General features: G+C 62.5%; 40 protein-coding genes and 1 pseudogene (1 of these 41 running past the window's edge). 20 read left to right on the plus strand and 21 right to left on the minus strand.

Annotated features, from left to right (window positions below):
• A pseudogene (locus tag APH28_RS06660) lies at positions 1-204 on the minus strand (electron transfer flavoprotein subunit beta/FixA family protein); the annotation flags it as partial.
• 531 nt (positions 205-735) lie between these two features.
• On the opposite strand from APH28_RS06660, the gene APH28_RS06665 reads away from it, so the two are divergent.
• On the plus strand, positions 736-2,418 hold the full coding sequence (locus APH28_RS06665) for an electron transfer flavoprotein-ubiquinone oxidoreductase (RefSeq protein ID WP_082432268.1): 1,683 nt from the start codon (positions 736-738) through the stop codon (positions 2,416-2,418).
• 72 nt (positions 2,419-2,490) lie between these two features.
• On the opposite strand, the gene APH28_RS06670 is transcribed toward APH28_RS06665, so the two are convergent.
• From APH28_RS06670 to APH28_RS06680, 3 genes are all read right to left on the minus strand, one after another.
• Positions 2,491-3,816 (minus strand): MFS transporter, encoded by a 1,326-nt coding sequence (locus APH28_RS06670; protein ID WP_060508177.1) that lies wholly within the window; start codon positions 3,814-3,816, stop codon positions 2,491-2,493.
• 70 nt (positions 3,817-3,886) lie between these two features.
• On the minus strand, positions 3,887-4,366 hold the full coding sequence (locus tag APH28_RS06675) for a response regulator (RefSeq protein ID WP_060508178.1): 480 nt from the start codon (positions 4,364-4,366) through the stop codon (positions 3,887-3,889).
• A gap of 171 nt (positions 4,367-4,537) precedes the next feature.
• Entirely contained in the window at positions 4,538-5,014 is a 477-nt protein-coding gene (locus tag APH28_RS06680) for a sigma-70 family RNA polymerase sigma factor (protein WP_060508179.1), read from the minus strand.
• Positions 5,015-5,219: 205 nt separating this feature from the next.
• Here APH28_RS06680 and APH28_RS06685 point away from each other — a divergent pair, with 205 nt between their 5' ends.
• Genes APH28_RS06685 through APH28_RS06700 form a run of 4 tightly spaced genes read left to right on the plus strand, consistent with a single transcriptional unit; the run spans position 5,220 to position 10,706 of the window.
• On the plus strand, positions 5,220-6,377 hold the full coding sequence (locus APH28_RS06685; protein WP_060508180.1) for an efflux RND transporter periplasmic adaptor subunit: 1,158 nt from the start codon (positions 5,220-5,222) through the stop codon (positions 6,375-6,377).
• Positions 6,378-8,342 (plus strand): MacB family efflux pump subunit, encoded by a 1,965-nt coding sequence (locus APH28_RS06690; RefSeq protein ID WP_060508181.1) that lies wholly within the window; start codon positions 6,378-6,380, stop codon positions 8,340-8,342.
• A 3-nt stretch (positions 8,343-8,345) separates the two neighbouring features.
• Entirely contained in the window at positions 8,346-9,761 is a 1,416-nt protein-coding gene (locus tag APH28_RS06695; RefSeq protein ID WP_060508182.1) for an efflux transporter outer membrane subunit, read from the plus strand.
• Between the two features lie 54 nt (positions 9,762-9,815).
• Complete coding sequence (locus tag APH28_RS06700) at positions 9,816-10,706, plus strand: siderophore-interacting protein (RefSeq protein WP_060508183.1); 891 nt, start codon at positions 9,816-9,818, stop codon at positions 10,704-10,706.
• A 40-nt stretch (positions 10,707-10,746) separates the two neighbouring features.
• Here APH28_RS06700 and APH28_RS06705 read toward each other — a convergent pair whose 3' ends face one another.
• The 3 genes from APH28_RS06705 to APH28_RS06715 form a co-directional block, all read right to left on the minus strand.
• A complete protein-coding gene (locus APH28_RS06705) occupies positions 10,747-12,138 on the minus strand; it encodes an aspartate aminotransferase family protein (protein WP_060508184.1) in 1,392 nt (463 codons plus the stop codon).
• Between the two features lie 152 nt (positions 12,139-12,290).
• Positions 12,291-13,613 (minus strand): ATP-binding protein, encoded by a 1,323-nt coding sequence (locus APH28_RS06710; RefSeq protein ID WP_060508185.1) that lies wholly within the window; start codon positions 13,611-13,613, stop codon positions 12,291-12,293.
• Positions 13,610-14,293, minus strand: a complete 684-nt coding sequence (locus APH28_RS06715) for a response regulator transcription factor (protein WP_060508186.1) — start codon at positions 14,291-14,293, stop codon at positions 13,610-13,612. Before APH28_RS06715 ends, APH28_RS06710 begins: the two co-directional genes overlap by 4 nt.
• 248 nt (positions 14,294-14,541) lie before the next feature.
• On the opposite strand from APH28_RS06715, the gene APH28_RS06720 reads away from it, so the two are divergent.
• The 3 genes from APH28_RS06720 to APH28_RS06730 are packed head-to-tail and all read left to right on the plus strand — an operon-like array spanning position 14,542 to position 17,183.
• Complete coding sequence (locus tag APH28_RS06720) at positions 14,542-15,891, plus strand: DUF6861 domain-containing protein (RefSeq protein WP_060508187.1); 1,350 nt, start codon at positions 14,542-14,544, stop codon at positions 15,889-15,891.
• Between the two features lie 15 nt (positions 15,892-15,906).
• Positions 15,907-16,524: a GAD-like domain-containing protein gene (locus tag APH28_RS06725; protein WP_060508188.1), complete on the plus strand. Its 618-nt coding sequence runs from the start codon at positions 15,907-15,909 to the stop codon at positions 16,522-16,524.
• 35 nt (positions 16,525-16,559) lie between these two features.
• Positions 16,560-17,183 (plus strand): GAD-like domain-containing protein, encoded by a 624-nt coding sequence (locus APH28_RS06730; protein ID WP_060508189.1) that lies wholly within the window; start codon positions 16,560-16,562, stop codon positions 17,181-17,183.
• Positions 17,184-17,192: 9 nt separating this feature from the next.
• Here the strand turns inward: APH28_RS06730 and APH28_RS06735 are convergent, their stop codons facing one another.
• Genes APH28_RS06735 through APH28_RS06755 form a run of 5 tightly spaced genes read right to left on the minus strand, consistent with a single transcriptional unit; the run spans position 17,193 to position 23,305 of the window.
• Entirely contained in the window at positions 17,193-17,759 is a 567-nt protein-coding gene (locus APH28_RS06735) for an NTP transferase domain-containing protein (RefSeq protein WP_060508190.1), read from the minus strand.
• The gene (locus APH28_RS06740; RefSeq protein WP_060508191.1) at positions 17,756-18,727 is read right to left on the minus strand and encodes an XdhC family protein; all 972 of its coding nucleotides are present in this window, start codon (positions 18,725-18,727) and stop codon (positions 17,756-17,758) included. The genes APH28_RS06735 and APH28_RS06740 overlap by 4 nt, the downstream gene beginning before the upstream one ends.
• 3 nt (positions 18,728-18,730) lie before the next feature.
• Positions 18,731-19,942 carry a cytochrome c gene (locus tag APH28_RS06745; RefSeq protein ID WP_060508192.1) on the minus strand — a complete coding sequence of 404 codons (1,212 nt, stop codon included), beginning with the start codon at positions 19,940-19,942 and terminating at the stop codon, positions 18,731-18,733.
• Positions 19,943-19,944: 2 nt separating this feature from the next.
• Positions 19,945-20,481, minus strand: a complete 537-nt coding sequence (locus APH28_RS06750) for a (2Fe-2S)-binding protein (protein ID WP_060508193.1) — start codon at positions 20,479-20,481, stop codon at positions 19,945-19,947.
• Positions 20,474-23,305: a xanthine dehydrogenase family protein molybdopterin-binding subunit gene (locus APH28_RS06755; protein WP_060508194.1), complete on the minus strand. Its 2,832-nt coding sequence runs from the start codon at positions 23,303-23,305 to the stop codon at positions 20,474-20,476. Before APH28_RS06755 ends, APH28_RS06750 begins: the two co-directional genes overlap by 8 nt.
• Positions 23,306-23,588: 283 nt before the next feature.
• Here APH28_RS06755 and dsbD point away from each other — a divergent pair, with 283 nt between their 5' ends.
• Genes dsbD through dsbG form a run of 3 tightly spaced genes read left to right on the plus strand, consistent with a single transcriptional unit; the run spans position 23,589 to position 26,897 of the window.
• The gene (dsbD, locus tag APH28_RS06760; protein WP_060508366.1) at positions 23,589-25,301 is read left to right on the plus strand and encodes a protein-disulfide reductase DsbD; all 1,713 of its coding nucleotides are present in this window, start codon (positions 23,589-23,591) and stop codon (positions 25,299-25,301) included.
• On the plus strand, positions 25,301-26,137 hold the full coding sequence (locus tag APH28_RS06765; RefSeq protein WP_060508195.1) for a TlpA family protein disulfide reductase: 837 nt from the start codon (positions 25,301-25,303) through the stop codon (positions 26,135-26,137). Before dsbD ends, APH28_RS06765 begins: the two co-directional genes overlap by 1 nt.
• Before the next feature lies 1 nt (position 26,138).
• The gene (gene dsbG, locus APH28_RS06770) at positions 26,139-26,897 is read left to right on the plus strand and encodes a thiol:disulfide interchange protein DsbG (RefSeq protein ID WP_060508196.1); all 759 of its coding nucleotides are present in this window, start codon (positions 26,139-26,141) and stop codon (positions 26,895-26,897) included.
• Between the two features lie 136 nt (positions 26,898-27,033).
• On the opposite strand, the gene APH28_RS06775 is transcribed toward dsbG, so the two are convergent.
• Entirely contained in the window at positions 27,034-39,975 is a 12,942-nt protein-coding gene (locus APH28_RS06775; RefSeq protein ID WP_060508197.1) for a non-ribosomal peptide synthetase, read from the minus strand.
• Positions 39,976-40,264: 289 nt separating this feature from the next.
• Here APH28_RS06775 and APH28_RS06780 point away from each other — a divergent pair, with 289 nt between their 5' ends.
• Entirely contained in the window at positions 40,265-40,795 is a 531-nt protein-coding gene (locus APH28_RS06780; protein WP_060508198.1) for an RNA polymerase factor sigma-70, read from the plus strand.
• 114 nt (positions 40,796-40,909) lie between these two features.
• Here APH28_RS06780 and APH28_RS06785 read toward each other — a convergent pair whose 3' ends face one another.
• On the minus strand, positions 40,910-41,923 hold the full coding sequence (locus APH28_RS06785) for a GNAT family N-acetyltransferase (RefSeq protein ID WP_060508199.1): 1,014 nt from the start codon (positions 41,921-41,923) through the stop codon (positions 40,910-40,912).
• Positions 41,924-41,988: 65 nt separating this feature from the next.
• Positions 41,989-42,789 (minus strand): ABC transporter substrate-binding protein, encoded by an 801-nt coding sequence (locus APH28_RS06790; protein ID WP_060508200.1) that lies wholly within the window; start codon positions 42,787-42,789, stop codon positions 41,989-41,991.
• Between the two features lie 163 nt (positions 42,790-42,952).
• On the opposite strand from APH28_RS06790, the gene APH28_RS06795 reads away from it, so the two are divergent.
• Entirely contained in the window at positions 42,953-43,504 is a 552-nt protein-coding gene (locus APH28_RS06795) for an exonuclease domain-containing protein (protein ID WP_060508201.1), read from the plus strand.
• Positions 43,505-43,581: 77 nt separating this feature from the next.
• Positions 43,582-43,866 carry a pyrimidine/purine nucleoside phosphorylase gene (locus APH28_RS06800; protein WP_060508202.1) on the plus strand — a complete coding sequence of 95 codons (285 nt, stop codon included), beginning with the start codon at positions 43,582-43,584 and terminating at the stop codon, positions 43,864-43,866.
• Positions 43,867-44,404: 538 nt separating this feature from the next.
• Here the strand turns inward: APH28_RS06800 and APH28_RS27840 are convergent.
• The 6 genes from APH28_RS27840 to APH28_RS06825 all read right to left on the minus strand — a co-directional run bounded on the left by APH28_RS27840 (position 44,405) and on the right by APH28_RS06825 (position 52,534).
• The gene (locus tag APH28_RS27840; RefSeq protein WP_177334232.1) at positions 44,405-45,427 is read right to left on the minus strand and encodes an SUMF1/EgtB/PvdO family nonheme iron enzyme; all 1,023 of its coding nucleotides are present in this window, start codon (positions 45,425-45,427) and stop codon (positions 44,405-44,407) included.
• Between the two features lie 207 nt (positions 45,428-45,634).
• Complete coding sequence (locus tag APH28_RS27845) at positions 45,635-46,633, minus strand: SUMF1/EgtB/PvdO family nonheme iron enzyme (protein WP_177334233.1); 999 nt, start codon at positions 46,631-46,633, stop codon at positions 45,635-45,637.
• A 172-nt stretch (positions 46,634-46,805) separates the two neighbouring features.
• Positions 46,806-47,822, minus strand: coding sequence for an SUMF1/EgtB/PvdO family nonheme iron enzyme (locus tag APH28_RS27850; RefSeq protein ID WP_218186516.1), 1,017 nt, complete (start codon positions 47,820-47,822; stop codon positions 46,806-46,808).
• A gap of 314 nt (positions 47,823-48,136) precedes the next feature.
• Complete coding sequence (locus APH28_RS06815; RefSeq protein WP_156340869.1) at positions 48,137-49,132, minus strand: SUMF1/EgtB/PvdO family nonheme iron enzyme; 996 nt, start codon at positions 49,130-49,132, stop codon at positions 48,137-48,139.
• On the minus strand, positions 49,056-51,365 hold the full coding sequence (locus APH28_RS06820) for a hypothetical protein (protein ID WP_060508206.1): 2,310 nt from the start codon (positions 51,363-51,365) through the stop codon (positions 49,056-49,058). The genes APH28_RS06815 and APH28_RS06820 overlap by 77 nt, the downstream gene beginning before the upstream one ends.
• A gap of 476 nt (positions 51,366-51,841) precedes the next feature.
• On the minus strand, positions 51,842-52,534 hold the full coding sequence (locus tag APH28_RS06825) for an alpha/beta family hydrolase (RefSeq protein WP_060508207.1): 693 nt from the start codon (positions 52,532-52,534) through the stop codon (positions 51,842-51,844).
• 51 nt (positions 52,535-52,585) lie between these two features.
• On the opposite strand from APH28_RS06825, the gene ccoN (APH28_RS06830) reads away from it, so the two are divergent.
• From ccoN (APH28_RS06830) to ccoO (APH28_RS06855), 6 genes are all read left to right on the plus strand, one after another.
• Positions 52,586-54,010: a cytochrome-c oxidase, cbb3-type subunit I gene (gene ccoN, locus APH28_RS06830; protein ID WP_060508208.1), complete on the plus strand. Its 1,425-nt coding sequence runs from the start codon at positions 52,586-52,588 to the stop codon at positions 54,008-54,010.
• Positions 54,011-54,023: 13 nt separating this feature from the next.
• Positions 54,024-54,632, plus strand: coding sequence for a cytochrome-c oxidase, cbb3-type subunit II (gene ccoO / locus APH28_RS06835; RefSeq protein WP_060508209.1), 609 nt, complete (start codon positions 54,024-54,026; stop codon positions 54,630-54,632).
• A 5-nt stretch (positions 54,633-54,637) separates the two neighbouring features.
• Entirely contained in the window at positions 54,638-54,844 is a 207-nt protein-coding gene (locus APH28_RS06840; RefSeq protein WP_054884102.1) for a CcoQ/FixQ family Cbb3-type cytochrome c oxidase assembly chaperone, read from the plus strand.
• Positions 54,841-55,782, plus strand: coding sequence for a cytochrome-c oxidase, cbb3-type subunit III (ccoP, locus tag APH28_RS06845; RefSeq protein WP_060508210.1), 942 nt, complete (start codon positions 54,841-54,843; stop codon positions 55,780-55,782). Before APH28_RS06840 ends, ccoP begins: the two co-directional genes overlap by 4 nt.
• Positions 55,783-56,144: 362 nt before the next feature.
• Positions 56,145-57,587 carry a cytochrome-c oxidase, cbb3-type subunit I gene (gene ccoN / locus APH28_RS06850; RefSeq protein WP_060508211.1) on the plus strand — a complete coding sequence of 481 codons (1,443 nt, stop codon included), beginning with the start codon at positions 56,145-56,147 and terminating at the stop codon, positions 57,585-57,587.
• Positions 57,587-57,671, plus strand: the start of a protein-coding gene (gene ccoO, locus APH28_RS06855) for a cytochrome-c oxidase, cbb3-type subunit II (protein WP_060508212.1). 524 nt of this gene lie beyond the right edge of the window; the window shows 85 of its 609 coding nt (coding positions 1-85); it begins with the start codon at positions 57,587-57,589; its stop codon lies beyond the right edge, outside the window. Before ccoN (APH28_RS06850) ends, ccoO (APH28_RS06855) begins: the two co-directional genes overlap by 1 nt.

Here is a 57,671-nt window from a genome sequence, read left to right on the forward strand (position 1 = left end):
AGCAGTGGTCGGGCCAACGGAAACCACGACGATCTCGGTCGCAACGCCCTTCTCTTTCAGGCGTACAGCTTCCTCGACGGCGATTTCGCAGAAGGGGTTCATGGACATCTTGACGTTAGCAAGGTCGACGCCGGAGTTGTCCGCCTTGACGCGAACCTTGACGTTGTAGTCGACCACTCGTTTGACAGCTACAAGAACCTTCATGGATTCCTCGTTACTCTCCGGTGAATAGATAGTCGCCAGGGGCAGAGCCCGGCGATGCGCGTGGGTACAAGGGCACCTCTAAAAACGTACCGGGAGGGGCAAACTTCATGGTGACCGAACAGTCTTGTCGCGACTGTTGCGGCAAATACCCACGGGTCATTTTCTGTCGTGGCGTGTAAACTCCACTACAAATCGGTTTTCATACCGACAACCCTGCTCCACACCTGGTCTTTAGAGGTGTACCTGCGCCCGGCTGCAAGCCTACGGCGAACGTAAAACCGCTCGTATCTTGACCGTAACACCCAATCCGGTCAATACGGCAAATCGGTCACCCTCCAGCCGCGTTCCTGTGATTTTACTGGGCTCCGGCAAATTCAAACAAACGTTTGTATTGGACCCGCCAAGTGGTGTAGATATAATGCGCGCCAAGACAAAACGGTGTAGTCCGTCCATTGCGTAGCTACAGTTTCGCGCCAGTGAAGCGCCGCTGCACGCAAGCACCCATAAGACAAAGCAACAGCACGAGCCTTGATGAGTAGGAGAGAACCTGTGGAACGCGAATACATGGAATTCGACGTGGTCATCGTCGGCGCAGGCCCCGCGGGCCTGTCCGCCGCCTGCCGATTGAAGCAGAAGGCCGCCGAAGCCGGTAGCGAGATCAGCGTCTGCGTGGTGGAAAAAGGCTCCGAAGTTGGTGCTCATATTCTGTCCGGTGCGGTCTTCGAACCCCGTGCCCTGAACGAGCTGTTCCCCGACTGGAAAGCACTCGGCGCGCCGCTCAACACCGAAGTGAAGCGCGACGATATCTATGTGCTCAAGGACGCCGGCAGCTCGACCAAGGTTCCCGACCTGTTCGTGCCCAAGACCATGCACAACCACGGCAACTACATCATCTCACTGGGCAACCTGTGCCGCTGGCTGGCCCAGCAGGCCGAGAACCTGGGTGTGGAAATCTACCCAGGCTTCGCCGCCCAGGAAGCGCTGTTCGACGAAAACGGCGTGGTTCGCGGCATTGTCACGGGTGACTTGGGTGTCGACCGCGAAGGCAACCCCAAAGACGGCCTGTACACCCCAGGCATGGAGCTGCGTGCCAAATACACCCTGTTCGCCGAAGGCTGCCGCGGCCATATCGGCAAGCAGCTGATCAAACGCTTCAACCTCGACAGCGATGCCGACGTCCAGCACTACGGCATCGGCCTGAAAGAAATCTGGGAAATCGACCCGGCCAAGCACGAGCAAGGCCTGGTGGTGCACACCGCCGGCTGGCCGCTGGACGTGACCAGCAAGGACAACACCGGTGGTTCGTTCCTCTATCACCTGGAAAACAACCAGGTAGTAGTCGGCCTGATCGTCGACCTCTCTTACGCCAACCCGTACCTGTCGCCGTTCGACGAGTTCCAGCGCCTCAAGCACCACCCGGTGATGAGCCAGTACCTCGAAGGCGGCAAGCGCATCAGCTATGGCGCCCGCGCCATCTGCAAGGGCGGCCTGAACTCGCTGCCGAAAATGGTCTTCAATGGCGGCGCGTTGATCGGCTGCGACCTCGGCACCCTGAACTTCTCCAAGATCAAGGGCAGCCATACCGCAATGAAGTCCGGCATGCTCGCCGCCGACGCGGTGGCCGATGCACTGATCGCCGGCAGCGAGGGCGGCGACCAACTCAACGGCTACGTCAGCGCCTTCAAGGCCAGCTGGCTCTATGAAGAACTGTTCGCCAGCCGCAACTTCGGCCCTGCGCTGCACAAGTTCGGGCCACTGCTGGGCGGCGCGTTCAACTATGTCGACCAGAACTGGTTCGGTGGCAAGCTGCCGTTCACCCTGCACGACACCAAGCCAGACTACGCGTGCCTCAAGCTTGCATCCGAGTCGAAGAAGATCGACTACCCGAAACCGGACGGCAAGCTCAGCTTCGACAAGCTCAGCTCGGTATTCCTCTCCAGCACCAACCACGAAGAGGAGCAACCCTGCCACTTGAAGCTGACCGACCCGAACGTGCCGATCGCCAGCAACCTGCCGCTGTACGACGAGCCGGCCCAGCGCTACTGCCCGGCGGGCGTGTACGAAGTGGTCACTCAGGAAGACGGCAACAAGCGCTTCCAGATCAACGCGCAGAACTGCGTGCACTGCAAGACCTGCGACATCAAGGACCCGGCCCAGAACATCACCTGGGTCACTCCTGAAGGCGCTGGCGGGCCGAACTACCCGAACATGTAAGACCGCTGCCCTTGCAACAACAAAAAGCCCCCGGTTCGTGAGAGCCGGGGGCTTTTTGCGTATCAGCTGTTGCTACTTGTCAGCACACATGGCCGGCATCGACTCTGCGGCAAACGCCAGCGGCTCACGACGCCCGAAATACAAGGCAGTCAGCAACCCCACCGTGCCCATGATCAGACAAAAGCCGGCACACACCCACGGGCTCCACGGCATCAGCGCAATCAATGCCAGCGGCGTGGTGCTGGCCCACAGGGCATAAGCCACGTTGTACGTGAAGGAAATTCCCGAAACACGGATTTCGGCCGGGAACAGGCCGACCATCACCGACGGCACCACTCCCACCACGCCACAGGCCAACCCGGCCAGTGCATAGGCCAGCCAGGTCATACCCCACTGCCCCACCAGGCTGGCGTACAGCGCACCAATGCCCAGCGGCAGCAGCAGGCTGTAGATCATCAGGGCGCGCCAGGCCCCCAGTCGGTCGACCAGCAACCCGGCCAGCACACAGCCAATATTGAGAAAGACGATACCCACGCTGCTCAGGGCGAAGGTATGCCCCGCCGTCATGCCGAAGCGTTGCTGCATCACCGTCGGGGTAATCACCACCAGCACCACCACTGCGGACGTCAGCACGCAGGTCAGCAGTGCCGCCGGGATCAACGCCGAGCGGTGTTCGCCCAGTACCCGCCGCAGCGGAAACTTGACCGGTTGTTCCTGACGCTCACGCAAGGCCAGGAACACCGGGGTTTCACTGAGCCAGCGGCGCAACCACACACCGATCACGCCAAATACCCCGCCGAGTAGGAACGGGTAACGCCAGGCGTAATCGAGAATCTCCTGCGGCGTGAACACGTTGGCCAATATTGTCGCCGTCAGCGCTCCCAGCAGGTAACCGAAGGTCAGGCCCGCCTGCAGGAAACCCAGAGCATAGCCACGACGCCCGTTTGGCGCGTGCTCGGCGACGAATGTCCACGCGCTCGGCACCTCGCCACCCACGGCAGCCCCCTGCAGGATGCGCAGTGCCAGCAGGATCAAGGGCGCCGCATAGCCAATGTCGGCATAGGTCGGCATCACCCCGATGAGCAGGCACGGCAAGGCCATCATCAGGATGCTCAGGCTGAACACCCGCTTGCGCCCGAGGTGGTCGGCAAAATGGGCCATCAGGATGCCGCCCAGTGGCCGCGCCAGGTAACCGGTGACGAAGATGCCGAAGCTCTGCAGCAAACGCAGCCACTCGGGCATTTGCGGCGGAAAGAACAGCTGGCTGAGGGTCAAGGCAAAGAACACGAAGATGATGAAATCGTAGATTTCCAACGCGCCACCCAGTGCCGCCAGGCCCAGGGTCCGGTGGTCGCCGCGGCTGAACCGGGGCGGGCGAGCGGTATCGATGGCAGTCATGACAGGAGTCCGCAGATCGGCAAAGGGCAAGAGGATAGCAAATGCCCGTCGCCTTGCCCCACCCACGCCATTAACGGCTGAAGACGGTGTGGCCGAAGTTCCTCGGTTTGTGCGCATGGGCCGCACCAGCGGCAAGCCCGGCAGGCAGCGCTATCTTGCCGACCAGCACGGGGCCGTCGATGATCGCCATGAAGGATTGCAATGCATCGTTGTCCGGTACCTGTGGCAGGCTCACGCTGACGGCTTGGCGCTCGGTCTGCGGCACCACGGGCACTTTCAGGTGTTGCGAATGGTAAAGCAGGGCATGCTGGATTTGCGTACTGACCCGGCAGAAACGCGCCAGATCGACGCCGGCATGGCTGGCCAATTCGATATTGCCCAGCAGCAAGTTGAACGGTTGCAAGGCGCACTGCACCAGGCGTTGCAACTCCTCAAAGGATTCGACCGGGGCAATCCGGTAATAGCCAAGGCCATTGAGCAGTTTTTCAAGCTGCAGGCGCTGCTGCGGATGCTCGTCGGCAATCAGGATGCGCAGGGTCTTGTTTGTCATTGTCGGACCTGGGCCGTCAGGTGAATGAGGGACAGCTCCCTGACCAAACTGCGCCAGCAACAGGCAACCGCCAGGGCTGCGCCTGGAGGGGTCAATCTAGATAGTTGCCGGGAAAGTGGAAGAAATCAAGTGGCCATCATCCAGAATTTTCACCTGCGCTTCACCCCAGGTTCACGACTCCCACTGCCGCATCCGCACACGGCAATGCTTCATGGCGTTGACGATGTGTTTTTCCACCAGGCTGCGGGAAATGCCCAGGCGCTCTGCAATTTGCTGGTGTGACAGGCCGTCGAGCTTGCGCAACAGAAAGCAGTCCCGGCACACCTTGCTCAGCTCATCCAGAGCCTTTTGCATCAACGCCAGGCGCTGATCGAGCTGCATGTCCTGCTGCAATTCAGCACTGAGCAAACGCCCTTCGGCATCCAGTGCATCCAGTGATTCAGCCTGGCGCACCTGATGGCGCCGGTGCCGGTCGATCACCAGGTTGAGCGCAGTCCGGTAAAGGAACGCTCGCGGATGCTCGATCTGCCCGCCGTCGGTACGTTCCAGCACCCGCAGATAAGCATCGTGGGCAACGTCCTCCGCAGCCTGGCGATTACCCAGGCGTGCACACAGGAAGCTCACCAATTCGCGATAGTAATGTTCCACAACAGCACCTGAAATCGTCCTTGCAACCCACGTACGGGACTGAGTGATACCGGGCTGTGATAGTACAAATTATAACTATTCTCAGCAACACGCCCTCTCCCGCTCTCGTTCAGGCTAAATCCATCTGGCCAGCCTTCGTTTAACTGGGACTTCGGTGCGCGCCACGATTCGCAGCGCGTGACCACCACCCAGGCTGGAAGCCCGCATGAGCCGCTCAACCTCTCCCCGTCGCCCATTCACCCTCGCTGCCGTGGGCCTGCTGAGCCTGGGCTGCCTGCTGGCCTGGCAAACCCCGCCCTTCGGCGCTCAACCACTGGGCACCGTCACGGTGACACGGGCAGACATTGAAAGCAGCGTCACCGCCCTGGGTACCCTGCAACCCAGGCGTTACGTGGATGTGGGCGCCCAGGCCTCCGGGCAGATCCGCACGTTGCACGTGGAAGCGGGCGACCCGGTGCGCAAGGGGCAACTGCTGGTCGAAATCGACCCCTCCACCCAGCAGGCGCGCCTGGATGCCGGGCGCTTCTCGATCGACAACCTCAAGGCCCAGCTCGCCGAACAGCGCGCGCAGTTCGCGCTGGCCAGTCAGCAACTCAAGCGCCAGCGCGATCTGGCCGCTGCCGGCGCCACCCGGGACGAGGACGTACAGGCCGCTGCGGCACAGCTCAAGGTCACCCAGGCGCGTATCGACATGTTCCAGGCCCAGATCCGCCAGGCCCAGGCCAGCCTGCGCAGCGACGAAGCGGAGCTGGGCTATACGCGCATCTATGCGCCGATGGACGGCACGGTGGTAGCCGTGGACGCCCGCGAAGGCCAAACCCTCAATGCCCAGCAACAGACACCCCTGATCCTGCGCATCGCCAAGTTGTCGCCCATGACGGTATGGGCCCAGGTGTCGGAAGCCGATATCGGCAAGGTCAAACCCGGCATGACCGCCTACTTCACCACGCTGTCCGGTAGCAAACGTCGCTGGAACAGTAAAGTGCGGCAGATCCTGCCGATTCCGCCCAAACCTCTGGAGCAGACCAGTCGGGGCAGCGGCAGCCCGATCAATGCTGCCAATGAAGTGGTGCAATACACCGTCTTGCTCGACGTCGACAACCCGGACGGCGCCCTGATGGCCGACATGACCACCCAGGTATTCTTCGTCGCCGGCCAGGCCAGCCAGGTACTGACCGTGCCACTTGCCGCGCTGGACGACAACGGCGGGCAGTCCGTGGCAAGGGTGCTCGACCCGCACGGCAACGTGGTGCAGCGCCAGGTGCGCGTCGGCCTCAGCGACCGCCTGCGCGTTCAGGTGCTGGACGGGCTCAACGAAGGTGAGCAGTTGCTGATGGGCGCCCCCAGCGCCAGCGGAGGTTGAATGAGCACGCCGCTGATCGAGCTGGTCGATATCCGCAAATCCTACGGTGGCCAGGACACCCCCAAGGTCGATGTATTGCGCGGCATCAGCCTGAGCATCCACCCCGGGGAGTTCGTCGCCATTGTGGGGGCCTCAGGCTCGGGCAAATCGACCTTGATGAACATACTCGGCTGCCTGGACCGTCCGACATCAGGCAGCTACCGCTTCGCCGGCAAGAACGTCGCCGAACTGGGCATTGACGAGCTGGCGTGGTTGCGCCGCGAGGCTTTTGGCTTCGTGTTCCAGGGCTACCACTTGATCCCTTCCGGCTCGGCCCAGGAAAACGTCGAGATGCCGGCCATCTATGCCGGCACGCCCGCCGGCCAACGGCATGCCCGCGCTGCCGCCCTGCTCGCCCGGCTGGGCCTGGCCAGCCGGAGTGCCAACCGCCCGCACCAGCTCTCCGGCGGCCAGCAGCAACGGGTCTCGATCGCCCGGGCGCTGATGAACGGTGGCCATATCATCCTCGCCGACGAACCCACCGGCGCGCTCGACAGCCACAGCGGCACCGAAGTCATGGCGCTGCTCGACGAGTTGGCCAGCCAGGGCCACGTGATCATCCTGATCACCCATGACCACAAGGTGGCGGCCCGTGCACAGCGGGTGATCGAAATCCGCGATGGCCAGATGATCAGCGATACCGCAACCGAGCAAGCGGCCATTGCTGCACCCCAAGGGTTGCAGGCCAATGACCTGCGCCAGCGCCTGGACCGCGGCGCGACCCTGCGCGGGGCCTGGAAAGGCGAGCTGCTCGAAGCCCTGCAAGCTGCCTGGCGGGTGATGTGGGTGAACCGCTTTCGCACCGCCCTGACCCTGCTCGGCATCATCATCGGGGTTGCCTCGGTGGTGGTCATGCTGGCCGTCGGCGAAGGCAGCAAACGCCAGGTGATGGCCCAGATGGCTGCCTTCGGTTCGAACATCCTCTACCTCAATGGCAAGCCCGCCACACTGGGCGAACCTGCTGGCACCATTACCCTCGATGATGTCGCCGCCATCGGCCAACTGCCCCAGGTCAGGCAGATCATGCCGGTGCTCGGCGAAAAGCTGATGGTGCGCCATGGCAACAACAGCCAGCGCTTCTATGTGGGCGGCAACAACAACCAGTTCCCGGCGATCTTCAACTGGCCGGCAGTCGAAGGGGCGTTCTTCACCGACGCCGACGAAGCCAGTGGCGCGGCAGTGGCGGTGATCGGCCAGAAAGTGCGGGAGAAGATGCTCGAGCCTGATCGCGACCCGCTTGGCCAGTACCTCTTGATCGGTAATGTGCCGTTTCAGGTCATTGGCATACTCGCCGGCAAAGGCGCGAGCTCCGGCGACCAGGATGCCGACGGGCGCATCGTCGTGCCCTACTCGGCAGCGGCGATCCGCCTGTTCGGCCAGCGCGACCCCGACTACATCACCGTCGCTGCCGTCGACGCCACGCGGGTCGATGAAACCGAAGCCGCCGTGGCGCGCTTGCTGCGCCAGCGCCACCAGGGCCGTCACGATTTTGAACTGACCAACTCGGCCGCGCTGATCCAGGCCGAGGCACGCACCCAGAACAGCCTGTCACTGATGCTCGGGGCGATTGCCGCGATCTCGCTGTTGGTCGGTGGCATCGGGGTGATGAACATCATGCTGATGACCGTGCGCGAGCGTACCCGTGAAATCGGCATCCGCATGGCCACGGGTGCGCGACAGCACGACATCCTGCGCCAGTTCCTCAGCGAAGCGGTGATGCTGTCGATGGTTGGCGGCATGGTTGGCATTGCCTTGGCCCTGCTGGTCGGCGGCGCATTGATGCTGGCCAAGGTTGCCGTGGCCTTCACCCTGCCCGCCATGCTAGGTGCCTTCTCCTGCGCCGTTCTCACCGGCGTCGTGTTCGGTTTCATGCCGGCCCGCAAAGCCGCCCGACTCGACCCGGTCAAAGCCCTCACCAGCGAATAGCCCATGACCTTGCCAAGCCGCATCAGCTTGTTGTCCCTGTGCCTGGGCCTTGCCGCCTGCAGCCTGCCGCCCGTGCCATCCGGCGGCATCGCTGCCCCGTCGGCCTGGCAAGGCGAAACCCTCCAGCCTTCTGCCAGCCTGCCATCGGCGCAGTGGTGGCAAGCTTTCGACAGCGCCGAGCTGGACCACCTGGTCGAACGCGCCCAGTCCAATGCCCACGACCTTGCCGCTGCCACGGCGCGTGTGCGCCAGGCCCGGGCACGGGCAGTCATTGCCGGGGCGCCGCTGCTGCCAGAGCTCAGGTTCGAGCTCGACGGTAGCCGCCAGCGCCTGCTGCATGGCGAGGGCTATGACCAGCTCGATGTCAGCAAATACGAACGAACCAGCACGTCGTTCGGCATGCAGCTGGTCGCCAGCTACGAGATCGACTTCTGGGGTGGCCTGCGCGCTGCTCGCTCAAGCGCCCTGCACAGCCTCGACGCCAGCCGCTTCGACCGCCAGACGGTCGAGCTGACGCTGGTCAGCAGCGTGGCCAACAGCTACCTGCAGGGCCTTGCCCTGGAAGAACAACTGCGCATTGCCCGCCTCAACCTGCGTAACGCCCGCGATGTCCTGATGCTGGTTGAGACACGCCAGCGCGCCGGGTCCGCAACACGGCTGGAACTGGCCCAGCAACGCAGCCTGGTGGCCACCCAGGAGCGGCAGGTGCCGCTGCTCGAACAGCAGTGGCAGGACAATCGCATTACCCTGGCCACTCTGCTGGGCGACCCTGTCCAGGCCCTGCCCACCGCACGCGAAACACTCGAAGCCGTGAACTGGCCGCACATTGGCAGCGGCGTGCCCAGCGAGCTGCTCGCCCGCCGCCCGGACATCGCCGCCGCCGAAGCTCGGCTGGCCGCCGCCAGTGCCAATGTGCAGGTCGCCAGGGCCGCTCTGCTGCCCAAAGTGACCTTGGGCGCCAACCTCGGCACCGGCGCACGCACCCTCGCCGAGGTCTTTGACAGCGCCTACTACACCCTCACCGCCGGGCTGGTCGTGCCAATCTTCAACAATGGCCGGCTGCGAGCGGCACAGCAGTTGGCCGAAGCCGAGCAAGACGAGCTGCTGGAGAGCTACCGCAGCAGCATCCTGGCCGGCTTCGCCGATGTCGAGAAGGCCCTGAATGCCATCCATGGCGTTGAACAGCAGCGCCAGTGGCAGGACCAGGAGGTCGAGCAGGCGCGGCTAGCTTTCGACCTGGCTCAGCGGCGCTACGCTGCCGGCGCCGAAACCCTGCTGAGCGTGCTTCAAACCCAGCGCACGCTCTATCTCGCCCAGGACCAGCAGGCGCAGCTGCGCCTGGCTCGCCTGCAAGGCAGCGTGGCGCTGTACAAGGCGCTCGGGGGTGGCTGGCAGGTAGCGAAAGCGGACAACGGTTAATTCGCCATGCGTGCAACTCGTTCATAGGGAAAGCCGCTTGCAAGAGGATTCCCCATGACCCGCTCCGCCAGCATGCTCCAAGCCTGGCAACAAGGCCTGCGTCGCCTGATCCCGGGCCAAACGCCCGGCGCCAGGGCCTACCGCGCGTTCGACCTGGTACTCGCTCGGCGCATCAACCTCAGCCCATCGTTTGCGCGCCTGGTATTCACCGGCGCGGATGTCGCGCTCATGCACACTCTGGCGCCCGATCAGCGCGTGAAGCTGCTGTTCCCGGCCCCTGACGGCTCATTGCCAACCCTGCCCCACGACCTCCACTGGAAGACCGCGCACAGCGCGCTGCCCGCCGAACAACGCCCGCCCATGCGCACCTATACCATCCGCGCCTTGCGCCGGGATGCTCTGGAAGTCGACGTCGACTTTGTGCTGCACGGGGTCAACGGTCCAGCCTCGGCCTGGGCCACCCATGCCCAGGAGGGCGATCGCCTGGTGATGGTCGCCCCCAACCTGGCCCACGCCGGCGACCCAGGCGGCTACGAGTGGAAGCCGCCACAAGATACCCGCCATGTCCTGCTGATTGGCGACGAAACGGCGTTGCCCGCCATTGCCGGCATTCTCGAAGCGCTGGCAGAGCAACAACCCGAACTGGCCGTGGAAGCCTTCATCGAAGTCCCGCAGGAGGCTGATTGCCTGCCCCTGCACCACAGCGCCAATACCCGGCTGCACTGGCTGCCCCGCGAGCTGCTGCGCTGCGAGCATGGCCATGCCATGCAGCATGCCGTGCGCGAACTGGCCAGCCTGCCGCTGGAAAGCGCGTTCTATGCCTGGGTGGCCGGGGAGTCGGCGACGGTGCTTGAGATTCGCAGGTACCTGATAAAACAGCGTGGGCTGCAGCGCGAGCGCCTGATGACGATGGGGTATTGGCGCCTGGGTGAAAGCTGCGACTGAACAGGCCAAAGGAAAGGGCCGCAACGCGGCCCTCGCGGGCTCAGACGGCCGCGGCCACTGCCTCGGCAAAGCGCTGCGCGACTTCGTCGACCTGCTGGGCGCTGATGATCAGCGGCGGCAGGAAGCGCACCACGGCACCATGGCGACCGCCCAGCTCGAGGATCAGGCCACGCTTGAGGCACTCGCGCTGGACCTTCGGCGCCAGTTGCCGATTGGCAGGCGGATGGCCCAAGGCATCGGGCTGCCCCTGCGGATCGACCAGTTCCACCCCGATCATCAAGCCACGGCCGCGGATATCGCCCAGTTGCGGATAGTCCCGCTGCAGCCGCTGCAGATGCTCACGCAACCGCAGGCCCATGGCTTCGGCGTGCTCGGCCAGACGATGCTCGACCAGGTAGTTGATCACCGCCGAACCTGCGGCCATGGCCATCTGGTTGCCGCGGAAGGTACCGGCATGGGCGCCGGGTTTCCAGGTATCCAGCCAGTCGCGGTACACCACCACCGCCAGCGGCAGGCTGCCACCAATTGCCTTGGACAAGGTGACCACATCCGGCACGATCCCGGCATGCTCGAAGGCGAACATCCGCCCAGTACGGGCAAAGCCGCTCTGGATCTCGTCGACGATCAGTGCCACGCCGGCCTGTTCGGTGATACGCCGCACGCCCTTGAGCCATTCGATGTCGGCCGGAATTACCCCGCCTTCGCCCTGCACCACTTCAAGGATCACCGCTGCCGGCAGCGGCACGCCGCTTTCCGGGTCCAGCAGCAGGTTTTCCAGATAATGCAGGTTGGCCTTGACCCCGGCCGCGCCACCGAGGCCGAACGGGCAGCGGTAGTCATAGGGGTACGGCATGAACTGCACACCATTGCTCAGCAGCGCGCCCAGCGGCTGCTTGGGGCCGTGGCTGCCCATCAGGCTCAGGGCGCCCTGGCTCATGCCGTGGTAGGCGCCGTGGAAGGCCAGCACGGTGCTGCGCCCGGTGGCGCCGCGCACCAACTTGAGCGCCGCCTCTACCGCATCGGTGCCGGTCGGGCCGCAGAACTGCACCTTGGCCTCGCGGCGCAGGGCTTCAGGCAGGATGCCGAACAAGTCTTGGACGAAGCGGTCCTTGACCGGAGTGGTCAGGTCCAGGGTATGCAGTGGCAGTTCGTCGGCCAGCACGCGCTGGATCGCTTCGATCACCACCGGGTGGTTGTGGCCCAGGGCCAGGGTGCCAGCGCCGGCCAGGCAGTCGATGAACTGGCGGCCTTCGACGTCCTCCACGTGGATGCCACGGGCGCGCTTGAGCGCCAACGGGATGCGTCGGGGGTAGCTGCGGGCGTTGGATTCCTGTTGCTGCTGACGCTGCAGCAAGGGCGAGTCGCTGAATTCGTACAAAGGTCGCGGCGCGCTGGCCGGCAGGACCTGGGCAAGGCTGGTAGCGGTGGACATGGGTGAATCCTCGCAAGCAAGCGAATGGGCAGTTATCGCTTGGAAAACGCTTGAGTGCGGGGAGGATTTAGCGGTTGTTGTGGGAAATTCGTTAGCCTGTGCCGGCCCTTTCGCGGGCTCGCCCGCGAAAGGGCCGGCACAGGCAGTAAGGATCAGCTGGCCGTACGCGCCGGTACCTGCAGCACCACCCGCAGCCCATCACTGCGGCTGTCGAACCTGAGGCTGCCAGCGCAACGCTGCACAATCGCCTGAACGATCGCCAGCCCCAATCCACAGCCACCACTCTGGCCATTGCGCCAGAAGCGCTCGGTCAGGTGCTGCAGATCGTCATCTGCAATGCCAGGCCCATGGTCGCGCACCATGAACCCCACCTGCCCATCGGCCATCTGCACCTCCAGTTCCACCTCGGTATCACCGCCGTGGCGCAGGGCGTTGTCCAGCAGGTTACGCAAGGCCGCCACCGCCAGCGGCGCAGGCATGCCCAGGTAGATCTGGGTAGCCTCTTCGGGCAGGCGCAGGACAATGCGCCGGTTGTCACCGCCGCCGGCATCCTGCACCGCCTGGCGGGCGACCTGCTCGGCGCTGCACTGCACACCGTCCTCAAACGACAGGCTACCCTCGACCCGCGCCAGCAACAGCAGCTGCTCCAGGGTCCGGTGCATGCGGTCGGCGCCTTGTTCGGCATGTTCCAGCGCCTGCTCGCGCACCGCGCCATCGGTCATGCGCGCCACCTGCAGGTGGGTCTTGATCGCGGTCAGCGGGCTGCGCAGTTCGTGGGCGGCATCGTCGGTCAGCCGTCTCTCGCGTTCGATGGTCTGGGCGATGCGCAGGAACAGGTGGTTCTGGGTATCGAGCAAGGGTTGCAGTTCGCTAGGTAACCCGGCCACCTGCAACGGCTCGACACTGTCGGCGCGCCGTCGTCGCAGTGCGTCGCGCATGCGATTGAGCGGCTCCAGGCCCTTGCCCAGGCCGATCCACAGCAGCCCGAGGCTGCCGAGCAAGGCCATCAGCACCGGCGCCGAGGCAGCCAGCAAAATCGACTGGTTCAGCGCCTCGCGCTCCATGTGGCGGTCGGCGGTGGTGATGCGCACATCACCGTGGTTGTAGGTGAAGGTGCGCCACAACGCGCCATCGATGGTCTGGTCGCGGAAGCCGCTGCGCTGGTCGTCCATCGCGCCGTCATGCTTATGGTTGCTGGCGAGGATTTCGCCGCGCAGGGAACTCACCTGGCAGGCCATGCCGTCTGGCACGCTCAACTGATCGGCGGAAAAGTGCGCGTCCTCGCCCTTGGCCGCCAGCGGTTGCGGCAGCTGGTCGATCAGCCCGGCGACCATGCGTGCCGAGGCTACCAGGCGTTGGTCAAGGGAGAACATCATCTGCTGGCGCAGGTCGCGCAGCATCCACGCGGCTGCCAGCGCCCAGATGATGATGAAGGCCGTGCCAAGGATCAGGCTCAGGCGTACCCGCAGGCTCATGATGCGGCTTCCTCCGGCGCCTGTGCCGGCCCCAGGCGATAGCCCAGACCGCGCACGGTCTCGACGATGCTGTTGCCGAGCTTGCGGCGCAGGTGGTGGATATGGACGTTCAGCGCGTTGCTTTCGACCTCATCACTGAAGCCGTACACGCAGTCCTTGAGTTGTTCGCTGGACAGCACCCGACCGGGGTTCTGCAGCAATGCCTGGAGCAACGCCTGCTCGCGCCGCGACAGGTCGACCGGCTGGCCGGCCAGGGTCGCTTCGCAGCTGCTCGGGTCGTAGCGCAGCGGGCCATGCTCGATCACGTTCACCGCCCGCCCCGCCACCCGGCGCAACAGGGTATGCAGGCGCGCCGCCAGTTCGCGCAGGTCGAAGGGTTTGAGCAGGTAGTCGTCGGCACCGGCCTGCAGGCCGTCGACCCGGTCGGTGACCGCATCGCGGGCGGTGAGCACCAGCACGGGCAGATCCACGCCTTGCTGGCGCAGGCGGCGCAGCAGTTTGAGGCCATCTTCGTCAGGCAGGCCGAGGTCGAGGATCATCACGTCGAACTGCGCCGCCTGCAGCAGGGCCCTGGCGCTGGCGGCATTGGCCACACGGTCGACGGTCAGGCCCTGGGCAGTGAGGCCGGCGCAGATGCCGCTGGCGATCAGGTCGTCGTCCTCGCAGAGCAGAACGTGCATGGTGGGGCTCCCGGAGTGTTGTGGCAGGCATTGCACTATGGGGGGATTAAGGGGGGATTATGGACCTTTTTGCGCCTGCCTTGATGTTTTCAGCGCATTCCCACCCTACCCATTGCAGCAACAACCGGATCCCCCCCAAACCCACCCACCAACAACGAAATAGACTTTTCCTACAGCCGACTCAGGAACTTCCCACACCCACTCCATGATGTGATTTCCCCTGCACAAAACTGGCAGGGAGACGCCTCATGCTGCTCTGGCACATCGTGCCCACCTGGCGCGATATCGAGACACGGATCACCCATGAAATGGGCTATCAAGGAGGTGCCCATTTCCGTACCTACCTCAACCAACATGTGCCATCACTGGCCCTCAACCTGCGCCGCGTGGACAGCGTGCGGCGTGCTTTCTACAAGGCCGAATCGGTAGCCGGGCAGCTGCTGCGCCAGCGCTTCGCTGACCTCGACATCAAAAGCATCCTCAACGACCTGCTCGGCGTCGCCGAGCAGATGGCGATGATAGTCGCTGGCACCGCCCTGACCGGCGGCCTGCTCGGTGCCGGCATCGGTGCCTTCGCCGGCGGTGTCGGTGCCTTTCCCGGCGGCGTTGCCGGCACCGCCATCGGCTTCAAGGTCAGCGGCTGGATCCTCGGCGTGCTGGGTATCGCCTCTCTCGCCGAATTCTTCGTCGACGGCCTGCCGCGCATTGGCGAGTACTACCTGGAAGGCATCGGCCTCGCCTGGGAAGGCACACGGGGTGAAGAAGGGCTGAACGCGTTCAGCCAGGACAACCCGTATGCCATCAATCAAGCGGCGGATTTCATTGCCACTGGGCATGTGGAAGTGGTGATGCTGTTGTTGGGCGCCATGGTGTCCTACCTCACCCGTGGGGGTGGCAATGCGGGTGTGCTTGCCCAGGAGATGGGCGCCAGCAAGAAAGGTGCACGGATTGGGCAGTGGATGCTCAAGCATGAGGAGGCCTTGAAGAAACGGCCGGACCTGCAGGTGCCGGAGCGGCGCAAGGGTGCGGTGGGTGAGTCACAGCCTGTGCAGCCGAACCGGCCGGCGGGGAAAGACAAGGAGCCATCCAAGGGCAAGCCCGGTAGCATGCCGTTGCATACGGTGGCGTGTTTCAAGGCGGATAATTTGCCGACGTCGAAGCATGGCGAGTTTGAGCGGCAGTTGAAGGGGCAGCAAGATGGTCTCAATCGGTTGACGGTTGAAGAGTTTCTTGAAAATGTTGCCAATCCAGTCAAACGCGACCCCAAACTTGCTAAAAAGGCACGTGAAGACCTTTATGTAAGTCTAAGAGATAGAATTCAGGAGGACTTGTCCAAAACGATGGGACCGCGAGAAGCGAGAATACTTTCGGAAATGCAAGCTAAGGAGACGATGTCAACACTCGCAGCCTTGCATAACCCGGATCTTAGTGCAGGTGGACGAGACGCCATTGCTGACTTTGGCGATAGACAAGTTAATTCAAGTATTGGTCCACAGTGGAAAAGCAGGATAGGAGGGCTCCGACAGGCCGCCGAAGATATGGCCGGAATGGGAGGCAGGACCGGACTTTTAAACGTAAAACTACACAAGTGCTCGTAGACTGGAGGTCGTAAAATGGATGAAGCATTTTCTGTTTTTATTGAAGAGGTCGGTGAACCTACGCATAGGCAAGAGGTACCCACATCGACGATAGAGCGTTACAAGGGAAAGTTACCGGATAAACTTCTGCAGTATTGGATGGAGCATGGATGGTGTGGATACGGCGACGGGTTGTTTTGGACCGTAAATCCTCAAGAGTATGAAGGCGTGGTCGCCTCTATGCTCGAAAGTGCAAACCTGGAAAACTACGACAACTACCACCTCATCGCCCGCGGCGCATTTGGCGACCTTTATCTATTTGGTGAGAAAACCGGGTTCTCACTGAAAATCGCACCGCACATAGGCCGGTATGTTGGCAGCAAACGTGAAGTAACGCCGTCCGACATGGACAGACTAGTGCAGAGCTTCTTCGCCTGTAGAGATTTGGATTCAAATGATTTTGACGACATGTTTGGACCTGCAAAAAAAAGCCTCGGCGCACTTGGTCCGGACGAGATGTACGGATTTGTTCCAGCCTTAGTGTTCGGTGGTTCCATTCGACTCGACAATCTAGAAAGGCTGAAAGCAATTGAACACTTGGTACTGCTGTCTCAGCTTTGCCCAATCGAACCTTATAGTTTCTCCGATTTTTAGAGCCCTCACCCAACAGCAGTAAAAGGACCTAATAAATGAACGTACTCTTCTCCATCTTCCTCGAAACCTTCAGCGACCCCATCGGCCACCAGCCCGTCCCGCCTGCCGCTCTGGATCACTACCAAGGCAAACTCCCAAACCAACTCCTGACCTACTGGAAAGACCACGGCTGGTGCGGCTACGGCGGCGGTTTGTTCTGGATGGTCAACCCGAAGGAATACGAAGACGTCGTGACGTACTGGCTCGCCGGCACTCACTTCGAAACCCGCGACACTTACCACCTCATCGCCCGCAGCGCTTTCGGCGAGCTGTACCTCTGGGGCGAAGAAACCGGCTCAGTCCTGACCATCACTGCCTACGCCTCCCGCTACATTGACGGCGCTCACAGTTCGACCGACGAAGAGCGAGACGCGAAGATCCAGGGCCTACTCATGTGGGTAATGACTGAAGGGATCGACCTGGACCTGTTCGAGTCGGCCAGGGAAACACTGGGCACATTGGCGCCTGATGAGATGTATGGCTTCGTCCCGGCGTTGATGCTGGGTGGCTCTGCAAGCCTGGCCAATCTCCAGCGGCTCAAGGCCGACGTGCATCTGATTCTGCTTTCCCAGCTAAGCGAACTGGAACCCTATGCATTTGATGATGAAGAAGATGAATAAAGCCGACGCTCATTGGTGCAATGCATCGGGCGTATCGACATCCCTTAGCACCCCGGCATCCTCGACTGCCAGCCTGACGCAACTGTCCGGATGGGCCCTGACCACCGAACGCGCCCCTTCATCGCCCGACAGTCGCGAAAGCGTTGGCCAAAAATCACGCCCGAACACCACCGGATGGCCCTGCTGCCCGGCATGACAAGGCAGGACTATCGTCGACCCACTGGCCTCGCGTGCAAGCAAACCAAGGGTCCCGAGTTCCACCCAAGGCATGTCACCCAGCAGAATCGCCACCGCCTGCGCCTCGCTGTCGACCAGCGAAGCGGCGCCAGCCGCCAGGCTATGGCCCATCCCCAGCGCGGAATCCGCACTGCAGATGACCCGGCACGCCGACGGCAACCCCAGTTCCTCGCCCCGCTCGCCGTCACGCAACACCACCCGCACATCATCGAACACGGCACAGGCGCGCTCGACGCTGTGCACCAACAAGCTGCGACCATCGGCCATCAGCGCCCGGCGTTTGTCGCCACCGAAACGCACGCTGCTACCGGCCGCCAACACCAGCGCCACCACACTCACAGCGCAGCCCGCCCGATGCCATTGCGCAGGCGCAGGATATCGGCAAGCACCGCCAGGGCGATCTCGGCCGGGGTCTTGCTGCCCAGGTTGAGGCCGATCGGCGCGTGTATCCGCGCCAGCTCGTCATAGCCCAGGCCGCCGATGCGCTGCAAGCGTTCGCGACGCTTGTCGGAGGTGGCCTTGGAGCCCATTACGCCTATGTAGAACGCTTCGGTACGTACCGCTTCAAGCATGGCCAGGTCATCGATTTTCGGATCATGGGTCAATGCAACCACCGCCGTGTCGGCATGGCAACCGCCATTAGCAATGAACTCCGATGGCAGCTCACGACGCACCTCGATGCCGTTCAGTACCACGCCTTCGAGCACCTCGTCACGTGGGTCGCAGAGGATGACTTCAAAGCCCATCCCCTTACCGAACTCGGCACAGAAATGCGCGACGCTGGAGTAGCCGGCCAGCAGCAGGCGCTGGGCAGCGCCGACACGCAAACGCACGCGACCGCTTTCGCGCTCCACCCGCGGGCCCTGGCTGTGGTCGTCGCTGAGCAGGCGATCCCCGTGCGGCAGGCTCACTTCGCGCAGCAGCCGGCGCTGGCCGCGCAGTGCGCCCTCCAGCTCACGCAGATGCGCCTGCACGTCACAGTCGGCCGACAGGTTTTCCACCAGCACCTCGAGCACGCCGCCACACGGCAGGCGGATGCTCGAACGCGGGTCGCTGCCATCGCCATAGCGCACGATGGCAATCGGTTCGGGAAACTCGCCCCGCCCCACGCGCTCAAGGAAGTCATCTTCGACACAGCCACCCGACAGCGAACCCAACCACTGGCCGCTGGCGTTGACCGCCAGCAGCGAGCCCGGCGCACGCGGCGCCGAGCCGTAGGTGGCGAGCACCGTGCACAACCAAACCCGCTGGCCGCTGCACGACCACTGCAACGCCTGGCTGATGACCTGGAGATCGAGATGCTGCACGGTTTACTCCGCCTTCAGCTCGGCGAGCTGCTGGACGCTCAGGTCGCCGGGCAATCCACCCCAGGCCTGACGCAGGTAGTTGACCATGTCCGTCACTTGCTGGTCATCGAGCTTGTCGGCAAAGCCCGGCATCGGCTGCATGCGCTCGAAGCCGGTGAACTGCTGCTCACGGATGCCGTCGCGAATGGCCTTGACCAGGTTGCGCGAGTCGCCCTGGCGCAGCACCGTGTTGCCACGCATGGCCACCGCGATGTGCGGCTTGCCCTCGCCGTCGACACCATGGCAGCCGGCGCAGACGTTGAGGTACTGCTGATGGCCGCGCTTGGCGCTGTCGCTCATCTGCTCCAGGGTAACGGCCTTGATTTCCTTGGCCGGCGGTGGCTGGTCGCCAAGCAGGTAGGTGGCCATGGCCGCCAGGTCGGCATCTTCCAGGTGTTGGGTGCTATGGTGCACCACCGGGAACATCTCGTTGAACATACTGCCCTGGGCACTGATGCCGTGCTTGAGGAAGGTGGTCAGGTCCGGTTGGGTCCAGCCACGGTCGGCCAGGTCCTGGGCCAGCAGGCTCGGCGCCAGATAGCCACCCAGCAGGCCGCCCGTGAAGCGCTGGTCCTGTTGCAGCGCGCCAATGGCGTTGCGCGGGGTGTGGCATTCGCCGCAATGGCCCATCACCTCGACCATGTACTGCCCGCGCTGCCATGCTGCGCTCTTGCCCTCGGTCGGCTGCAGTTGCACGCTCTTGCCATACAGCATGTTCCAGCCGGTCAGGCCCAGGCGCACGTTGAACGGGAAGCTCAGCGCCGTCTGCGGCGCCGGCCGGTTGATCGGCGGCACGGTCATCAGGTAAGCGAGGATCGCATCGGAATCCTCGCGCTTGATCAGGTGGTACGAGGTGTACGGCATCGCCGGGTAGAGGTTGGCGCCGTCCTTGCGCTTGCCCTCGGTGACCGCGGCGAAGAACTCGTCAGCCGTGTAGTTGCCAATGCCGTACTGCTTGTCCGGGGTGATGTTGCTGCCATAGATAGTGCCGAATGGCGAATGGATCGGCAGGCCACCGGCGAACGGCGCGCCGCCTTCGGCGGTGTGGCAGGCCATGCAGTCGGCCGCACGGGCCAGGTATTCACCACGCTTGACCTGCGCCTCGTCGGCCGCCTTGGCAGCCGAGACGACGGCGAGGCCGAGGGCCAGCAGGAGTGTGTTGCGAACGAAGCCCATGCTCAACCCTCCTTGACCAGGCCGAGGTCATTGAGCACCGTGCGGGTGGCGTCGTAGTAACGCACGTACCCGGTGCAGCGGCAGATGTGGTGGCCGAGGCTGGCTTCGATACGGTCTTGCACTTCGCTCTTCTTCAACGGCTGGCGCTGGGCGGTTTCCACCAGCACCGTGGCGGCGTTGACGAAGCCCGGCGCGCAATAGCTGCACTGGAAAGCGAACAGGTCGACAAACTTCTGCTGGATCGGGTTCAGCGTCAGGTTGCCGGCCTCGTCCTGCTTGGCATGGCCTTCGATGGTACGGACCTTCTTGCCTTCAAAGTAATGCGCGCCGGTGATGCAGGTGCGCACTTCCTCGCTGGTGCCGTCGGGGTTGTCGACGATCACCACACAGGCGTGGCAGATGCCCTGGCCGCAGCCCAGGCGGGAACCTGTGAGGTTCTGGTGTTCGTGCAGGTAGTCGATCATCGCCAGGTCAGCAGGGACCTCGACCGGGCCGACCGGTTGACCGTTGAGGGTCAGTTGCAGTGGACGGTTAGCCATTGAGGGCCTCCTTGATACGGGCTGGAGTGATGGGGAGATCGCGCACGCGCTTGCCAATGGCATGTGCCACGGCGTTGCCGATGGCACCGACGACCGGGATCATCACCACTTCGGCGATGCCCTTGGACGGGTCGGTCGGTGACAGCGGCGGGAGGATTTCGCTGGTCTGCTTCCACACCGCCACATCGCGTGCGTGCGGCAGGCGGTAGCGGTTGAAGTTCCAGTCGCCCTCCCCAGGCCCACCCTCGTACAACGGCATTTCTTCGGTCAGCGCATGGCCGATGCCCATGGCGATACCGCCCTCGAGCTGGCCCTTGACCAGCTCCGGTACCAGCACGCGGCCACATTCGACCCAGCTGTGGTGGTTGAGCACCTGCACCTCGTGGGTACCCTTGTTGACCTTGACCTCGACGATGGTCGCCACCGGGCTGTAGTAGGTGACCATGGCGTTGTTCAGCTGGGTGTCCGGGTAGGCGGCGTTCTGCCGGTCGAGCAGGTGATAGCCATGGCTGCTCATCTGCGCCTTCTTGGCATTCACCGCGCCATCGCCGTACTTCACCGCCACGGCATCCAGCGGGAAGCGCTCGCGCACGCCATCGATGACAAAGTCGGCCTCGGCCCAGCTCCAGCGGTTGAAACCGTGCACGCTGACGCCAGTGACCAGGCCCATCTCGTGGGCTTTCTGCGCCAGCTGGGCGAACGGGATCGGCGCCAGGCCGTTGCCGGTCAGCTCGCCGTTGACCCACACCGCGTTCTCGCGGCGCACCACCAGCGGGTTGGCCTGGCCACCCTGCGGGCCCTGGCTCCAGATGGCCATGGCTGCTGGCCACAGGCCGTGGTTGAACAGCACGCGGGCCGCTTCGCGGGTGGCGTGGCTGAAGTAGAACGCCGAGTTGGTCGCCGACGACGGCGAAGCCAGTCTGCCGACCCAGCGCGGGTCGCGCAGCGCGGCGTCCTGTTCAGGCTGGCTGATCAGGTACGGGTTGCCGCTGGTGGTCAGCTGCAGCTCGGGCCATTCGGTGACCGCCGTCTTCACCTCGTCGGCCGAGCGGCCAAGGAAATCGCTGACGACCAGGGCCTGGGAAGTGGACATGCCGGTGCCCAGCTCGGTGCCGATATGCCGCAGGCTGATGCGGCCATCGGCGCTGAACTCGATGCTGGCCATCGGCGCCTCGGAGCCGGTGCCGAAGTCTTTCTGGCAGATGGCGAAACCAACGCCGTACCAGTGGTCCGGGTCCTTGGCGTCCATCTGCTGCTTGCGCGCTTCGCGGTTGCTCCACCACTCATGCACGGCAGCCTTGTCGAGGATCTCGTACAAGCGCAGGGCACCGGCCGGGACCGCACCCTGGGTGTTTTTCATGCCCGACTTCAGCGCATTGGCGCGGCGCAGGTCGATGGCATCGACGCCCAAGCGACCGGCGATCTCATCCACCATCATCTCGGTGGCGGCCATGGTCTGCAGGGTGCCGTAGCCGCGCATGGAGCCGGCCTCGACACCGCGGGAGAAGTAGGCGGTCACCGAGAGGTCGTTCTGCGGCATGTAGTAGATCGACTGCGCCGCAGTGGCGCCTACCGCAGCCACCGACGGGCTGTAGTTGATGCGCCCGCCGCCGTCGCAGCTCATGTCGGCGCGGAAAATCTTGAAACGGTTGTCCTTCTTGTCCACGGCCAGCTGGTAGCGAATGTCGAAGGCATGGCGCTTGATCCCGCTCTGGAACTGCTCGTAGCGGTCGTTGGCCAGGCGGATCGGCACACCATCGCCATACAGCGCAGCCACGGCGGCGTAAAAGACGAAGATGTTGTTGTCTTTCGAGCCGTAACCCACGGTGTAGCCCGGGTGCATGTTCAGCGTGTTCAAGGCGAAGCGCGACGGCTTGATCATGTGCACGCATTCCTGCGCCGCTTCGAACGGGCACTGGGTCGCGACCACGAAGTGCAGCGTGCCGGTCGCCGGGTCGTACCAGCCGTTACCGTTGTCCGGCTCCAGCGCGGCGGGCTCGATCGACGGCGTCTTGTAGCGCTCGTCGAACACCAGCCAGTCCTCGGGCGGGTTGTCCAGTTGCTCGCCCATGCGCTTGGCGTAGAACAGGCCCTGCTCGGTCAGGTCGCCGTGCTGGTTGGGCGATTTCGACCACACCGGTTTGCGGTTGAGGATGGTGGGGAACAGCATGGAGTTCTTCAGGCTGGAGAACTCATCGTCGTCGAACGGCGTGGCGCCGCCCACCCGCACAAAGCGGAAGCTGCCATAAGGGTCGCGCTGGTACAGCGGGGCCTGGGCGCCGTACTTGATCGCCTTGTCGTTGAACTGCAGCTTGCGCTTGGCCTGGCGGAAGCGCTCGAAGTCATGCCAGATCAGGATCGCCACCGGGTGGCCGATGAACATCGGCACCTGGCCGGGCGGCAGCAGCGGGTCGGGCGAGTGCGCCTCGGGCCAGGCGATACCGTCCTTGGCCAAGTCGGCGGCGGTGACGATACGGTCCGGCTGCAGGTCGGCGCCGAGCAGGCTCAGGTCATGGCCGGCATAGATGCGGTCGGCCTTGGTCGCCTTGAGCAGCAGCGCGTGGCCCTGCTGGGCCGGCCAGCCGGGCATGTCCTTGGCGCGGATGTCGCGGGCGAAGACCTTGTTGCCACAGACCTTGGACAGTGCGTCGTTGCGAAAACGCGCCTTGCCGTCATGGTTCATCCACTTTTGCGGCGAGGTGGTGACGCGCTGCTCCATCAGCGCGGCAAATGCCTGGCTGCCAAGTGGCGCCATGGTCACGCCGACACCAGCGATCAGGCCGCCTTGCAAGAAGGCGCGCCGGGAAATATCACGGTTGGACATGCTTGATCCTCTGGGCAGAAGCGTCTCTGCCCATCTTTTTCTGATTCTTGTGCGGGGGGACTCGGAAGGGTAAGAACCTTGTCGCGCGAGCCAGGAAAAACTGACTTGTGCGTCAACTTTACAACAAGATTATGGGCATAAGCAAAGTCAAGCCGACAATATGTCGCGGTGTGTCAAAGGCCGACCTGCGGCTTCGCAGCAGCAGCGTCGGCAAGAACGGTTAACCTTGGGTTAATCGTTCCCAGCCAGCATGGCCACCATTCCGTACTGCCAAGGCGAAGACATGCGCACCCTCCTGCTCTTCCTGACGTTCCTTCTGGCCGGCCCTTTGCAAGCCAACCCGTTCGACGCCAAACCCGACTTCCTGCCGGTCAACCAGGCGTTCGTGCTGACTCACGACCGCCAGGCTGACGGGCAGATGCGCCTGTACTTCCAGATCAAGCAGGGTTACTACCTGTACCAGAAGCGCCTGAAGTTCGACGGCTTGGCCGCCGACCAGCAACCGCAATTACCTGCCGGCTTGAATCACCACGACGAGTTCTTCGGTGACAGCACGGTGTACCGCGACCAGCTCGAACTGCTGATCCCCGCCAATGCCACGGGCCAGTTGCGCCTGGGTTGGCAGGGCTGTGCCGATGCCGGCCTGTGCTACCCGCCGCAGACCACCGCCATCGACCTGGGTGGCAGCGTGACGCCAACCGCTGAACAAGCCAGCGACCAGGCACTTGCCAGCGGCCTGCAGAGCGCCAGCCTGGCCTGGAGCCTGCTGGCGTTCTTCGGCCTGGGCCTGTTGCTGGCGTTCACCCCCTGCTCGCTGCCGATGCTGCCGATACTCGCCGGCCTGGTTCTGGGCAACGGTGCCAGCGCCCGCCGTGGCTGGCTGCTGGCCGGGGTGTATGTGCTGAGCATGGCGCTGGTGTATGCGGGCCTTGGTGTGGTCGCGGCGCTGCTGGGCGCCAGCCTGCAGGCGTGGCTGCAACAACCCTGGCTGCTGGGCAGCTTGGCCGGCTTGTTCATCCTCCTCGCCCTGCCCATGTTCGGCGCGTTCGAGCTGCAACTGCCGGCCGCCCTGCGCGACCGACTCGACCGCGCCGGCCAGGGCGCTCGTGGTGGCAACCTGTACGGCGCAGCGCTGCTGGGCGCCCTTTCCGGCCTGCTGCTCGGGCCATGCATGACCGCGCCCCTGGCGGGTGCGCTGTTGTTCATCGCGCAAAGCGGTGATGTGCTGCAAGGCGCACTGGTGCTGTTCAGCCTCGGCCTGGGCATGGGTGTGCCGCTGCTGTTGCTGGTGACCCTGGGCAACCGCTACCTGCCGCGCCCAGGTGCGTGGATGAACCGGGTCAAGGGCGTGTTTGGTTTCGTGTTCCTGGCCATGGCCCTCTACACCGTGCGCAGCCTGCTGCCCGCACCCCTGTCGCTGGCCCTGAGCGGCGCCTGGCTGATTGCCCTGGGCTGGGCCATGTGGCCGGCCCTGCACGTTTTGCCGGCACTGCGTGCTGTACCGCTGCTTGGCGCCTTGTGGGGTGGGTTACTGTTGGTCGGTGCTGCTGCAGGTGGCGACGATCTGTGGCAACCGTTGCGGCCGTTCGCCGGCGGTACTGCGCCCGCCGCCGTACAAAAGGCCGACGAGCACTTCGTCACGGTCAGCAGCCCCGAAGCCCTGCAGCGCGAACTGGATGCCGCCAAGGCCCGCGGCCAGTGGGTCATGGTCGACTATTACGCCGACTGGTGCGTGTCGTGCAAAGTCATGGAAAAGCAGGTGTTCAGCCGCCCCGACGTGCAAACCAGCCTGGCCGGCGTGCACCTGCTGCGCCTGGACGTGACCGCCGACTCCGCCGCCAGCCGCGCCCTGCTGCAGCGCTATCAGGTACCCGGCCCGCCCAGCATCATCTGGCTCGGCCCGGAAGGCGAAGAGCGGCGCGCACGGCGCATCACCGGCGAGGTGGATGCCGCCACATTCCTGCAACACTGGACTCAGACTCGGAGCCAAGGCTGATGCTGACGGTAACCCTCGGGCCGCTGACCATGGCCCTCAACCACCTGCTGATGCTCGCCGCCCTCGGCGTGGCCTGCCTGGTCGGCTGGTGGGTCGCCCGACGTGGGGGCGCAAGCCCGGAATCGGCGCTGTTCAACCTGTTCCTGATCGGCCTGTTGTGCGCCCGCCTGGGTTTCGTGCTGGCCTACTGGCCGATGTACCGCGACGACCTCCTGCAGGTCATCGACATCCGTGACGGCGGCTTCCTGCTCTGGTCGGGCCTGGTCGGTATCGTCTTAGCCACCCTCTGGCAGGGCTGGCGCCAGCCCGGCCTGCGTCGCCCGTTGGGCTGGGCCTTGTTCAGCGGTGCGCTGTTCTGGGGCCTGACCAGCCTGGGCAGCCACCTGTACAGCAAGGGCACCGCATTGCCCGAACTGAGCCTGCGCAATGCCGCTGGCCAGTCCGTGGCCCTGCACAGCTACCGTGGCAAGCCGCTGGTGATCAATATCTGGGCGACCTGGTGCCCGCCATGCCGCCGGGAAATGCCGGTGCTGCAAAAGGCCCAGGGCGAATACCCCCACGTCACCTTCATTTTCGTCAACCAGGGCGAGACGCCGGAAAACGTCACGACCTTCCTCGCCACCACCGGGCTGAGCCTGACCCACGTGCTATTCGACGGCACCGGCGCGCTGGCCCAGCGGGTTGGCTCGATGGCCCTGCCCACCACCCTGTTCTACGACGCCGACGGCCGCCTGATCGGCAGCCACCTCGGCGAGCTGTCGCGGGCCAGCCTGCGCCATGCCTTGGAACCTTTCGAGCGGGCCACGGCGCCCGCCCCTGCCGCACAAGGAAACTGACATGCGATTGACTGCCCTGTTGCCCCTATCCCTGACCCTGCTGACCGCCCCGCTGGTGCAGGCCGAAGACCTGCCCAAGGCTATCCAGCAACTGCAAGCCAAAGGCGCCGAAATCAAAGGCAGCTTCGATGCGCCCAACGGCCTGCGCGGCTATGCCGCCGAGTACCAGAACAATGCCCTGGCGCTGTACCTGACCCCCGACGGCAAGCACGTGCTGGTTGGCAGCCTGTTCGACGAACAGGGCAAGGACCTCAGCGCCGAGCCGTTGCAGAAACTGGTGTATGCACCGATGAGCAAGGAAATCTGGGCGAAGATGGAGAAAACCGCCTGGATCGCCGACGGCAAGGACAGTGCACCGCGCAAGGTGTACCTGTTCAGCGACCCCAACTGCCCCTACTGCAACATGTTCTGGGAACAGGCACGGCCCTGGGTAGAGTCGGGCAAGGTGCAGTTGCGCCATATCATGGTTGGCATCATCCGCGAGGATAGCCCAGGCAAGTCGGCGGCACTGCTGGCCGCCAAAGACCCGGCCAAGGCGCTGCATGAACATGAGAAAGCAGGCAAGGCGAGCAGCCTGAAGCCGCTGGACAAGGTGCCGGATGCCGTGCAGCAGAAGCTGGCGGTGAACATGGCGTTGATGGAGGAAATGGGGCTGCAGGCGACCCCGGCGATCTTCTATCAGGATGAGCAGGGCAACCTGCAGAGCCAGCAAGGCGCCCCGCGGCCGGAGTTGCTTGGGAAGATTCTCGGTCAGCGCTGATACTTCGATTGTCTGCTCTGGCCGTTTCGCGGGACAAGCCCGCTCCTACAGGGACTGCACGACCTATGAGGTGTGCGCGATTCCTGTAGGAGCGGGCTTGTCCCGCGAAAGGGCCAGCACAGGCTAGCCGATAATGTTACAGCCCTTCGAGCTCCGCCATCAGGTCACTAAGCCGATCAGCCTTCGCCTCATCCACCTCGCTCCCCTGCAACCCGCGCACATACTCGGCCAACTCCTCCACCGTGCTGCACTCGAACATTGCCCGCAATGGCACGTTCAGCTGCAATTGCTTTTGCACCCGCGACGCAATCTGCGTGGCCAGCAACGAGTGCCCGCCCAGCTCGAAGAAGTTGTCATGCACCCCGACCCGCTCGGCCTTGAGCACATCGCCCCAGATGCCGACCAGCACCTCCTCCAGCTCATCTCGCGGCGCCAGGTAGTCCTGGCTGTGTTGCCCACCTATCTCGATGACGGGCAGTGCCTTGCGGTCGAGCTTGCCGTTGGCGTTGTGCGGCAGGCTGGCGAACCAGCCCCAGTGCAGCGGCACCATGTACTCTGGCAGCTCGGCACGCAGGCGCTGCTTGAGCTGCTCCAGCAAAGCAGCATCGGCAACCACACCCTGGTGCGCCACCAGGTAGCCAACCAGATGCTTGCCTTTGGCGCCCTCCTGCACGCCCACCGCCGCATCGCGAATCTCGGCCTGCTCGTGCAGACGCGCCTCGATTTCGCCCAGTTCGATACGGTAGCCGCGGATCTTCACCTGATGGTCGATGCGCCCGACATACTCCAGCACCCCATCGGGGCGCTGTCGCGCCAGGTCGCCGGTACGGTACAGGCGTTCGCCCGGTGCCCCGTGCGGGTGGGGGATGAAGGCCAATGCTGTGCGCACCGGGTCACCGACATAACCGCGACCGACACCGGTGCCGGCCACACACACCTCACCCACCGCGCCCAGCGGCACCAGGGCCTGGTCCTCGCCATACAGGTACAGGCGGTTGTTGTCGGTCGGCGTGCCGATCGGCAGGTAGCTGCCGCGGGTCGACGCCATGTCGACGCGGAAGAAGGCCACGTCATCCGAACACTCTGCCGGCCCGTAAGCATTGACCAGGCCAATCTGCGGGTAACGCTGCAGCCACTGCGCAGCCAGCTCCGGCGGCATCGCCTCGCCGGTCGGCAACATCCAGCGCAGGCCATCCAGCGCCTGGTGGTCGTTGGCCAGCATGCCCTGGATCAGCGATGGCACGCTTTCCAGCACGCTGATACCGGTGGCCTGCACATGCGCCAGCAAACCTTGCGGGTCATGGGCGATGGCGTTCGGCACGATCTCCACCCGGGCGCCGAACAACGGCGCGGCGAGGAACTGCCACACCGAAATGTCGAAGCTCTGGGAGGCAGTCTGAGCGATAACGTCATGCTCGTTCAAGGCCAGGTACGGCACCTTGCTCAGCTGGTTGTTGAGCATCCCGCGCTGCTCGACCATGACGCCCTTGGGCAGCCCGGTGGAGCCGGAGGTGTAGATCACGTAGGCCAGGTTGTCCGGCCCGCTGTGGATGCCCGGGTTGTGGCTGGCAATGCTGCTGCCCTGCACCGCTTCCCACACCAGCAACTGCGGCCGCGCCTCGCTTGCCAGTTCATCCAGCAACTGGCGCGCCTGCTCGGCGCAGGCCGCGCTGCACACCAGCACCGGCGTGCGGCTCAGCTCGACGATGCGCTGCAGGCGCGCCGACGGCAGGCCCGGGTCCAGCGGCAGATAGCCGGCGCCCGCCTTGAAACTGCCGACGATCATGCCCAACAGCGGCAAGCCCCGTTCGGCCAGCAAGGCGACGGGCTGGTCGATGGCCACGCCCGCGGCGACCAGGGCATGGCCCAGACGGTTGGCCGCCAAGTTCAGCCCGGCGTAGTCATAAGACGCGTCGAGGCAGCGGGCGACGGTTCGCTCAGGGTGGGCAGCCACCTGCGCTTCGAACAGTGCCACATAGCTCTGCTCCAGCGGGTAGGCGCGCTCGGTGCGGTTGCAACCGTCGAGCAAGAAGCGCTGTTCCTCCTCGCCCAGCAACGGCAACGCGCTCACCTCCCCTTCAAAGCCTTGCACCAACGCCAGCAACAGGCGCTTGAACTCGGCCAGCAGGCGCTCGACAGTCGGGTAGTCGAAATAGCGTTGGTCGAACGACAGGTGCAGGCCCAGGTCATCGCCCGGGTAACACACCGCCGTCAACGGGAAGTTGGTGTGAGTACGGCCCGAGTCGGAAGTGGCATTGAGGTGCTGGGCATGGTCGAGTACCGCGGTTTCCACCGGGGCGTTCTCGAACACGAACAAGCTGTTGAACAGCGGCTGGCCCTTGGGCAGTTCGCTGCATTCCTGGATCGCCACCAGCGGCAGGTACTCGTACTCGCGCAGCTCCATGTTGCGTTCCAGCACGCCTTGCAGCCACTGGCGCACGCTGCGGCGCTGGCCCGGCTCGGGCAGTTGCACGCGCAGGGCGATACTGTTGATGAACAGGCCGACCGTGCGCTGCATCTGCGGCAGGCTCACCGGGCGCCCGGCCACGGTCACGCCGAAGGCCACGTCGCGGTCACCGCTGTAGCGCGCCAGCACCAGTGCCCAGGCCGCCTGGGCAAACGTGTTGACGGTCAGCTGATGAGCCTGGGCCAGTTCGCGCAGGCGCACGCCGTCGCTCACCTCCAGGCGGGTGTAGCAGTCGCCTACCACCATGCCGTCACCCGCGTGATCGTTGCGCACGGGGCGGTCGCTGGGAAGCGCCGTGGCGCGTTCGAAGCCGGCCAGGTTGGCCTGCCACCAGCTGCGCGCTTCGTCCATGTCCTGGCGCTGCAGCCAGCCGATGTAGTCGCGGTAGCGCGGCGGCACCGGCAACTGGGCCTGGCGACCTTCGCCGAGGGCCTGGTAGAGCGCGAAGAAGTCGTTCATCAGCAACGAACGGCACCAGGCGTCGATGAGGATGTGGTGGTTGCTCATCATGAACCAGTAGCGCTGGTCATCGACCCGCACCAGGCGCAGGTGGAACGGTGCCTCCTGCAGCAGCGCAAAGCCCGCTTCCCGCTCTTGCTTGTGCAGGGCTTGCAGACGCGCTTCCTGGGCCGCCTCATCAAGGCCACGCCAGTCCTGGTAGTCCACCGGCGTGTTGCCCGGTTTGTGGATGATCTGCAGCATGGTCTCGCCAGCATTCCAGCTGAACGACGCGCGCAGGGCCTCATGACGCGCCACCACGGCCTGCCAGGCCTGGGCGAAACGCTCGGGGTCCAGGGCACTGTTGATGCGGTAGCGGTCCTGCATGTAGTACAGGCCAGTGCCCGGCTCCAGCAGGGTATGCAAGAGCATGCCTTCCTGCATCGGCGTCAGCGGGTAGACGTCTTCGATCTGCGCGGCGGGAACCGGCAGCGCGTCGATCTGCTGCTGGCTCAGGTGTGCCAGCGGGAAGTCCGAGGGCGTGAAACTGCCGTTGCCATCGGCCAGGCAGTGGCTGACCAGCGCCAGCAACTCCTGGCGGTAGGCCTCGGCCAACTGCGCGATGGTCGGCGAGTCGTAGCGTTCACGGCTGTAGGTCCAGCGCAGCTGCAGGGCACCGCCGTAGACCTGGCCGTCGACGCTGAGCCAGTTCGGCAGCGGCGCCTCCGGGTCGTGAGCCAGGCCCGCCGGTGCATCCAGCGGCAGGAACACGGCAGCCTCGTCGAACTGCTGGTCGAACTGGCCCAGGTAGTTGAAGGTGATGCGCGCCTGCGGCAGTGCCGCCATGCTTTCGCGGCTGGCCTCATCGCCCAGGTAGCGCAACACGCCGTAGCCCAGCCCCTTGTGCGGCACCTGACGCAGCTGTTCCTTGATGCACTTGATCGACGTGGCACGCGCGGCATCGTCGTCGCCAGCCTGCGGGGTCAGGCGCAGCGGGTAGGCGTTGGTGAACCAGCCGACGCTGCGGGTCAGGTCCATGTCCTCGAACAGGCCGTCGCGGCCGTGGCCTTCGAGCTGCACCAACACTTCCTGGTCACCGCTCCAGCGGCACAGGGTGCGAGCCAGCGCAGTCAGCAGCAGGTCGTTGACCTGGGTGTGGTAGGCCGCCGGTGCCTGTTGCAGCAACTGCCGGGTCTGCTCCACATCAAGCGCGATGGCCAGGGTATCGGCATGCCGGTGCAGGTTGCCGCCCTGCGGGTGATCGCACGGCAGCTCATGGCGCACGCTGCCGAGCTGGCCTTGCCACCAGCCCAGTTCGTCACGCAGCGAATCGCTGCCGGCGTAGCTGGCCAGGCGCGCCGCCCAGTCGGCCATGGCGTGGGTCTTGGCCGCCAGTGGCTGGCCGCGATACAACGCCTGCAGGTCTTCGAGCAGTACACGCCAGGACACGCCATCGACCACCAGGTGATGGATCGCCAGGAGCAGGCGCTGGGCGCCCTGCCCGTCACTGACCAGCACGGCGCGCAGCAGCGGGCCGCGTTCCAGGTCGAGGCTGCGCTGCACGTCGGTATACAGCGCCTGGCAGTCGGCGAAGTCGGCGACCGTGGCGGTCCACAACAGTCGCTCGGCAGCCCCCGCAGCGAAGGCCGCCTGGCCCTGAGTGAAGCGCAGGCGCAGGCTGTCGTGGTGCGCCACCAGCCCGGCCAGGGCCTGCTCGAGGGCAGCCCGGTTCAGTGGCTGGCGTGCCTCCAGCAGCACCGCCTGGTTCCAGTGCTGCGGCTGGGCCACGTCACTGTCGAAGAACCAGTGCTGGATCGGCGTCAAGCCGCTGCGCCCTTCGCGCGGGCCCTGCTCGATGCTGCTCGGCGCCGCGCTGCGGCTGACCACGGCTGCCAGTGTCTGGATCGTCTGGTGCTGGAACAGGTCACGCGGGGTGAACTGCAGGCCCAGCTGGCGCGCGCGGCTGACCACCTGAATCGACAAGATCGAGTCGCCGCCCAGTTCGAAGAAGTTGTCTTGCACACCCACGCAGGAGGTGTTGAGCACTTCGCGCCAGACCTGCGCCAGCTGCGCCTCCAGCTCATTGGCCGGGGCCTGGTAATGCTGGCGGGCCTGTTCCAGGTCCGGTGCCGGCAGTGCCCGGCGGTCAAGCTTGCCGTTGCCCATCAGCGGCAGGCGTTCGAGCAGCACCAGGTGCGCGGGCACCATGTAGTCCGGCAGGTGCTGACGCGCATCGGCCTTGACCGCTTCGCGCAGCCTGGACTGCGCCTCGCTGTCGCCATTGGCCTGCGGGCACACCAGGTAACCGACCAGCTGTTTGCCACCTGGCAGGTCGAGGGCCAGAACCACGGCTTCGTCGACATCGGCATGTTCCTGCAGGCGGCTTTCGATTTCGCCCAGCTCGATACGGAAGCCGCGGATCTTCACCTGCTGGTCGGCACGGCCGACGTACTCCACCAGGCCATCGACACGCAGGCGCACCAGGTCGCCGGTGCGGTACAGCCGCCCACCGTCGCAGCTGAACGGGTCGGCGACAAAGCGCTCAGCGCTGAGGCCCGGGCGGTCATGGTAACCCTGGGCCAGGCCGGCACCGCCGACGTACAGCTCGCCGATGCCCCCTTGCGGTAGCAGGGCCAGGTCCTCGTCGAGGATGTACGCCGTACGGGCACCAATCACCCGGCCGATCGGCACGCTGCCGGCGTCGGCAGGCATGAGCTCCGGCGCCAGGCAGGCCAGCGGCATGACCACGGTTTCGGTAGGGCCATAGGCGTTGAAGAACTGCTGCGGGACGAAGGCCTGGCGGATGCGTTGCAGGTGCTCGCCGGTCAGCGCTTCGCCGCCAGTGATCACCAGCCGCACCGGCAGTTGCTCGCCCTGCCCGGCCAGATACTGGGCCAGCTGGCTGCCATAGCTCGGGGTGAAGCCGAGCACGCTCACCTGCTGCTCGCGTACCAGCTGGCAGATGTCCTCGGCACCCCATTGGCCCTGAGCCCGCAGCACCACGCGGGCGCCACACAGCAGCGGCACCAGCAAACGTTCGCTGGCGGCATCGAAGTTGATCGAATAGAAGTGCAGCTCGCAGTCATCGCTGCGCATGCCAAAGGCGTCGATCACCGCCTGGCAGTGCATGGCGATTTCTCCGTGGCTGACCACCACGCCCTTGGGCTTGCCGGTGGAGCCGGAGGTGTAGATCAGGTAGGCCTGATGCTGCGGTAGGTTGAGGTTGTCCAGCGGCGCATCGCTGTAGGCCGAGAGGCCCACGGCATCGTCTTCCAGGCTCCAGCGTGCCACCCCGTCAGGCAACTCACCGAGGGATTCAAGCAACGCACGCTGGCTCAGCAGCAGGCCGATGCGGCTGTCCTCGATCATGTAGCGCAGGCGGTCGAGCGGGTATTCCGGGTCGAGCGGCACGTAGGCGCCACCGGCCTTGAGAATGGCCAGCAGGCCGACCACCATCTCCAGCGAGCGCTCCAGCGCCAGGCCGACCCGCACCTGCGGGCCGACACCGCGTTCACGCAGGGCACGGGCCAGCCGGTTGGCCTGCTGGTCGAGCTCGGCGTAGGTCATGTGCTGGCCGGCGAAGGTCAGCGCACCTGCATGCGGCGTGCGTGCCGCCTGGGCGGCGAACAAACCGTGCAGGGTCTGGTCGAGGGCGAAGTCCTGCTCGCCCTGCAACTGGCCGATCAGCATCTGCTGCTCGGCATCGGCCAGCATCGGCAGCTCGCACAGGCGCTGCTGCGGGTTGTCGAGCAGGGCAACCAGCAGCCGCTGCCAATGCTCGGCCATGCGGGCGATGCGCAGTTCATCGAACAGGTCGCGGCTGTAGGTCAGGCAGCAGCCCAGGCGGCCGTCGAGGTCGGTAACCTCCAGATACAGGTCGAACTTGGTGGCGCTGGCGTCGTTGACCAGATAATCCACCTGCATGCCGGCCAATGTGCGGCTCTGCTGGAAGGCCCAGCGCTGCACGTTGCACATCACCTGGAACAGCGGGTTGTAGGCGCTGCTGCGCGGCGGCTGCAGGGCCTCGACCAGCTGGTCGAACGGCAGGTCCTGGTGCGACTGGCCTTCGATGGCGGCCAAACGCACCTGGTCGAGCAAGGCGTCGGCGGTCATTTGTCCGTCCAGTTCGCAACGCAGCACCTGGGTGTTGAGGAAGGCGCCAATCAGGCCTTCGCTTTCCGGGCGAATACGATTGGCCACCGGCGCACCGATGCGCAGGTCGCGCTGGCCGCTATAGCGGTGCAGCAACGCGGCCAGGGTGGCAGTCATGGTCATGAACAGGGTCAGCCCACGCTGGTGGTTGAAGGCATGCACGCGGGCGACCAGCGCCGGGTCGAGGTCGAAGCGGTAGAGCTCGCCACGGTGGCTCTGCACCGCCGGGCGCGGGCGGTCGGCGGGCAGCGCCAACACCGGGTGCTCATCGCCGAGGCGGTCTTTCCAGTAGGCCAGCTGGCGTGCGCCCTCGCCGCTTTCCAGCCATTGCCGTTGCCATACGCTGTAGTCGAGGTATTGCACCGGCAGCGGCGCCAGGGGCGACTCGCGGTCATCGACGAAGGCTTCGTACAGCTCGCCCAGTTCGCGAGCAAAGATGTCCATGGCCCAGCCTTCGGTGACGATGTGGTGCAGGGTCAGCACGAAGTAGTGTTCACGCTCCTTGGTCTTGGCCAGGCAGGCGCGCAGCAACGGGCCGCGCTCCAGGTCGAAGGGCTGGTGGGCCTGGTCGTCAGCCAGTTGCTGCAGGCGCTGCTGACGGGTATCGGCTGGCAGGGCCGTGAAGTCTTGCCAGGCCAGTTGCAGACCGCTGTCGTCGGCCACGCACTGGTACGGCACGCCATCGATGCTCGGGAAGGTGGTGCGCAGGGTTTCGTGGCGCACGATCAGTGCCTGCAAGGCGCGCTCGAAGGCATCCACATGCAGGGCCCCGCGTAAACGGGCCATGCCGCCAACGTTGTAGGCGGGGCTGTCCGGCTCCATCTGCCAGAGGAACCACATGCGCTGCTGCGAGTACGACAGCGGCACGGCCTGACGGCGATCAACCAAGGCGATCTCGCCTTGCTGATTGCACTCACCGGCAGCGCGGATACGGGCGATTTCATCACAGAATGCAGCCAGCTCGCTGGCTTCGAACAGTGCCTTGAGCGGCAGCTCGACGTCGCACGCTTGGCGGGTGCGCGAGACAATCTGGGTGGCCAGCAGCGAGTGGCCGCCGAGGGCGAAGAAGTCGTCGTGCAGGCCGACTTGCGGCAGGTTCAGCACCTCGCGCCAGATGGCCGCCACTTGTTGCTGCAGCGCGGTCTGCGGCTCGACATGGGCACGTTGCTGCCAGACCGGTGCGGGCAGCGCCTTGCGGTCAACCTTGCCGCTGGGGCCCAGCGGCATCTGTGCCAGGCCAATCAACTGGGAGGGCACCATGTACGCCGGCAATTGCTCGGCCAGGGCGGCCAGCAAGGCTTCGGACTGAGCGCTGCCGCTGTAGTAACCGACCAGCTGCGCCCCCACCGCGTCCTGATGGATCAGCACCAAGGCCTGTTCGACACCCGGCTGAGCCAGCAGGCACGCCTGCACTTCTTCCGGCTCGACGCGGAAGCCACGCACCTTCACCTGCTGGTCGAGGCGACCGAGGTATTCCAGGGCTTCACTTTGCACCTGCCAGCGGGCGCGGTCGCCACTGCGGTACAGGCGTGCGCCGTTGCCGTCGGCCTGGGGTACGAAACGTTCGGCGGTGAGGCCCGGGCGGCCGAGGTAACCACGGGCAAGACCGGCACCGCCGAGATACAGCTCGCCCGGTACGCCAGGCGCAGTCAGTTCAAGTTCATCATCCAAAACCCGGCAGAGCACGTTGCCCAGCGGGCGACCGATCGGCGAGCGCTCGCCGTCTTCTGCCTGGCAATGCCAGTGGGTAACGTTGATGGCGGTTTCGGTCGGCCCGTAGCGGTTGTGCAACTGCACCTGCGGCAGCAACTGCAGCACACGATCACGCAGGTTCGAAGACAGCGCCTCGCCACCGGAGAACAGCCGGCGCAGGCTGCTGCAGCCGGCGGCCAGCGGCTCCTGCACGAACACCTGCAACAACGGTGGCACGAAGTGCAGCGTGGTCACGCCATGCGCCTGCACCAGCGCGGCGATGCGTTGCGGGTCGCGGTGCTCGCCGGGGCCGGCCAGCACCACCTTGCAGCCGGTGACCAGCGGCCAGAAGCACTCCCACACCGACACATCGAAGCTGATCGGCGCTTTCTGCATCAGTACATCGCTTTCATCCAGCGCATAGCGGGCCTGCATCCACTGCAGGCGTTCGGCCAGGGCGGCATGGGTATTGCCCACACCTTTCGGCTGGCCGGTGGAGCCGGAGGTGTAGATCAGGTAGGCCAGGTTGTCGCCGTGCAAGTGCAGGCCCGGTGGCTGGCTTGGCCAGCTGTCCAGGTGCAGCTGGTCGAGGGCGGTGGCGCTGACGCCGTCGACCTGGGGCAGCGTGCCAAGCAGGCTGCTGTGGCTGAGCAGCAGGCTGGCCTGGCAGTCGCCCAGCATGTAGGCCAGGCGCTCGGCCGGGTAGTCGACATCCAGCGGCACATAGGCGCCGCCCGCCTTGAGGATGGCCAGCAGGCCGATCAGCAACTGCGGCGAACGCTCGACAGCGATGGCCACGCAGGTGTCGGGACCGACGCCTTTGTCGCGCAGGTAGTGCGCCAGGCGGTTGGCCTGCTGATGCAGCTCGGCATAGTCGAGGCTGCCGCCGTCCCACGCCAGTGCGGTACGCGCTGGGGTCAGGCGGGCCTGCTCGTTGAGTTGCTCGACCAGCAACTGCTGCGGGGCGGGCGCGGGCGCCTCACCCCAGGCCAGCAGCTGCTGGCGCCCCTGCTCATCCAGCAGCTGTACGTCGCCCAGCGGCAGCTGCGGTTGCGCGCAGACTTGCTCGAGCAGTACCAGCAGGTGCTGGGCCAGACGCTTGACGGTGCCGGCGTCGAACAGTTCGGCGGCGTAGTCGAAGGCCAGGCTCAGGCGGCCCTGGTGGTCTTCCTCGCTGTGCAGTTGCAAGTCGAACTTGGCTTCGCGGCTGTGCCATGGCAGCTCTTCGGCGAGCAGGCCAGGCAAGCGGCGCAGCGCCGAAAGATCACGCTGCTGGTGGTTGAACATGACCTGGAACAAGCCCTGCTCGCGTGCCTCGGGCAGGGCTTCAAGCAGTTGCTCGAACGGCAGGTCCTGGTTGGCCTGGGCGTCGAGGGTCGCCCCGCGCACCTGGGCCAGCAACTGAGCGAACGGCAGGCGGCCGTCCAGCTGCGCACGCAGCACTTGGGTATTGATGAAGAAGCCGACCATACCCTGGGTTTCCCGGCGCGGGCGGTTGGCGTTGGGTACGCCGACGCGGATGTCGCCCTGGCCGGTATAGCGGTGCAGCAGCCCTTGCCAGGCGGCCAGCAGGACCATGAACAGGCTGGCCTGCTGCTCGCGGGCCAGGGCTTTGAGGGCGTCGGCCAGCTTGGCCGGCACTTTCACGCTCAAGCGGGCGGCGCGGTTTTGCTGCTGGCTGGAACGCGGCTGGTCCGGATACAGGTCGAGCACCGGCAAAGCGTCACCCAGTGCACCTTTCCAGTACGCCAGCTGGCGCGCACTTTCACCCTCGGCCAGCCATTGGCGTTGCCAGGTGCCGTAGTCAGCGTACCCCAGTGTCAGCGGTGCCAGTTTGGCGTCCAGGCCCTGGCAATGGGCGGCATACAGCTTGGCGAACTCGTCGAGGAGGATGTTCAGCGACCAGCCATCGGCGACGATGTGGTGCAAGGTTACCCATAGCTGATGGTCTTCGTCATCCAGGCGCACCAGGGTCACCCGCAGCAGCGGGCCTTGGGTCAGGTCGAAGGCCTGTTGCGCCTCTTGCTCGCGGCGCAAGATCACTTGCTCGGGCGACACCCCCTCCAGGTCCAGGCGCTGAAGAATGAAAGACTGTTCCGGCAGTACACGCTGCATCGCCTGCCCGTCTTCCTCGCTGAACACCGTGCGCAGCGATTCGTGGCGCGCTACCAACCCCTGGAACGCGGCTTCGAGTGCGGCCTCATCCAGTTCGCCGCGCAGGTGCAGCCCGGCCGGAATGTTGTAGGCAGCAGACTGCGGCTCAAGCTGCCAGGTCAGCCACAGGCGGTTCTGTGCCAGCGACTGCGGCAAGGCCTGGCCGCGGCGCAGCGCCGTGATAGTGGTGGTTTCCACCGAGCCTTCAGCGAGGATGGCTGCCACACAAGCGCTGTACTCGGCCAGTGTCGGCGCTTCGAACAGTGTCCGCAGGCTCAGCGGGACTCCCAGCTCATCCGCAAGGCGCGCAGTAACCTGGGTAGCGGCAATGGAGTTGCCACCCAGCAGCAGGAAGTGATCGTCCGGGGCCACCGCCTCGACCTTGAGGAACTCGCGCCAGATACCGGCGATACGTGCCTGCAGGTCATCGCCCGCTGCCGTGTCTGCAGCCGGCCCGGCAGCCATGGGGAAACGCGCATAGCAGTCCAGGCTGCCGTCGCGCATGCGCAGGCGGCAGGCCGAGCGCTGCAGCTTGCCACTGGACGTCTTCGGCAATGCACCCGGGTTGAGCAGCAGGACCACGGCCGGCGCTTGGCGGCAGGCATCGGCGATCACCTGGCGCAGGGTCTTGATGAGGGCCTCGGGTTTGACCGACTTCTGCACGTTGCGGCTGACTTCCACCGCCACGCCGATGCTCTCCTCGCCCTGGTCGTCGACGGCGAACACCGCCACCCGGCCCTTGCGCAGGCCATCGACCTCACGCTCCAGAGTCTTTTCCAGGTCTTGCGGGTAAAGGTTCTGGCCGCGGACGATCAGCATGTCCTTCAGGCGCCCGGTGACGAACACTTCGCCGTCACGCATGAAGCCGAGGTCGCCGGTACGCAGCCAGGTCTGGCCGTCCATGTCGACGAAGGTGCGCGCGGTGGCTTCAGGGTTGCGCCAGTAACCCAGGGCGATACTTGGTCCACCGGCCCAGATTTCGCCAACCTGGTTATCGCCCAGCACTTTACGCTGCTGCGGCTCGACGATGCGCACCGCATGGCCAGGCTGCGGGTAGCCGCAGCTCATCAGCACACTGCCCTTGCCGGCTTCGGCACGGTTGGCGGCGAACGCCTCGCTGTCCAGTTCCAGCGCGCCGATGCCTTGGCCGCGGCGGCTGCCACTGACGAACAAGGTGGCTTCAGCCAGGCCATAGCTGGCAAAGAAGCTGCTCGGCTGGAAGCCGCAAGCCGCGAACTTGTCGGCGAAGGCGGCGAGGCTGTCCTGGCGAATTGGCTCGGAGCCGGAATAGGCCACGCGCCAGCGGCTCAGGTCGAGGCCGGCCAGGGCCGCCTCGCTGACCCGTTCGCTGCACAGCCGGTAGGCGAAGTCCGGCCCGCCGCTGATGGTGCCGCCGTACTCGCTGATGGCCTGCAACCAGCGCAGTGGCCGGGCAAGGAAGTAGCCCGGCGACATCAGCACGCAGGGCACGCCACTGAAGATCGGCTGCAGCAGCCCGCCGATCAGGCCCATATCGTGGTACAGCGGCAGCCAGCTGACGATCACGTCGTCGGGGTTCAAGTCGATGCCGAAGCCCGAGCGGATCAATTGTTCGTTGGCCACCAGGTTGCCGTGGCTGACCTGCACGCCCTTGGGCAGTGCGGTGGAGCCGGAGGTGTATTGCAGGAAGGCGATGTCGTCCTCGTTCAGCTGCGGCTCGCGCCAGCTGGCGGCCAATGCCGGATCAAGCGCATCCACTGCCAACAGTTCGGGGGCGCTGTCGCCGCTCAGGGCTTCAAGGTCCTGCAGGCTGCCGTGCAGCGAACCGACGGTCAGCAACAGGCGCGGCTCGGCGTCGTCGATGATCGACAGCAGGCGCTCCTGGTGGTGGCGGCGTGACGACTCCGGTGGATAGGCCGGCACGGCAATGATCCCGGCGTACAGGCAACCAAAGAACGCCGCCACGTAGTCCGGGCCGCTGGGGAACAACAGCACGGCCCGCTCGCCAAAACTGGCACGGGCCTGCAGCGCTGCGGCGATGGTGCGCGCACGCGCATCCAGGTCGCGATAGCTGAGCACGGCCTGCTCGCCCGGGGCATCGGCCAGAAAGCGCAGGGCGATGCGGTCCGGGGTCTGCGCAGCGCGTTGCGCCAGGGCCTGGACCAGCGAGAGCGGGAGTTCGAAGGCGTCCGTCATGGGGGGTTCCTGCCAGTGTCTGGTTAAGTCGGGCTGGCTGCCCCGCACGAGGTCGGCGGGCAGCGGCCGGATGTACACAGGGGAACGGATGGGCGCGGCGGGAAATTAACGGCATGACCGGGGGCGCAAGGTGAACTGCGTCACGCGGTACGCCTTAGAACAGAAACTAATAGATACTCATTAACTTTCGTATTTGACAATCATTATCATTCTGAATAGTTTGTCGCACGTCGTAGGAAGCTTCCCCTCATGGGGTGCTCCCTTTCCCGTTCGAGACAAGGTGATTTCCATGGCGGAACAACTATCCACAAGTAAGTGCGATTCACCATTACTCCAGGCGTTCGTCGACAACCGCAACATCCTCGTGAAGATCGCGGCGCGCATCACCGGCTGCCGCTCGCGCGCCGAGGATGTGGTGCAGGATGCCTTCTTTCGGCTCAGCGCCGCCCCACAGATCACCTCGTCGTTCAAGGCGCAGCTCAGCTACCTGTTCCAGATCGTGCGCAACCTGGCCATCGACCATTACCGCAAGCAGGCGATGGAGCTGAAATACTCCGGCAGCGAAGAGGAAGGCCTGAACGTGGTCATCCCGAACGCGTCGCCCGAGGCCACGCACATCAACCTGGCAGCGCTCGAGCACATCGCTGCCGCCCTTAACGAACTGCCCCAGCGCACCCGCTATGCCTTCGAGATGTACCGCCTGCATGGCGTGCCGCAGAAGGACATCGCCAAGGAGCTGGGGGTCTCGCCGACCCTGGTCAACTTCATGATTCGCGATGCCCTGGTGCATTGCCGCAAGACTGCCAACCGGCAGACTTGATAGACAGCGTCGCCATCTTCGCGGGCACCCCCGCTCCCACAAGCTTTGCGCTGAGCCAGGGGCCTGCGCGTCACCTGTGGGAGCGGGCGCGCCCGCGAAGCAGGCGACGCGAATTCAGACCAGCTTGCAGCGCTCGAAGAACCGCTCCCGCCCCAGAATCATCAAAGCCGCACGCTTGTGCGGGAAGTCGAATTCCTTGTCGCAATGGAAGCACTGGTCGTGCATGTAACCGATCATCTTGCCGTTGTCGGCACGCGGCTCAGCCACTACGCGCTGGGTGCGCGGGTCGTCCAGGAACAAGTAGTGCACCAGCGCTGACATCCAGCTGGCGACCTTGTGCGGACCACGGTGCGCCTCCTCCCCCACCAGCATGTGAATGCCTCGGTCGTAATCGTCGGCCGAATAGAACGGCGCAATGCGATCCTCCTTGGCCCAGTACGCCTCGAAGTAGGCGAACGGCTGGTCATCGAAGCAACCGATCAGGGTCAAGGCATGTGGGTCGGCCTCAAGCTTGCTCAGGTACTCGCGGTGCTGATCCAGCGAGCCTGCCTCCTGCCAGAATTGCTCTACCCGCGGGTTGTTCTGCCAGCGATTGAAACGCTCGAGATCCTGGTCGATTTCCAGGGTACGCAGCGATACCCAGGCGCCCAGGCGCGCATCGAAGCGGCGATACACCTCGCCACGCGGCTTGGGTGCCCGGCGCGGGTGGCGCTTGCCGTTGCTCAATTGCATCTGTTGCGGGTAGACACCCCCTGCCGAGGCGCCCAGCCACGGCTGTGACAACTGCCAGAACAATGCGCGTTCGCACAGGTAGACACCCGACTGCTCAGTGGCCAACAGCAAACCACTGGCCAATGCCTCGGGCAGGCGCTCGGACAGATGCACAACCAGGCGCTGGCGCGCCGGTTCACGGGACAGCAGCCAGTAGCACGCCGCCCACACCGCTTGCTGTGGGCGCTCCGAACACAGGTTCTGCACATGGACTTGCAGCGTATCGCCCGGGGCCAGGCGCACCAGGATCAAAGGCCGGCCTTCGAGGGTCAGGCTCAGCCAACCGTCGCCCTCCTCGGCTTTCAGGCTGCGCCAGCGTGGCAATGACAAGGGCTGCGAAGCGGCATCGAACGGCATGGTATTGGCTCACGGCAATAGGGAAGAAAGGCTCACCTTTGATGACGTGCCCCTACCGGTGGAATTTAGTCGTTCGGCGCAGCGACGGTGATGCGGTAGGGCTGAAAGATACGCGTCAGTTCACCGCTATTGCGCAAGTCATCCATCAGCTGGGCGAACTTGCGATCGCTGATCGGTGAACCGGGGCGCAACAGGGCGTAGTGGTGATAAAGCTGATCGATGCGCTGCGAAGCAATCAGCTTGTCGAGGCTGCCAGGGTTGCGGGCCAGGAAGTCGCTCAGGTACGAGCGCGTGACCAGGGCAATGTCGGAACGGCCGGCCTGGACCATCAGCAGGTTGCTGTCATGGGAGTAGGTCAGGGTCGCGTTGTAGGTCTTGCGCAGGTAGTTGGGGTCGGAGTTGAAGTTGGCGAAGGCGTAGTGGTAACCGTTGAACAGTGCCAGGCGCTTGCCACCCAGGCTATCGAAGTAATGTTGATCAAGGCCATTGGCCTTCCTGGCGACGAACACTTCGGCATCCTCCAGGCCCATGTCCACCGTCTGGTGGGGGATCTGCTGCCAGCCCCATTCGGGGTTCTCGAAGATCGCCATGTCGGTGCGGCCTTGCTGGAAATCACCAAAACGCCGCTGAATGGAAGTGGGTACCAGGACGAAATGGTAATCCTGCTGCAGGCGGTTCAGGGCTTCGACCAGCTGGGGCAGCAAACCGGTGTCGGCGCCCTGCTCCGGGCGCACGGTATAAGGCGGGAAATGTGCGGCGCCGATCTTCACGTCGATGGCCTCGGCGGCCCACGCTGGCACCGCCAGCCAGGCTGCAGCCAGCATCAACAGGGTGGAAATTGCCTTCAGGCCGGGCGCTGGAGTCAAAGCGGACGCTCATCACGGTTCATACCTGGATGCGCCTAAGCTAGGCGTTTTCCTGGCACGGCACAACTGCTGGTTATGCCAAAGTGAGGGCATTTTGCCAAAGGATGCCGTGTGGCCAGACATTGGCTACGCTGCTTTGGCATGTATGGCGAGGGAGCCTGGTATGGGCCACTGGTTGGTGATCGACCTGGAAGCCACCACCGATGACGGTGGCTGGCCGGTCACGGAGATGGAAATCATTGAAATCGGCGCCAGCCTGGTGACCCGCGAAGGCCGTGAAGTAGACCACTTCCAGCGCTTCGTGCGGCCCCGGCGGCGGCCGCAGCTGACACCGTTCTGCCGCGAGCTGACGCACATCAGCCAGGCCAGCGTCGACAGTGCCGCGGCCTTCCCTGAGGTGTGGGCGCATTTCGAGCGCTGGCTGGGGCACCATCGCGGGCAGCTGCAGGCCTGGGTCAGTTGGGGCGACTACGACCGCCAGCAGCTGCTGCAGGAGTGGCGCCAGCATGCGGTCGACAGCCTGCTGCGCGAGCTGCCGCACATCAACCTCAAGCAGCGCTTCGCCAAGGCCCGCCACTTGCAGCGCCCGGCCGGACTCAATGGTGCGCTGCAACTGGCGGGCATGCACTTCTGTGGGCAACAGCACCGGGCCCTGGAAGATGCCCGCAACACTGCGCGCCTGCTGCCCTTGAGCCTGCCCGCGAACGGCACTTGAAAGCAGATGACGGGGCGAATGGGCTTGGGCATACTGGCCAGCCCTTTTTTCGCCCCCCATTCTTTCAGGAGTCGCCCATGTTCCAGGTCAACGAGTACTTCAACGGCACCGTCAAGTCGATCGCCTTTGCTGGCGCAGATGGCCCTGCCACTGTGGGCGTGATGGCCCCGGGCGAATATGAGTTCGGCACCGCCAAACGCGAGATCATGCACGTGGTGTCCGGCGCCCTGACCGTGAAATTGCCGGGCAGCGACAACTGGGAAACCTTTAACGCTGGTGACAAGTTCAACGTACCGGCCGACAGCAAATTCCAGCTGCAGGTGAAGGTGGATACCGCTTACCTGTGCGAGTACCGCGATTAATCTGCCCAAGCAGGGTGAGAGTGTTCAGGGTCAATCGGCCCTGTTGGCTTCAACCCCTGCTAACTATCTTCAGGTAAATCAGTTAAGCAATTTGGGGCTGCCTAGCGGCCCCAATGTGCCTTTACTGACTGGCATTACCCTTCAGGATGCCTTGCATTCAAGCGCCAGCAAAAGCCTCACCAGCAAGACTCAGCGCCTCGACCTGCGATTACAACTGTTGATAAAACACCGCAACTCAACAAACCGACCGTGTGCGCCTGGACAAGCTGCACGTTTGCACATCCACTTGGGTTTTATCTTGGACTGGCAGGGACAGGGTATTCACGACGCAGCGAGCGGTTTTATCGGTCATCACGCGGATGTCCCCCTCCCGCAACAAACGCTGCTTCGTTGCATCTGGAGTATAATACCGACGCCGAACATTAAATACTCCCCCATTATGCGTTAGCATAATCAACACCCCTCACCACCTTGACGTATTTATCGCTTATATTGCGCGTTCTCGTCCTGAAACATCCGCAGACCTGACGATCTAACCTCAACTGACAGGAACAGTGCTATTTACAACGCAACGAGCGGTTTTATTGGTAATCATGCGACTATCCTCATCCAGAATCATATTCTTCCTGATTGCATCAGGGGAACCGTACTTGCGCCGAACATTAAATCCCCCACCCCATCGCGCATCTGCATAATCAACACCCCGCATGACTTTGGCATACTTGTTACCCGTTTCTTCGCCTTTATAAACAGGCACAGGTGGCCCCTGTGGATTCAACACAGGAGAAGTGCGATAATAATCTGGATCATACCAGTCACTTACCCACTCAAATCCATTGTCAGACATCGCATACATCCCCAATGGATTGGGTGGAAATTGATCAACCGGGAGCGATATTAGACCATCAACCTTCCAACCCAATGCCTTGGCAAACTCTTCTCGGTCTCTGATCGTAGATATATTGATACCTTGCGGCCCTCCGCTTCCGTCACGGTTATACGACTCATCGGTTATCTTGTAAGTACCATCATCAGTGGCGACCGCAAGAAATTGCCCTCTGCTCCGAGCGGCGTACTCCCATTGGGCTTCATTAGGCAGTGAGAATGGAAGACCACTTACAGTGCCAAGCCAACTACAGTATTTTTCAGCTTCATGCCAATCAACATGTGCAGGAAGTTTTTGTTCACTGCGCATGAGTATGAAATATTTATAATCCACATCTTCATCTTCGACATCTGCTAATGACAGCTGATTTGCCATCAAATAAAATCCATACTCCTCATTTGTCACCTTAAATTTCGACATGGAAAAGCTACTAAGCTCCACTTCATGAAGCGGCTTACTATTTACATTGGCGTCATATTGAATTTTTTCCGGCCCATACTCAGCACCGAAATCCCCCATCAGGTATTTGCCACCCTCAACATACACCTGCCGCTCGACTACCTTCTCAACAAAAGCCTCAACCCTTTCAGGATCCACTTGCGGAACACTAGCTACATTGCTGATGACTTCCTGGCCGCACCCACCAATAGCTGAAGCGACCAAAACGAGACTCATATTCAGATACGCCCTCATACTTCCCCCCACCTAGAATCAAATTCACTGCAACCAGGGCCAAAACTACAGCGCTCAGGAAAATCTGGATTAACACCGTGATTCAGCCTGTAGTATCCCGCTCTACTTATTGCAAACGCCCTCAGTGCTCTCGTCCTGAAAAATCCGTGAATCTGACGATCCAACCTCAATTGACAGGAACAGGGCTATTTACGACGCAACGAGCGGTTTTGTCGGTAACCACCCGAAAACCCTCATCCCGAAACATACTTTTCGTGGTTGCATCAGGGGGATCGTATCGGCGCCGAACATTAAAGCCTCCGCCCCATTGCGCGTTGGCGTAATCAACACCCGCAGGACCTTGGCATACTTATTATCCGTATCTTCTCCTTTATAAACGGGCGCAGGTGGACCCTGTGGATTCAGGACAGGAGAGGTGTGGTAATAATCAGGATCATACCAGTCACTCACCCATTCAAATCCATTATCAGACATTGCATACAGCCCTAATGGGTTGGGTGGAAAACGATCAACCGGGAGTGATGTCAAACTTTGAACTTTCCATCCCACAGCCTTGGAAAACTCCTCTCGATCTCTGATCGTAGAAATATTAATACCTCGTGGACCGCCACTCCCATCGCGATTGTAGAACTCATCAGTTACCTTATAAGTACCATCATCCGTGGCGACGGCAATAAATTGCCCTCTGCTCCGAGCGGCGTATTCCCACTGGGCTTCAGTGGGCAGTGAGAATGGAAGACCACTGACCACGCCAAGCCAATTGCAGTATTTTTCAGCCTCGTACCAGTCGATATGTGCAGGCAACTGCGGATGACTGCGCATGCGCTTGGAGTTTGTATACTCTGCAATTTTATCCTCCACACCATCAAAAGGCAGCTGATTTGCCAGCAGGTAAAAATCATACTCCTCATTCGTCACCTTGAACTTCGACATGGAAAAACTACTGAGCTTAACCTCATGAAGCGGCTTACTGTTCACATCAGCATCATATTGAATTTTCTCCAAACCATACTCAGCACCGAAATCCCCCATCAGGTACTTGCCACCCTCAACATACACCTGCCGCTCGACTACCTTCTCAACAAAAGCCTCAACCCTTTCAGGATCCACTTGCGGAACACTAGCTACATTGCTGCTGACTTCCTGGCCGCACCCACCAATAGCTGAAGCGACCAAAACGATACTCATATTCAGATACGCCCTCATACTTCCCCCCACCTAAAATCAAATTCACCGCAGTCAAGGCCAAAATTGCAACGATCAGGAAAATTGGGTTAACAGCGTTATTTACGCCTGTAGTATTCCGTTCCACTTATCGCAAACGCCATTTTCGCCCTGACACATCCGCGAACCTGACGATCTAACCTCGACTTACAGGAACAGGGCTATTTACGACGCACCGAGCGGTTTTATCGGTAATTATGCGAATATCTTTATCCCGAAACAAATTTTTTGTGGTTGCATCAGGGGGACTGTACCGGCGCCGAACATTAAAACCTCCTCCCCATCGCGCATCAGCAACATCAACACCCCTCATGACTTTGGCATACTTGTTAGCCGTTTCTTCTCCTTTATAAACAGGCGCAGGTGGCCCCTGTGGGTTCAACACAGGAGAGGTGCGGTAATAATCGGGATCATACCAGTCACTCACCCACTCAAAGCCGTTGTCAGACATCGCATACAGCCCCAATGGATTGGGTGGATATTGATCAACCGGGAGTGATATCAGGCTATCAACTTTCCAACCCAATGCTTTGGCAAACTCTTTACGATCCCTGGTCGTAGAAATATTGATACCTTGCGGCCCTCCACTTCCGTCGCGATTGTAGAACCCATCGGTGATCTTGTAAGTACCGTCATCCGTGGCAACCGCGAGAAACTTCCCTCTACTCCTAGCTGCGAATTCCCACTGGGCTTCAGTAGGCAGTGAGAATGGAAGACCACTTACAGCGCCAAGCCAACTACAGTATTTTTCAGCCTCGTACCAATCGACATGTGCAGGAAGTTTTTTCTCACTGCGCATGAGCATGAAATATTTATAATCCACACCTTCACCTTCAATGTCGATTAATGGCATCTGATTTGCCATCAAATAAAAATCATACTCCTCGTTCGTCACCTTAAATTTCGACATAGAAAAACTACTAAGCTCCACCTCGTGAACCGGCTTACTGTTTGTATTGGTATCATATTGAAATTTTTCCGATCCATACTCAGCACCAAAATCACCCATCAGGTATTTACCACCCTCAACATAAACTTGCCGCTCAATAACCTTCTCAATAAACACTGCAAGCTTTTCAGGATCAACTTGCGGATCAGTAGCCACATTGCTTTTAACTTCCTGGCCGCACCCGCCAAGAAAAGTAGCCATCATGACAAGACCGATACTTAGATATCCCCTCATCCCTCTCCCCACCTAAAATCAAATTCATCGCCCAAGGGTCTAAATCTTTTGCGACCTGAAAATTTGTGTTAACACCGCAATTCAGCCTCTAGCATTCCGTTTCATTCATCGCAAACACCATCATCGCCCTAGCACATTCGCGAACCTGACGATCTAACCTCAATTGACAGGAACAGTGCTGTTTACGACGCAGCGAGCAGTTTTATTGGAGATGGAGAGAACAACTTTATCCCGCCATTTTTCCTGCCTCGTTACGTCTGGATTGGAATAATATCGATGAACATTTACTCCGCCCCCCACTGCGCATTGGCATAATCAGCGCCCCGCATTACTTTGGCGAACTTGTTATCCGTGTCGCGACCCTGGTAAACGGGCGCACTAGGCCCTTGAGGATTCAACTCAGGAGATTTGCTGTAATAATCAGGATCGTACCAATCACTGACCCACTCATAGCCATTATCAGACATGCCGTACAGTCCGAGGGGGTTGGGTGGAAAACGATCAACCGGTAGAGATACCAATAGATCTGACTTCCACCCCAGAGCCTTGGCAAACTCTTTTCGGTCTCGCGATGTTGATATATTTATGCCTTGCGGACCACCACTGCCATCTCGATTGTAAAGCTCATCGGTTATTTTGTAGGCCCCATCATCTGTAGCTACGGCAAGAAACTGCCCCCTGCTCCGCGCCGCGAACTCCCATTGTGCTTCAGTAGGTAATGAGAAAGGCAACCCACTTATAGCTCCCAACCAATTGCAGTAGTTGTCAGCCTGATACCAATCTACATGCGCAGGCAATGTAGGGTCAGCACTCAAAACCGTTAGACGCCTAGAGTCTGTACTCTCCGCATCTTCCGCAGGCAAGAGAAGACCATTAGCTTTTAAATAAAACTGATATTCCTCATTCGTCACCTTGAAGCGCGCAATCGAAAAGCCACTTAACTTCACCGGATGCAGAGGCTTACTATGCTTATGAGTATCGTACTGAATCTTCTGCTCTCCAAATTCGACACCAAAATCCCCCATCAAAAACTCCCCCCCATCAACGAAAACCTGACGCATAACTATCTCTCTAACAAAATCTTCTACCTCTCCAAGTTCAGCGCTCGACACACTCAAGTCATCATCGCCGACTCCCTGACCACAAGCGCCCAACATCGCAAGAATTAGAACGGACGGCACAAATATAGCGACCCTCATCTTATCAACTCCACCTAAAGTCAACTTCTCGACATCCCAAGCCAAAGTCGCATCGATCAGGATAACTTGGATTAATGCCACTATTGAGCCTGTAATACTCAGTATTATTCATCGCAAGCGCATAGCCCACATTACTTTCCGCCCTGATGCACTGCCGAACGGAATACAACTCATCCTTTGCTTTGCGCAGATCATCATCGCGATTTAAGCCAAGCTGCAGAAACTCTACTAAACCTCGCTCTTGTTTTTCTTCGACAATCGCTTCGTCCCCATTGCCGGCCCGACTATGCCCATCAACCGTCACCCGACAGAGAACTTTGCGCCACTCTGCAAGAGTTTGAATACTTCTCAAAACCCAGACAACTGCTTCCTTTCGCCGCTGATATATATCAAGCATCACACCAACACCGCGATTATCAGGATCAAGAACGTCCCATTTGCTATGCCTGGTCAACAAATAAATCAGAATACCTTTAGATTCCGGAGTAAACGCCAGCATTTCCAAGCGCCGGGATATTGTATTTTCTGCCAAGGCATTCCTTTGCCTGGAAGATTCAATATGCTTCACCGAGCTATCTGCTAATACGCGCAATCTATCTCCTAGACCCTCAAGCACGCCCTTCAAGTCATTAGCCGTTTCAGAATATTGGCGATACATATTAAAACCAACACTGGCAAAACCGAGCACGCAGAGTCTGCTATAAATACCAAAAGCGTCTTCATCAACAACAGAAAAGAACCCATAATCCAACTGATGAAGCTGATAGACCAACCACGCACCAAACTCCGCAATCGAGTTAGTACCCACCTCAAAAATAAGCCCGCCCTTTGCCCCGTAGCCCCAACACAGGCTGGCAGCAACATGAAAGCAAAACTTGCCGTTAATGAACGTGCAGTGAAACTTTCCACTCGCGCCAACGCCTGCCAATCCGCCTATATTCGGCGCAATCGTGCAAAAGTCTGTGAACTTGCCACTGGACGTCAGCCTGGTCGCTGTCCAGTGCTCCGGGTCGATCGGCCCTGCCGGTTTCAACCACTGCAAACTGCCTTTCAGGCTGCCCTCTGCCCGAGCCCCTGCAAATGCCTGACCGGTAAACTTCAGTCCCTCGTCTTCGGCGTCCATCTGCTGGTGAAACACAGCTGCTTTGGTGCGCCGCGTTTCGAAGCGCGGCAGCCGCCCACCCGGTTGGCCGGCCAGCATCTGCTTGTCGCCTTTGACCACCACCTGCAACTGGCCTTCCAGCACTACCGACGCACCGATGAAGCCGGTCAGCTCCGGTTCGATCAACAGGCGCATCCGGCCCATGTCGAAGGTTTGGCCTTCACCGTGGGCGTAGGCCAGCGACCAGCCCAGGCGATCCGGTACGTAGGCCTGAGTGCTAACCGTTGCCGAGGCGATGGAGAAGCTGGCCTTGGCACCGACATTGACCGCTGCCTGGCCCTTGGCGGGGTCGAACTCGGCACTGGCGCCCACGTTGGAAACAAGGCGCATGAACTGGGCGCCGGCCGAAAAATCGATGTTCTCGCTACCAAACAGCGCGCCGCTGGTCGTTGCACTTTCGTTCCAGCTGTCCGCCCAGTCGAACAGCGTCAGGTCCTTTTGCAAGTCCTCCGGGTTGAAGTCAGCACCGGTCCACTTCAGCACGTCGGCCAGTTCAAGCTTCAGCTTCGGCCACTCCAGGTTCTGCAACTGTTGCCGTAACAGCTGCGTATCAATGCGGGTATTGCCGCGTTTGTCCTTGCGGATAAAGCTCTGCTGGCCGGTTTTCTTATCTTTGGCCTTGAGCGACTTGCTGCTTAGCTTTCCACCCTGCTTGTTTGCGTCGTAAAAGCTCTTTTTCACATAGGCATAGCGAATGGGCTTCTTGCCCCGCTTGCCCTTGCTGTTCTGGCCGCTGATCGGCAGCAGCTCGACCACGTCCTCGTAGGCCATGCCGTTTTGCGAGAACATGCCCAGCTTCTCGTGTATCGCCTTGCGCTGTTGATCCACATTGTCTTCGGCAGCGGCAATTGCGATTTCGTGTTGGTCCCGCGCCAGCGCCGAAAGGCCTTTCAGCGAACCGGCCATGTAGGCCTCAAGCACTTCCTGATACCTGGCTTGCGCCTCGTGGAAGTTGCTGATGCTGGCCTGCATGCCACGCCAGTGCGTTTCAAACCTGCCGGCCTCCATGCCGGCAAGGAATACCAGTTCTTCGGTGTCGGGGCGGAAGTAGCACTGCGCGGCTTTGTGGTAGGCAACCACTACAGTGCCCTCTCTACTGGTCACTTCTTCTGCGTGCGGTGCTTCTGCCTGGCTATCGTTGGTGGACTCCATGTTCACTCCATCGTCAGTTTGAGAGCCTGTGAATCAAGCTCGTAACGAGTAGCCCTCGCTACCATCTTCTGCCAACAGGCGGGGGCTGGTAGACGCAGTACTGCTTGCCACACCCGAGCGGGGCCAGGTGTGGTTCCAGGGTGGTTTCATAGCAGGAAGCGGACAGACGCATGAGCCCGGTTATCACCCCATACGAAGTCCGCAGAGGCATCACCATGGATGTGTTGGCTATGGTTGAAGATCAAGCGTGCGGTTTCAGACATAACGACCCCTGAACGGAAACTGCATTTCCCAACTCCTCTGCGACAACTTGGCGCCGAAAGGAGAAGAATTTCCGTTTACATTGGCCTGTACTTTGTTGATAGTCCATGCGAGGCAGGCGATTAGGAAGGTTCCCACATAGCAGGGTAGTTTTTCCTACAAATAAGCCCGGATTTGATTAGATTAGGCGGCGATCAATGTACGAAACCCCACCGCTATTCTTGTAAAAAAGCCACAACCCGCTCCGCCGCCGCCTGCAAATGCTGCTCATGGCTGAACCCCGAGGCCTTCAACGGCTTCAGGTCATGGTCCCCCGCCACTAGCCAGCTCACCTCGATCGCCGGCGACAACGCATACCCCGCCACCGCCTCGCGGTTACCCAGCGCATCGCGCTCGCCCTGCACGATCAACGTGGGCGTCTTCAGTTCGGCCAGGTGCTCGACGCGAGGCTTCTCCGGCTTGCCCACCGCATAGAACGGATAGCCCAGGCACACCAGCGCATCGGCCCCCAATTCGTCGGCCAACAGACTGGCCATGCGCCCGCCCATGGACTTGCCGCCCACCGCCAGCTTGCCCGCGACCAAAGGTCGCACCTGCCGGTACACCTCGCGCCAGCATTCCAGCAACACCTTCCGCGGGTTCGGCGGCCGCTTGCCGCCAGTAACCCTGCGCTCGGCCATGTACGGGAACTCGAAGCGCACTACCGCTACCCCAAGCGCCGCAAGCCTTTGCGCCATTTCGTCCATGAACCCGCTGTCCATTGGCGCACCTGCGCCATGGGCCAGGATCAGGCAGCCCTTGTAGCCGTCTTTACCTTCAACCTGCGGAGGATCGCAGCGCAAGCCTGGGACATTTCCGACTTGCGCCCATTGATCCCCGTCAATACCGGCACTTTGCCCATTACTCATGCTTGCCTCGCTGTAAAGCCTGCCAAAATAACCGTGGATGGGAACCCATACATGAACACAACCAGCAGTACCGCCTATAACTACAAGGTGGTCCGCCAATTCGCCATCATGACGGTGGTGTGGGGAATCGTCGGGATGGGGCTCGGCGTCTTCATCGCCGCCCAGCTCGCCTGGCCTTCCCTCAACTTCGACCTCCCCTGGACCAGCTTCGGCCGCCTGCGACCCCTGCATACCAATGCGGTGATCTTTGCCTTCGGCGGCTGTGCGCTGTTCGCCACCTCCTATTATTCGGTGCAACGCACCTGCCAGACCACCCTCTTCGCACCGGGCCTGGCCGCGTTCACCTTCTGGGGCTGGCAACTGGTGATTCTGCTGGCGGCCATCACCCTGCCGCTGGGCTACACCAGCTCCAAGGAATACGCCGAGCTGGAATGGCCGATCGACATCCTGATCACCATCGTCTGGGTGTGCTACGCCATCGTGTTCTTCGGCACGCTGATGAAGCGCACCACCAAGCACATCTACGTGGGCAACTGGTTCTTCGGCGCCTTCATCCTGACCGTGGCACTGCTGCACATCGTCAACAACCTGGAGCTGCCGGTCAGCCTGACCAAGTCGTACTCGGTCTATGCCGGCGCCACCGACGCCATGGTGCAGTGGTGGTATGGGCACAACGCAGTGGGCTTCTTCCTGACCGCCGGCTTCCTGGGGATGATGTACTACTACGTGCCCAAGCAGGCCGAGCGCCCGGTGTATTCCTATCGCCTGTCGATCGTCCACTTCTGGGCGCTGATCACCCTGTACATCTGGGCCGGCCCCCACCACCTGCACTACACCGCGCTGCCGGACTGGGCGCAGTCGCTGGGCATGGTGATGTCGCTGATCCTGCTGGCGCCCAGCTGGGGCGGCATGATCAACGGCATGATGACCCTCTCCGGGGCGTGGCACAAACTGCGCAGCGACCCGATCCTGCGCTTTTTGGTGGTGTCGCTGGCGTTCTACGGCATGTCCACCTTCGAAGGCCCGATGATGGCCATCAAGACGGTCAACGCCCTGTCCCACTACACCGACTGGACCATTGGCCACGTGCACGCCGGCGCCCTCGGCTGGGTGGCGATGATCTCGATCGGCGCGCTGTATCACACCATCCCGAAAGTGTTCGGCAAGCAGCAGATGCACAGCCTGGGCCTGATCAACGCGCACTTCTGGCTGGCGACCATCGGCACCGTGCTGTACATCGCCTCGATGTGGGTCAACGGCATCGCCCAGGGCCTGATGTGGCGCGCGGTCAACAGCGACGGCACCCTCACCTACTCGTTCGTGGAAACCCTGGTGGCCAGCCACCCAGGTTTCATCGTGCGCTTCGTCGGTGGCGCGATCTTCCTCAGCGGCATGTTCCTGATGGCCTGGAATACCTGGCGCACCGTGCGTTCGCCAGCGCTTGACGCTGCCCCTGCGAACGCCCAGCTGGCTTGAGGAGACCTGCCTGATGAAACATGAAGTCATCGAAAGAAACGTCGGCCTGCTGGCCCTGCTGATGGTGTTTGCCGTGAGCATCGGCGGCCTGACCCAGATCGTCCCGCTGTTTTTCCAGGACGTCACCAACAAGCCGGTCGAAGGCATGAAGCCGTACACCGCGCTGCAACTGGAAGGCCGCGACATCTACATCCGCGAAGGCTGCGTCGGCTGCCACTCGCAGATGATCCGCCCGTTCCGCGCCGAAACCGAACGCTACGGCCACTACTCGGTCGCCGGCGAAAGCGTCTGGGACCACCCGTTCCTGTGGGGCTCCAAGCGCACCGGACCGGACCTGGCCCGCGTCGGCGGCCGCTACTCGGACGACTGGCACCGCGCGCACCTGTACAACCCGCGCAACGTGGTGCCGGAGTCGAAGATGCCGTCCTACCCGTGGCTGGTCGCCGAAAAGGTCGACAACAGCCACACCGACACCAAGATGCGCACCCTGCGCACCCTGGGCGTGCCGTACACCGATGAGGACATCGCTGGCGCTCGTGACGCGGTCAAGGGCAAGACCGAGATGGACGCCCTGGTCGCCTACCTGCAGGTGCTCGGCACCGCCATCAAGAACAAGAGGTAACCGGTATGGAAATGGACATCGGCATGATCCGTGGCCTGGGCACCCTGGTGGTGATGATCGCCTTCATCGGCCTCTCGCTGTGGGTGTTCAACCGTCGCCGCGACCATGATTTCGCCGAAGCGCGCCTGCTGCCCTTCGTCGACGACCGCCTGCCCCCCGCCGGGCAGGAACCTGCTGCCATGACTGCGGCTGTGAGGAGCAAAGCGCAATGACCACCTTCTGGAGTACCTACATCAGCGTACTGACCCTCGGCAGCCTGATCGGCCTGGCGTGGCTGTTGCTATCGACCCGCAAGGGCCAGAGCAACAGCACCACCGACCAGACCATGGGGCACAGCTTCGATGGCATTGAGGAGTACGACAACCCACTGCCCAAGTGGTGGTTCTGGCTGTTCGTCGGCACCCTGGTATTCGGTGCCGGCTACCTGGTGCTGTACCCGGGCCTGGGCAACTGGAAAGGCATCCTGCCCGGCTACGAGAATGGCTGGACGGGTGCCAACGAGTGGCAGAAGGAGATGGAAAAGGCTGATGCCAAGTTCGGCCCGATCTTCGCCAAGTACGCGGCCATGCCCGTAGAGGAAGTCGCCAAGGACCCGCAAGCGCTGAAAATGGGCAGCCGCCTGTTCGCCTCCAACTGCTCGGTGTGCCACGGCTCGGATGCCAAGGGTGCCTACGGCTTCCCCAACCTGACCGACCAGGACTGGCGCTGGGGCGGCGAGCCGGAAACCATCAAGGCCTCGATCATGAATGGCCGCCACGGCGTGATGCCGGGGTGGGCCGAGGTGATCGGGGAACAAGGCGTGGCGGACGTCGCCGCGTTCGTGCTGACCAACCTCGATGGCCGCAGCCTGCCGGAAGGGGTCAAGGCCGACCCGCTCAAGGGCAAGGAAATCTTCGCCAGCAACTGCGTGGCCTGCCACGGGCCTGAAGGCAAAGGTACGCCAGCCATGGGCGCGCCGAACCTGACCCATCCACAGGCGTTCATCTATGGTTCGAGCTTTGCCCAGTTGCAGCAGACCATTCGCTACGGCCGCCAGGGGCAGATGCCGGCCCAGGCGGAGATCCAGGGCAATGACAAGGTGCACCTGCTGGCTGCGTACGTGTACAGCCTGTCGCAGGCTGACGCCGCCGAGAACCTGACCGCCCAGTGACACCTCCGGGGCCGCTTGCGGCCCCTTTCCCCGCTCTACGCCCCCCTTGCACCCCCTCCGAACAGAACTAAGCTTGTTGCCCCAGTGGGCTTCGCTCCGTAAGGGCCGAAGCAGACGCGGTGCAGCCTGATGCCGCCCCTCAGAAAAAGCTTGACCGATCGATCAGAAAAAGATGAAAAACGGTACACATTACAAATATTTATTTGTGTACAATCGTCCTGACCCTCTCGCCGTGGGACACCGGCGAAAGGGCACGGACACGGGTCGGCGCAGGGATCCTTGCGTTGCCATAGCCCAAGTGGTTATCGATACTGGCGCCGATTTTTCGACCAACAAGAACACCAAAACCGTGGAACCTTAGAATGAGCACAGCAATCAGTCCGACTGCTTATAACTATAAGGTCGTCCGCCAGTTCGCCATCATGACGGTGGTCTGGGGGATCCTTGGCATGGGCCTGGGCGTCTTCATCGCCTCGCAGCTGGTGTGGCCGCAACTGAACCTGGACCTGCCCTGGACCAGCTTCGGCCGCCTGCGCCCACTGCACACCAACCTGGTCATCTTCGCCTTCGGTGGCTGTGCGCTGTTCGGCACCAGCTACTACGTCGTGCAGCGGACCTGCCAAACCCGGCTGATCTCCGACAGCATGGCCGCCTTCACCTTCTGGGGCTGGCAGGCGGTGATCGTCGGCGCGCTGATCACCCTGCCGATGGGCTACACCACTACCAAGGAATACGCCGAGCTCGAATGGCCGCTGGCGATCCTCCTGGCCATCGTCTGGGTCACCTACGGGCTGGTGTTCTTCGGCACCATCGTCAAGCGCAAGACCAAGCACATCTATGTCGGCAACTGGTTCTACGGCGCATTCATCGTGGTCACCGCGATGCTGCACATCGTCAACCACATCTCGCTGCCGGTCAGCCTGTTCAAGTCGTATTCGGCCTACGCCGGCGCCACCGATGCAATGATCCAGTGGTGGTACGGCCACAACGCGGTGGGCTTCTTCCTCACCACCGGCTTCCTGGGGATGATGTACTACTTCGTGCCCAAGCAAGCTGAACGGCCGATCTACTCCTATCGCCTGTCGATCGTTCACTTCTGGGCGCTGATCACCCTGTACATCTGGGCCGGCCCACACCACCTGCACTACACCGCGCTGCCGGACTGGGCGCAGTCGCTGGGCATGGTGATGTCGATCATCCTCCTGGCACCGAGCTGGGGCGGCATGATCAACGGCATGATGACCCTCTCGGGCGCCTGGCACAAACTGCGCACCGACCCGATCCTGCGCTTCCTGGTGGTGTCCCTGGCGTTCTACGGCATGTCCACCTTCGAAGGCCCGATGATGGCCATCAAGACCGTGAACTCGCTGTCGCACTACACCGACTGGACCATCGGCCACGTTCACGCCGGCGCCCTCGGCTGGGTGGCAATGATCTCGATTGGCGCGGTCTACCACATGATCCCGAAACTCTACGGTCGCGAGCAGATGCACAGCGTCGGCCTGATCAACGCGCACTTCTGGCTGGCGACCATCGGCACCGTGTTGTACATCGCCTCGATGTGGGTCAATGGCATCACCCAGGGCCTGATGTGGCGCGCCATCAACGATGACGGCACGCTTACCTATTCCTTCGTCGAAGCCCTGCAGGCCAGCCATCCTGGCTATATCGTCCGCGCCCTGGGCGGTGCGTTCTTCGCCAGCGGCATGCTGCTGATGGCCTACAACGTGTTCCGTACCGTACGTGCCGCCAACCCGGTACAGGCCGAAGAAGCCGCCAAGATCGTCGTCGTGGGAGCGCACTGATGAAGCATGAAGCCGTCGAGAAGAACATAGGCCTGCTGGCCTTCTTCATGGTCATCGCCGTCAGCGTCGGTGGCCTGACCCAGA

The organism is Pseudomonas sp. NBRC 111124, from assembly GCF_001320245.1.
Classification (GTDB): Bacteria; Pseudomonadota; Gammaproteobacteria; order Pseudomonadales; family Pseudomonadaceae; genus Aquipseudomonas.

Coding starts and splice junctions, on each gene's coding strand:
- APH28_RS06665 (WP_082432268.1), top strand. CDS start 736: ATGAGTAGGAGAGAACCTGTGGAACGCGAATACATGGAATTCGACGTG.
- APH28_RS06670 (WP_060508177.1), bottom strand. CDS start 3,816: ATGACTGCCATCGATACCGCTCGCCCGCCCCGGTTCAGCCGCGGCGAC.
- APH28_RS06675 (WP_060508178.1), bottom strand. CDS start 4,366: ATGACAAACAAGACCCTGCGCATCCTGATTGCCGACGAGCATCCGCAG.
- APH28_RS06685 (WP_060508180.1), top strand. CDS start 5,220: ATGAGCCGCTCAACCTCTCCCCGTCGCCCATTCACCCTCGCTGCCGTG.
- APH28_RS06690 (WP_060508181.1), top strand. CDS start 6,378: ATGAGCACGCCGCTGATCGAGCTGGTCGATATCCGCAAATCCTACGGT.
- APH28_RS06695 (WP_060508182.1), top strand. CDS start 8,346: ATGACCTTGCCAAGCCGCATCAGCTTGTTGTCCCTGTGCCTGGGCCTT.
- APH28_RS06700 (WP_060508183.1), top strand. CDS start 9,816: ATGACCCGCTCCGCCAGCATGCTCCAAGCCTGGCAACAAGGCCTGCGT.
- APH28_RS06705 (WP_060508184.1), bottom strand. CDS start 12,138: ATGTCCACCGCTACCAGCCTTGCCCAGGTCCTGCCGGCCAGCGCGCCG.
- APH28_RS06710 (WP_060508185.1), bottom strand. CDS start 13,613: ATGAGCCTGCGGGTACGCCTGAGCCTGATCCTTGGCACGGCCTTCATC.
- APH28_RS06715 (WP_060508186.1), bottom strand. CDS start 14,293: ATGCACGTTCTGCTCTGCGAGGACGACGACCTGATCGCCAGCGGCATC.
- APH28_RS06720 (WP_060508187.1), top strand. CDS start 14,542: ATGCTGCTCTGGCACATCGTGCCCACCTGGCGCGATATCGAGACACGG.
- APH28_RS06725 (WP_060508188.1), top strand. CDS start 15,907: ATGGATGAAGCATTTTCTGTTTTTATTGAAGAGGTCGGTGAACCTACG.
- APH28_RS06730 (WP_060508189.1), top strand. CDS start 16,560: ATGAACGTACTCTTCTCCATCTTCCTCGAAACCTTCAGCGACCCCATC.
- APH28_RS06745 (WP_060508192.1), bottom strand. CDS start 19,942: ATGGGCTTCGTTCGCAACACACTCCTGCTGGCCCTCGGCCTCGCCGTC.
- APH28_RS06750 (WP_060508193.1), bottom strand. CDS start 20,481: ATGGCTAACCGTCCACTGCAACTGACCCTCAACGGTCAACCGGTCGGC.
- APH28_RS06755 (WP_060508194.1), bottom strand. CDS start 23,305: ATGTCCAACCGTGATATTTCCCGGCGCGCCTTCTTGCAAGGCGGCCTG.
- dsbD (WP_060508366.1), top strand. CDS start 23,589: ATGCGCACCCTCCTGCTCTTCCTGACGTTCCTTCTGGCCGGCCCTTTG.
- APH28_RS06765 (WP_060508195.1), top strand. CDS start 25,301: ATGCTGACGGTAACCCTCGGGCCGCTGACCATGGCCCTCAACCACCTG.
- dsbG (WP_060508196.1), top strand. CDS start 26,139: ATGCGATTGACTGCCCTGTTGCCCCTATCCCTGACCCTGCTGACCGCC.
- APH28_RS06775 (WP_060508197.1), bottom strand. CDS start 39,975: ATGACGGACGCCTTCGAACTCCCGCTCTCGCTGGTCCAGGCCCTGGCG.
- APH28_RS06780 (WP_060508198.1), top strand. CDS start 40,265: ATGGCGGAACAACTATCCACAAGTAAGTGCGATTCACCATTACTCCAG.
- APH28_RS06785 (WP_060508199.1), bottom strand. CDS start 41,923: ATGCCGTTCGATGCCGCTTCGCAGCCCTTGTCATTGCCACGCTGGCGC.
- APH28_RS06795 (WP_060508201.1), top strand. CDS start 42,953: ATGGGCCACTGGTTGGTGATCGACCTGGAAGCCACCACCGATGACGGT.
- APH28_RS06800 (WP_060508202.1), top strand. CDS start 43,582: ATGTTCCAGGTCAACGAGTACTTCAACGGCACCGTCAAGTCGATCGCC.
- APH28_RS27840 (WP_177334232.1), bottom strand. CDS start 45,427: ATGAGTCTCGTTTTGGTCGCTTCAGCTATTGGTGGGTGCGGCCAGGAA.
- APH28_RS27845 (WP_177334233.1), bottom strand. CDS start 46,633: ATGAGTATCGTTTTGGTCGCTTCAGCTATTGGTGGGTGCGGCCAGGAA.
- APH28_RS27850 (WP_218186516.1), bottom strand. CDS start 47,822: ATGATGGCTACTTTTCTTGGCGGGTGCGGCCAGGAAGTTAAAAGCAAT.
- APH28_RS06820 (WP_060508206.1), bottom strand. CDS start 51,365: ATGGAGTCCACCAACGATAGCCAGGCAGAAGCACCGCACGCAGAAGAA.
- APH28_RS06825 (WP_060508207.1), bottom strand. CDS start 52,534: ATGAGTAATGGGCAAAGTGCCGGTATTGACGGGGATCAATGGGCGCAA.
- ccoN (WP_060508208.1), top strand. CDS start 52,586: ATGAACACAACCAGCAGTACCGCCTATAACTACAAGGTGGTCCGCCAA.
- ccoO (WP_060508209.1), top strand. CDS start 54,024: ATGAAACATGAAGTCATCGAAAGAAACGTCGGCCTGCTGGCCCTGCTG.
- APH28_RS06840 (WP_054884102.1), top strand. CDS start 54,638: ATGGAAATGGACATCGGCATGATCCGTGGCCTGGGCACCCTGGTGGTG.
- ccoP (WP_060508210.1), top strand. CDS start 54,841: ATGACCACCTTCTGGAGTACCTACATCAGCGTACTGACCCTCGGCAGC.
- ccoN (WP_060508211.1), top strand. CDS start 56,145: ATGAGCACAGCAATCAGTCCGACTGCTTATAACTATAAGGTCGTCCGC.